This window comes from Streptomyces sp. NPDC034086 (assembly GCF_055575515.1).
In genome coordinates, this window is sequence record NZ_JBVISM010000004.1 from 402,377 (window position 1) to 443,028 (window position 40,652).

The 40,652-nt window shown below is 73.5% G+C and carries 30 protein-coding genes, 1 tRNA gene, 1 rRNA gene and 1 pseudogene; 12 read left to right on the forward strand and 21 right to left on the reverse strand.

Features of this window, described 5'->3' with window-relative positions:
• Window positions 1-210 precede the first annotated feature (210 nt).
• The 4 genes from ACZ514_RS14490 (at window position 211) to ACZ514_RS14505 (ending at window position 2,915) form a co-directional block, all read left to right on the forward strand.
• Window positions 211-1,782, forward strand: a complete 1,572-nt coding sequence (locus ACZ514_RS14490; RefSeq protein ID WP_468170656.1) for an FAD-dependent monooxygenase — start codon at window positions 211-213, stop codon at window positions 1,780-1,782.
• 33 nt (window positions 1,783-1,815) lie between these two features.
• Complete coding sequence (locus ACZ514_RS14495; RefSeq protein WP_311318651.1) at window positions 1,816-1,902, forward strand: putative leader peptide; 87 nt, start codon at window positions 1,816-1,818, stop codon at window positions 1,900-1,902.
• 78 nt (window positions 1,903-1,980) lie between these two features.
• Window positions 1,981-2,514 carry a cupin domain-containing protein gene (locus ACZ514_RS14500; RefSeq protein WP_468170653.1) on the forward strand — a complete coding sequence of 178 codons (534 nt, stop codon included), beginning with the start codon at window positions 1,981-1,983 and terminating at the stop codon, window positions 2,512-2,514.
• A complete protein-coding gene (locus ACZ514_RS14505; RefSeq protein ID WP_469124830.1) occupies window positions 2,511-2,915 on the forward strand; it encodes a rhodanese-like domain-containing protein in 405 nt (134 codons plus the stop codon). The genes ACZ514_RS14500 and ACZ514_RS14505 overlap by 4 nt, the downstream gene beginning before the upstream one ends.
• Before the next feature lie 76 nt (window positions 2,916-2,991).
• Here ACZ514_RS14505 and ACZ514_RS14510 read toward each other — a convergent pair whose 3' ends face one another.
• The 5 genes and pseudogenes from ACZ514_RS14510 to ACZ514_RS14530 form a co-directional block, all read right to left on the reverse strand.
• Window positions 2,992-5,535, reverse strand: coding sequence for an FtsX-like permease family protein (locus ACZ514_RS14510; RefSeq protein ID WP_469124831.1), 2,544 nt, complete (start codon window positions 5,533-5,535; stop codon window positions 2,992-2,994).
• Window positions 5,536-5,665: 130 nt separating this feature from the next.
• Window positions 5,666-6,322, reverse strand: a pseudogene (gene recX / locus ACZ514_RS14515) (recombination regulator RecX); the annotation flags it as partial.
• Entirely contained in the window at window positions 6,244-7,350 is a 1,107-nt protein-coding gene (recA, locus tag ACZ514_RS14520; RefSeq protein WP_468170644.1) for a recombinase RecA, read from the reverse strand. The gene recA and the pseudogene recX, both read right to left, overlap by 79 nt.
• 102 nt (window positions 7,351-7,452) lie before the next feature.
• Window positions 7,453-7,788 (reverse strand): hypothetical protein, encoded by a 336-nt coding sequence (locus tag ACZ514_RS14525; protein ID WP_469124832.1) that lies wholly within the window; start codon window positions 7,786-7,788, stop codon window positions 7,453-7,455.
• A gap of 139 nt (window positions 7,789-7,927) precedes the next feature.
• A complete protein-coding gene (locus tag ACZ514_RS14530; RefSeq protein ID WP_469124833.1) occupies window positions 7,928-8,758 on the reverse strand; it encodes a S1 family peptidase in 831 nt (276 codons plus the stop codon).
• 307 nt (window positions 8,759-9,065) lie between these two features.
• Between ACZ514_RS14530 and ACZ514_RS14535 the strand changes: the two genes are divergently transcribed.
• A complete protein-coding gene (locus ACZ514_RS14535) occupies window positions 9,066-9,491 on the forward strand; it encodes a hypothetical protein (protein ID WP_469124834.1) in 426 nt (141 codons plus the stop codon).
• Between the two features lie 61 nt (window positions 9,492-9,552).
• On the opposite strand, the gene ACZ514_RS14540 is transcribed toward ACZ514_RS14535, so the two are convergent.
• Entirely contained in the window at window positions 9,553-10,125 is a 573-nt protein-coding gene (locus tag ACZ514_RS14540) for an HPP family protein (protein ID WP_469124835.1), read from the reverse strand.
• Between the two features lie 133 nt (window positions 10,126-10,258).
• On the opposite strand from ACZ514_RS14540, the gene ACZ514_RS14545 reads away from it, so the two are divergent.
• Complete coding sequence (locus ACZ514_RS14545; protein ID WP_468170629.1) at window positions 10,259-11,014, forward strand: Clp protease N-terminal domain-containing protein; 756 nt, start codon at window positions 10,259-10,261, stop codon at window positions 11,012-11,014.
• On the opposite strand, the gene ACZ514_RS14550 is transcribed toward ACZ514_RS14545, so the two are convergent.
• Together ACZ514_RS14550 and ACZ514_RS14555 are read right to left on the reverse strand one after the other, a co-directional pair.
• Window positions 10,968-12,059: an AI-2E family transporter gene (locus tag ACZ514_RS14550; RefSeq protein ID WP_468171022.1), complete on the reverse strand. Its 1,092-nt coding sequence runs from the start codon at window positions 12,057-12,059 to the stop codon at window positions 10,968-10,970. The two genes, ACZ514_RS14545 and ACZ514_RS14550, sit on opposite strands and share 47 nt — an antisense overlap.
• Before the next feature lie 345 nt (window positions 12,060-12,404).
• Complete coding sequence (locus ACZ514_RS14555) at window positions 12,405-12,599, reverse strand: DUF3046 domain-containing protein (RefSeq protein ID WP_388938171.1); 195 nt, start codon at window positions 12,597-12,599, stop codon at window positions 12,405-12,407.
• Window positions 12,600-12,680: 81 nt separating this feature from the next.
• Here ACZ514_RS14555 and ACZ514_RS14560 point away from each other — a divergent pair, with 81 nt between their 5' ends.
• Complete coding sequence (locus tag ACZ514_RS14560; RefSeq protein ID WP_469124836.1) at window positions 12,681-13,709, forward strand: hypothetical protein; 1,029 nt, start codon at window positions 12,681-12,683, stop codon at window positions 13,707-13,709.
• Here the strand turns inward: ACZ514_RS14560 and ACZ514_RS14565 are convergent.
• From ACZ514_RS14565 to ACZ514_RS14575, 3 genes are all read right to left on the reverse strand, one after another.
• A complete protein-coding gene (locus ACZ514_RS14565; protein WP_468170623.1) occupies window positions 13,678-13,986 on the reverse strand; it encodes an AzlD domain-containing protein in 309 nt (102 codons plus the stop codon). The two genes, ACZ514_RS14560 and ACZ514_RS14565, sit on opposite strands and share 32 nt — an antisense overlap.
• Window positions 13,983-14,702, reverse strand: coding sequence for an AzlC family ABC transporter permease (locus tag ACZ514_RS14570; RefSeq protein ID WP_469124853.1), 720 nt, complete (start codon window positions 14,700-14,702; stop codon window positions 13,983-13,985). The genes ACZ514_RS14565 and ACZ514_RS14570 overlap by 4 nt, the downstream gene beginning before the upstream one ends.
• Window positions 14,703-14,831: 129 nt before the next feature.
• Window positions 14,832-15,665, reverse strand: coding sequence for an AraC family transcriptional regulator (locus tag ACZ514_RS14575; RefSeq protein WP_469124837.1), 834 nt, complete (start codon window positions 15,663-15,665; stop codon window positions 14,832-14,834).
• An 80-nt stretch (window positions 15,666-15,745) separates the two neighbouring features.
• Between ACZ514_RS14575 and ACZ514_RS14580 the strand changes: the two genes are divergently transcribed.
• The 4 genes from ACZ514_RS14580 (at window position 15,746) to ACZ514_RS14595 (ending at window position 22,940) form a co-directional block, all read left to right on the forward strand.
• Window positions 15,746-20,338, forward strand: coding sequence for an ATP-dependent helicase (locus tag ACZ514_RS14580; protein WP_469124838.1), 4,593 nt, complete (start codon window positions 15,746-15,748; stop codon window positions 20,336-20,338).
• Between the two features lie 167 nt (window positions 20,339-20,505).
• Window positions 20,506-21,222 (forward strand): hypothetical protein, encoded by a 717-nt coding sequence (locus ACZ514_RS14585; RefSeq protein WP_469124839.1) that lies wholly within the window; start codon window positions 20,506-20,508, stop codon window positions 21,220-21,222.
• Window positions 21,223-21,324: 102 nt separating this feature from the next.
• Window positions 21,325-22,137, forward strand: coding sequence for a DNA-formamidopyrimidine glycosylase family protein (locus tag ACZ514_RS14590; RefSeq protein ID WP_469124840.1), 813 nt, complete (start codon window positions 21,325-21,327; stop codon window positions 22,135-22,137).
• 32 nt (window positions 22,138-22,169) lie between these two features.
• A complete protein-coding gene (locus ACZ514_RS14595; RefSeq protein WP_469124841.1) occupies window positions 22,170-22,940 on the forward strand; it encodes an SDR family NAD(P)-dependent oxidoreductase in 771 nt (256 codons plus the stop codon).
• Window positions 22,941-23,350: 410 nt separating this feature from the next.
• Here ACZ514_RS14595 and ACZ514_RS14600 read toward each other — a convergent pair whose 3' ends face one another.
• The 8 genes from ACZ514_RS14600 to ACZ514_RS14635 all read right to left on the reverse strand — a co-directional run bounded on the left by ACZ514_RS14600 (window position 23,351) and on the right by ACZ514_RS14635 (window position 37,413).
• On the reverse strand, window positions 23,351-23,731 hold the full coding sequence (locus tag ACZ514_RS14600; protein ID WP_007266936.1) for a helix-turn-helix domain-containing protein: 381 nt from the start codon (window positions 23,729-23,731) through the stop codon (window positions 23,351-23,353).
• A 109-nt stretch (window positions 23,732-23,840) separates the two neighbouring features.
• Window positions 23,841-24,341 (reverse strand): CinA family protein, encoded by a 501-nt coding sequence (locus tag ACZ514_RS14605; protein WP_468170605.1) that lies wholly within the window; start codon window positions 24,339-24,341, stop codon window positions 23,841-23,843.
• A 65-nt stretch (window positions 24,342-24,406) separates the two neighbouring features.
• Complete coding sequence (pgsA, locus tag ACZ514_RS14610; protein ID WP_468170602.1) at window positions 24,407-25,063, reverse strand: CDP-diacylglycerol--glycerol-3-phosphate 3-phosphatidyltransferase; 657 nt, start codon at window positions 25,061-25,063, stop codon at window positions 24,407-24,409.
• Window positions 25,060-26,565: a 30S ribosomal protein S12 methylthiotransferase RimO gene (gene rimO / locus ACZ514_RS14615; RefSeq protein WP_468170599.1), complete on the reverse strand. Its 1,506-nt coding sequence runs from the start codon at window positions 26,563-26,565 to the stop codon at window positions 25,060-25,062. The genes pgsA and rimO overlap by 4 nt, the downstream gene beginning before the upstream one ends.
• 124 nt (window positions 26,566-26,689) lie before the next feature.
• Window positions 26,690-27,595 carry a helix-turn-helix domain-containing protein gene (locus ACZ514_RS14620; protein ID WP_468170596.1) on the reverse strand — a complete coding sequence of 302 codons (906 nt, stop codon included), beginning with the start codon at window positions 27,593-27,595 and terminating at the stop codon, window positions 26,690-26,692.
• Window positions 27,596-28,053: 458 nt separating this feature from the next.
• Complete coding sequence (locus tag ACZ514_RS14625; RefSeq protein WP_469124842.1) at window positions 28,054-30,825, reverse strand: FtsK/SpoIIIE family DNA translocase; 2,772 nt, start codon at window positions 30,823-30,825, stop codon at window positions 28,054-28,056.
• Window positions 30,826-30,996: 171 nt separating this feature from the next.
• Entirely contained in the window at window positions 30,997-31,677 is a 681-nt protein-coding gene (locus ACZ514_RS14630; protein WP_468170590.1) for a response regulator, read from the reverse strand.
• Between the two features lie 234 nt (window positions 31,678-31,911).
• A complete protein-coding gene (locus tag ACZ514_RS14635) occupies window positions 31,912-37,413 on the reverse strand; it encodes a HAMP domain-containing protein (RefSeq protein ID WP_469124843.1) in 5,502 nt (1,833 codons plus the stop codon).
• Window positions 37,414-37,639: 226 nt separating this feature from the next.
• On the opposite strand from ACZ514_RS14635, the gene ACZ514_RS14640 reads away from it, so the two are divergent.
• On the forward strand, window positions 37,640-40,162 hold the full coding sequence (locus tag ACZ514_RS14640) for a SpoIIE family protein phosphatase (RefSeq protein ID WP_469124844.1): 2,523 nt from the start codon (window positions 37,640-37,642) through the stop codon (window positions 40,160-40,162).
• A 157-nt stretch (window positions 40,163-40,319) separates the two neighbouring features.
• Here ACZ514_RS14640 and ACZ514_RS14645 read toward each other — a convergent pair.
• Window positions 40,320-40,392, reverse strand: a tRNA-Thr gene (locus tag ACZ514_RS14645).
• A 5-nt stretch (window positions 40,393-40,397) separates the two neighbouring features.
• Window positions 40,398-40,514 (reverse strand): 5S ribosomal RNA (rrf, locus tag ACZ514_RS14650).
• Window positions 40,515-40,652: the final 138 nt, after the last annotated feature.

The window sequence follows — 40,652 nt, forward strand, 5'->3', positions numbered from 1 at the left end:
GTGTTTGGGGGTGTGTGGGGGGATGCGTCCCCCCCCCCACACCACACGCCTGTTCGGTACCGACGACCACTGGAGCCCGGCGCCTCACTCCCGCATCCCTCCGGACGACCGGGCCCCTCACCGACTCCAGCCCCGGTGTCACTTGACGCCGGAACTTCCAGTGGGTTGCATACGGTCTGTGATCACATACCGGACATCGGGAGCCGCATCATGGACCCGGTGATCGTCGTCGGCGCGGGGCCCGTCGGGCTGTCCCTGTCCCTCGCCCTCGCCGGCCACGGCGTGCCCAGCGTCCTGCTCGACGAGGGGCCCGGCAAGGAGGAGCCCCGGCCCGCCCGCAGTGTCGTCCTGCACACCGACACCGCGGCCATGGCCCACCGGCTGGGCTGTACGACCCTGCGCGACGAGGGCGCGCAGTACGCGGGCTGGCGCACCGTCAGGCGGCGTCAGGAGACCCGCCGGATCACCTTCCAGGGTCCCGGCGCCCCCCTGCACCTGCCGCAGCACGCCCTCGTGCGCGGCCTGCGCGACGCCGCCGCGGCGCACCCCCTGGTCCAGCTGGTCACCGGTGCCAAGCTGGACTCCCTCGAGCAGGACGGCCGCGGGGTCACCGCGCTCACCCGGGGCGCCGAGACCACCTGGTGGCGCGGCAGCCACCTCGTCGGCTGTGACGGGGCCCGCTCCACGGTGCGCAAGCTGCTCGGCATCCGCTTCCCGGGCCGGACCGCCGTCGAGCGGCACGCCGTGGCCGCGCTGCGTGCCGAACTGCCCTGGCCCGGTGAGGGGTTGCTGCACCGCAGCCCGCCGTCCGGGCCGGAGGAGATCACCGCCCGGCCGCTGCCCGACGGGGTGTGGCGGCTCGACTGGCTGCTGCCCGCGCGCGGGGACCTCGTCACCCCGGACGCCCTCGTCACCCTCATCCGGGACACGCTGGCCCTGTGGTGCGGCGGCACGACCCCTCCGTACGACCTGATCGACACCGGGGTGCACACGCTCCACCACCGCCTCGCCCTGCGCTGGCGCGACGGCCGGGCCTTCCTCGTCGGGGACGCCGCGCACCTGCTGGGCGCGGTCGGCACGCAGGGCGTCGAGGAGGGGCTGCGCGACGCGGAGAACCTCGCCTGGAAGCTGGCCCTGGCCTGGCACCAGGGGGCCTCCGAGGCCCTGCTCGACAGCTACGAGGGCGAACGGCGCACCGCGGTGGCCGCCCGGCTGCGCGCCGCCGACCAGGCCGTGCCCGTACTGCGCGGCGGGGGCGGGCTGCGCACCCTGCTGCCGGGGACGGGCCGGTCCGCCGAGGCCCTGCTGACCGACGGGCACCTGGGGCGGGGTCCGCTGGGCGCGCAGCCCGTGTACGCCCCGCCGGTCGCCGTACGCGAGGTCCCGACGGCGACGGAGCCGGGCGGTCCGGTGGCGAACGTGCCGGTGACCGCGCCCGACGGAGCCACCGTCCCGCTGCGCGACCTGCTGGGGCGGGGCCGGCTGCTGGTGCTGCTGGTCGCGCCGGGCACCGGGGTGTGGGACCGGCGGCACTGGCTGGGCGCCGGGGTGATGCCGCGTCTCGCGGCGGCGGTGAGCGCCCTGCCGGTCCCGGCCGACCTGCTGGTGGCCGACGGCTACCCGGGGGCTCCGGCCCATACCGTGCTGCTGGTACGGCCCGACGGGCACCTGGCGGCCACCTTCGCGGGGGTCCGGCCGGCCGAGCTGTACGAGGCGGCCGACGCCGTCCGGGCGGGCGCACCGGCCGGTGCTCCCGCCACACCCGCTCCTGTGATCGATTGACCGGTCACGGGGGCGCGTGGTTCACTCGCCGCCATGACCGGCAACGACGTACGCCTGTGGCGGAGGGTCCACATGGACCTGCTCCGCTACGCGGGCTGCGTGTGTCGCCCCTCCTGCTGATTCGCCTCCCCTCCGCGTGCCCCCGTGCCCTGCCGGCCGGCGCGCGCACCTTCGCGAACCCCAGGACGGTCACCACCCATGCCTTCGCCCTTGACCACGCACGCCCCTGCCCGCTCCGCGGCCCCGACGGCGGCGGACCTGCTCGACTTCGCCCTGCGCACCGCGGCCGACCCCGCGATCGTCGGCTCGCTCCCCCTCGACCCGGAGGGCCGGACCTGGATCCGGCTCGACGGTCCGGGCGGCAGTGAGGCCTGGCTGATCGGCTGGCCGCCGGGCACCGGCACCGGCTGGCACGACCACGCCGAGTCCCGGGGCGCGTTCGCCACCGCGCGGGGGCGGCTGACCGAGCGCTCCCTGACGGTGCGCCTGCCCTCGGAGGGCTGGCGGACCCTCGAGCTGTCCCCCGGCGTGGACCGCACCCGCAGCCTCGGCGCGGTCAGCGGGCGGGCCTTCGGCGAGCACCACGTCCACGAGGTGCTCAACGAGTCCCCCTCGGAGCACGCGGTCTCCGTCCACGCCTACTACCCGCCGCTGCCGCTGATCCGCCGGTACGGCCGCAGCGGTCCGGTGCTCCGCCTGGAGCACGTCGAGCGCCCGGCGGACTGGCAGTGAGCGCCGCCGTGCCGCCGGCCGGCGTCGACGCGCTGCTGGAGCGGGTCCGCGCGACGTACACCCGCCTCGGCCCGCGGGAGGCCCACGAGGCCTGGCGGGCCGGTGACGCCCTGCTGGTGGACATCCGCTACCAGGCGCTGCGCGAGCGGGACGGGCTCATCCCGGGCGCGGTGGTCGTGGAGCGCAACGAGCTGGAGTGGCGCCTCGACCCCCAGGGCTCCCACCGCCTGCCGCAGGCCGACTCCCACGACCTGTGGGTGGTGGTGATCTGCGACGAGGGTTACGCGTCCTCGCTGGCCGCCGCTTCCCTGCACGGGCTGGGCCTGCGCCGCGCGACGGACCTCACGGGCGGTTTCCAGGCGTGGCGCGCCGCCGGCCTGCCCACCACCGCCCCTTCCTGACGTGCCCCCGCCCCCGCCCTGCTCCGCCGGATTCCGTCCGGCGGAGCAGGGGCGGGCGGTCGCGGCCGGGCCGCGGCTACGCCTTGGAGGTGGCCACCTCCACCGGGCGGCGCCGGAGCGCTGCCCGGCCCGGGAGGGCGGTGGCGGTCAGGGCCAGCAGTGCGGCCGCGCCGACCACCACCGCGTACACCAGCGGCAGCACCGCCGGGGCCGCGGACCCCGTCATGCCCACGCTGAACGCGGTCAGTACGGCCAGGGAGATCCCCGATCCCAGCACCGCCCCGATCAGCAGGACGGCCAGGGTCTCCGTACGGAGCATCCGCAGTACCTGCCGCCGCTTCGCCCCGGCCAGGCGCAGCATCGCGAACTCCCGGAACCGCTCGGCGGTGGACATCGCCAGGGTGTTGACCACCGCGATGGCGGTGAAGGCCAGCACCAGGCCCATGGCCAGCAGGTTGATCTCGGCTCCGGCCGCCTGCCGTTCCGCCCTCGCCGCGTCGGCCTCGGCCGCGGAGAGCACCGAGACGCCCGGCGCGGCCAGTCGTTCCCGCCCCACGCCCGGCTCGGCCGCGACCAGCACGGAGGTGGCGAGGGGGTTGTCGACGTGCGCGGCCAGCAGGCCGTGGGGCAGGGTCAGGTCTCCGAAGCCCAGCCCCCGCGCGTACACGGCGGCCACCGTCAGCGTCACGGGCGTCCCGTCGCCGAGGGTCAGCTCCAGCGGGCTGCCGGGCTTCAGCCCCAGCTGGTCGGCGGCGAGTTCGCTGACGGCGACGCCGCCCGGGCCGAAGCCGTCCAGGCTGCCCCGGGTGACCCGCGGGTCCCAGGTGCGGGTGAGGCCGGCCGGGGTCACGCCCTGGGCCGCGTACTTGGTCAGGCCGACCCGTACCGAGGTGTGCACGATCTCGGTGGCCGCCGTGACGCCCGGCGTACGGCGGATCCGCTCGGCGGCGTCGGCGCTCACTCCGGGGCCCTGCGGGGTGAGGACGAACTGGGCCCGGATCCCGTCGCGGGCCTGGGCGCGGGCCGCGTCGCCGAGGGTCGGGGTGACGAAGAGGACGGTGCAGGTCATGCCGATCAGCAGGGTGAGCGGGGTGACGGCTGAGGCCATGCGGGTGGCGTTGCCGCGCAGGTTCGCGGTGGCCAGGCGGCCGCCGGGCCCGGCCAGCCGCAGCGGACCGGCGAGCAGCGCGGTCGCGAGCCGGACCAGCAGCGGCCCGAGCAGCGACACGGCGGCGGCCAGCACCACGACGGCGAGGAAGGTGACCGGGGTGGAGGCGGGCTCGGTGCGCAGCGAGCCGAGGACGACGACCAGCACCACCCCGCCGGCCAGCAGGAGCAGCCCGGCCGCGATCCGGATCCAGGCGGGGCGGCCGCGCTCGACGGCGGCTTCGGCCAGCGCCTCGGCGGGGCGGATCCGGGCGATCCGCCGTCCGGTGATCCGCGCGGCGGCCCAGGCTCCGAGCAGGCTCGCCGCGACGGCGGCGGACATCGGGAAGATCCCGGCGGTGCGTTCCAGGGTGGCGGGGACCACGCCGTTGGCGACGAAGCGGCCGTGCAGCCAGGCGGCCAGGGGCAGTCCGGCGACGGAGCCGGTGATTCCGGCGGCCAGGCCGACGAGCAGCGCTTCGCGGCCGATCATGCGGCGCAGCTGCTTGGGGGTGGCGGCGATGGCCCGCAGCAGGGCCAGTTCGCGGTAGCGCTGCTGCACGGAGAGGGCGAAGGTGCCGACGACCACGAGGATCGCGACGAGCAGCGAGGTGCCGCCCATGGCCCCGCCCATGGAGACCAGTTTGATCCGTGCTCCGGCGGCGTCGAGGAACTCGACCGGGCCGCGGTCGTCGCCGGCGGCCACCTGTGCGGTGGCGCCCTGGGGGGTGCCGGCCAGGGCCTTCGCGACGCGGCCGGCGAGTTCCGCGGCGTCCGCTCCGGGCCGGGGCAGCACGCCGACGGCGCTGACCTGTCCGGCGCGGGCGGCGAGCCGCTCGGCCTCGGCGTCGCTGAAGAACAGCGAGGTCTGCCGGCCGGGGCCGCCGTGGGCGGTCCGCGCGATGCCGCTGACGGTGTACGTCTTGGGATCGCCGGTGGCCTGTACGGTCAGCCGGGCTCCGGCGCGGAGTCCCGCGCGGGCGGCCAGTGCGCGGTCGACGACGACCTCGTCACCGCCGCGGGGGGCGTGGCCCTCGGCGAGGGTGAAGGGGGTGAGGACGGCGGAGGTCCAGGCGTGTCCGTACGAGGGCTTCGCCGTGCCGCCGGGCGCGTCGACCAGGGGGACGGCCTGGAAGGTCAGCTCGGGCACGGCGTGTGCGACGCCCGGGACGGAACGTACGGTCTCCACGGTGGAGGCCGGGAGCCAGGCCCGCTCGGCGACGGGCTTGGCCTTGTGCTTCGTCTTGGTCTTGCCCTTCTTCTCCTTGACCGTCGTCTGGTGGACGTTCTGGTCGGCGGAGACGACCACCGGGGTGCCCGCGTAGCGCTCGGGGGCGATCCGGCCGCGGAGTCCGGTCTCCAGGAGGGTGCCGCAGGCGGTGATCAGGGACGCCGCGCACAGGAGCGCGACGAAGGCCCCGAGGAAGCCGGCCTTGCGGTCCCGCAGGGTCTGAAGGGCGTAACGCAGCATCATGCGGTCAACTCTGGCCGCGCGGCGGTTTGCGGGCACTGGAGCGCCCTGGCGTCCTCGTCCGGGGGCTACCCCCACCCCCGGGCCGCTCGCCCCGGCGCCGGCCGACGGCCGGCGGCCGCTGGACCAGGGCTCAGTGCCCGGGGCACTCCGGCCCGTCGGCGTCCCCGCGCTCGGCCTCGGCCTCCAGCGCGCGCCGGACCACCCGCAGGGCCATGCCTTCCGGGTATCCCTTGCGGGCGAGCATCCCGGCGAGGCGCCGGAGCCGCTTGTCCCGCTCCAGCCCCCGGGTGCCGCGCAGCTTGCGCTCCACGAGTTCCCGGGCGGTCCGCTCCTCCTGCTCGGAGTCGAGCTGTTCCAGCGCTTCCTGGACGAGGGTGGTGTGCACGCCCTTGGTCCGCAGTTCCTGCGCGAGCGCCCGGCGGGCCAGGCCCCGGCCGCGGTGCCGGGACTCCACCCAGGCCCCGGCGAAGGCGGCGTCGTCGATCAGGCCCACCTCCTCGTACCGGGAGAGGACCTCCTGTGACACCTCCTCGGGGATGCCCCGTTTCGCCAGGGCCTCCTCGAGCTGCCGCCGGGTGCGCGGCATCCCGGTGAGCAGGCGCAGGCAGATCGCCCGCGCCTGCTCCTCGGGACTCTGGGGCGGCAGCTCCTGGCGGCCTTCACGGCCACCCCTCGCCCTGCCGCCCCTCTCCTGCTCTTCCCGCACGGTCAGCTCTTGGCCACGGCGGCCTTGGCCGCCGGCTTGGCCTTCGACGCCGGGGCGGGCACGGAGGCGTCGGCCGCCGGCGCGGCGGCGGGCTCGACGGCCTCGCTGTCCTTGCGGACGCCCACGCCGAGCTTCTCCTTGATCTTCCGCTCGATCTCGTTGGCGAGGTCGGGGTTGTCCTTGAGGAAGTTGCGGGCGTTCTCCTTGCCCTGGCCCAGCTGGTCGCCCTCGTACGTGTACCAGGCGCCGGCCTTGCGGATGAAGCCGTGCTCCACGCCCATGTCGATCAGGCCGCCCTCGCGGCTGATGCCCTGGCCGTAGAGGATGTCGAACTCGGCCTGCTTGAAGGGGGGCGCGACCTTGTTCTTGACGACCTTGCAGCGGGTGCGGTTACCGACCGCCTCCGTGCCGTCCTTCAGGGTCTCGATGCGGCGGATGTCGATGCGCACGGAGGCGTAGAACTTCAGCGCGCGGCCACCGGTCGTGGTCTCCGGCGAGCCGAACATCACGCCGATCTTCTCGCGGAGCTGGTTGATGAAGATCGCGGTGGTCTTGGACTGGTTCAGCGCACCGGTGATCTTGCGGAGCGCCTGGCTCATCAGGCGGGCCTGGAGACCCACGTGGGAGTCGCCCATCTCGCCCTCGATCTCCGCGCGCGGTACGAGCGCCGCGACGGAGTCGATGACGATCAGGTCGAGCGCGCCGGAGCGGACCAGCATGTCGACGATCTCGAGCGCCTGCTCACCGGTGTCCGGCTGGGACAGGATGAGGTTGTCGGTGTCCACGCCCAGGGCCCGGGCGTACTCGGGGTCGAGCGCGTGCTCGGCGTCCACGAAGGCCACGGTGCCGCCGGCCTTCTGCGCGTTGGCCACGGCGTGCAGGGTCAGGGTCGTCTTACCGGAGGACTCCGGGCCGTAGATCTCGACCACACGGCCGCGCGGCAGACCGCCGACGCCGAGGGCGATGTCCAGCGCGGTCGACCCGGTGGGGATGACCTCGATGGGGTCGTTCGGCTTGTCGCCGAGGCGCATGACCGCACCCTTGCCGAATTGCCGTTCAATCTGTGCGAGCGCGGCGTCGAGAGCCTTCTCGCGGTCGGTGCCTGCCATGGGTTCCACCCGGTTTGCTTGAGTCGATCGCTTCACGCCATTGACGCTAACGCCTGCCACTGACAATGCGCTCCCACGCCCGTCCTGGCTGTGGATAACCCATCAGAATGGATGTTCGATTTCCGTGTCAAGCGAGCCACGCGCCGCCCCGGGCGGCGGTGCGGCCGCCCCCGCCCACGTGTACCGCACCACGTCATACATGGTGTGGGAGGCGGGCGCCGGGTGCGGCGTGTCGTTCCAGCCGATCTCCTCGGCCCGCTCCTCGATCGCCCGGCGCGCGGCGCGAGCCGCGGCCTCGTCCTCGAAGAAGGCGATCGACAGTCCGTTGCCGGTCGCGGGGTCGACGAGGTGACAGGCCCCGTGGACACCGGGCACGGTGGCGGCGGCCTCCAGCACCCAGTCCCGGTCGTCGGTCGGCATCGGCTCCCAAACAGCCACTCTCGCTATCATCTTCGTCTCCTTCGCCCTGCCGTCGGGCTTTCAGGATGCGCACCCCCCGCCGCCACCGCTCCCCGGCACGGGCCGAGCCCCGGCGCCGTGGGGCGGCCGGGGCTCGGGGTGTGCGTGACCGGTGGGCTTACGGCTTCGGGACGGCGCAGCCGGGGCGGGTCAGGTCGATCTGGTTGCCGGGGCCGATGCAGGGGACGAGGGTGTAGGTCTGCTGGGCGTAGTTGATGCCCTGGCGGACCGTGACGTTGCCGCTCTCGTCCACCTCGCACGGGTTGTTGTCCGTGCAGCGCTGGCCGTCCTCGTTGCCCGTGTTGTTGACGGCGACGACCTTGCCGGTGGCCGTGTCGATGACCGGGGAACCCGAGGTGCCGCCGATCGTGTTGCACGACGAGGTGTAGCGGACCGAGTCCTTCCAGGTCCAGGCGCCCTCCTTGAGGCGGTACGCGAACCCGTCGACGTTGCAGCTGTAGGTGCGCTTCCAGTAGCCGGAGACGACCTTGATGGACGAACCCTGCACCGGGTGGGCGTCGTTGAGGGTGAGGGCGCCGATCCCGTACTGGCTCTGGATCTGCTCGTACGTCTTGGTCAGCTGGTAGAGCGAGACGTCCGTGTCCGTCATCGTCCCGTACGCGATCTTGCTGGCGCGCAGCGTCGCGACCCTCGAGCCGGCGGCGTTGAGCAGGGAGAACGTACGGCTGGACGCCCGGTTCACGAGGACCTCGCCGGGCGCCGGGAACCCGGTTTCCAGGCAGTGGCCGTTGGACAGGACGAGCGCGGGGTCGCCGGGCTGGGAGCCGGGGGCGCGGACGACGGAGCCGGAGCAGTTGCTGAGCGCGACCGTGCCCGCGTAGGTGACCGCGACGGCGGGCGCGGTGTCGGTGGCCGAGGCCATGGCCGGGGCCGCTGCCACTCCGGTCAGGAGTAAGGAGAGCGCGACGGCGGCGAGAGGCTTGTTCATGTGGGGGGTCCCCTCTGGTGACGGATGCGACCGAAGATCCTTCGGTTGTCATGCGCATTCTCAAACCAGAGGACCACAACTCACAAGAGGGCCTCCCCCGTTGGGGACCGGATCACCGCGACGGCCCGAAGCCCGTCCGGGAGCCCATCCGGAAGCAATCATTCCAACACCCCACGAGGCGGGCGGGAATGTCGATACCGGGGCGCATGGGCCACTCCCCCGGGGCGGGACGGGAGGGTTCCGGAACGGCCGGTACTCTGCGGTGCCCCCGACCACGGGGGCCCCGAAATTCCGCTCAGGAGGACCCATGGCCATCAAGAAGGCCACGATCCAGCAGCAGGTGGCAGACGCCCTCGCCCAGGCCAACCCCGCCGACCGGCCCATCGTCACGATCCAGGCCGTCGCCGGCCCCAGCGTGTGGCTGATGAGCATGCTCGGCCTCATCGGCCAGGCGTTCCTCTCGTACTACTTCGTCACCGTGACCGAGCAGGCCGTGGTGCTCCACAAGGCGAGCCGCATGAGCAACCGCCCGCAGGAGATCGTCTTCGCCATATCGCCCGCCGAGGCCGCCGGCAGCGTCACCGAGATCAAGCGCAACGCCGTCTGGAGCTCGTTCCGCATGCAGCTGCCCGGACAGGCCGCACCGACCCGGATGAACGTGCACCGCATCTGGCGTGACGAGATGGACCGGCTGCTCGGCCTGCTCACGGGTCAGGGCCAGCCCGCCGCCTGACGCCTGACGGTCCGGCACGGCGGAGGGGACCCGTCCCCAGCCCCCTCCGCCCCCGCCCCGCTCACCACCAGTACACGGGGTACCGCACCGCCCCCCGCCGCGCGCGCGAGGCCGCCGTCCCGGCCAGCACCAGCAGCAGCGCCGCCCCCGCGAGCAGCGGTACGAACACCACCGGATCCGGCGCCTGGAGCACCACCACCACGGTGGTCGCCGCCGCCGGCGAATGCGGGGTCCGGGCCAGGGTCATGACCCCCACCGCCAGCCCCGCAGCCAGCGCCGCCACCCACGGCGCGTCCCCCAGCAGGGCCAGGCCCAGGTAGCCCACCGCCGCGCACAGCAGGTGCCCGGCGACGACGCTGCGCGGTTGCGCCAGCGGCAGCGCGGGCACGCCGTAGACGATCGCCGCGCTCGCCGCGATCGGCGGGATCAGCACCGGCTCGCGCAGGACCGCGCCGATGCCGACGAGTGCCAGCAGCGCGGCCGCCGCCACCCCGCCGCTGTGCAGGGCCGTGACCCGGGCGGGCGACGCGGGCGCGGGGGCCCGGCCCGCCAGCACGTCCGGAAGGACCGGGCGGGCGCGACCGGGCGCCTTCGCGGCCCGGCGCGTACGGGTGTCACTCGTGTCCACACTCATGGGCGCCAGGTCTACGCACCCCTCACATCCCCGCCCTATACGACGGCCCCCCGCGCCCGGCGCAGGCCGCACGCGCGGCTCGAGTGACAACCAGTGGTTGACACCTCCCCACTGTCAACCTAGGGTTGCACCCATGACGAACCCTTCGGTGGAACCCGTTCGCATGACCAACCCGGTACGCCTCGACGACCTGATCGAGGCCATCAAGAAGGTCCACTCCGACACCCTCGACCAGCTCAGCGACGCCGTCGTCGCCGCCGAACACCTCGGCGACGTGGCCGACCACCTTATCGGCCACTTCGTCGACCAGGCCCGCCGCTCCGGCGCCTCCTGGACCGACATCGGCCGCAGCATGGGCGTCACCCGCCAGGCCGCGCAGAAGCGCTTCGTCCCCAAGGCCGACAAGGACGGCGACCCGGGCCTCGACCCGAACGCCGGCTTCGGCCGCTTCACCCCCCGCGCCCGCAACGTCGTCATGGCCGCACAGAACGAGGCCCGCGCCGCCGGCAACACCGAGATCCGCACCGAGCACCTGCTGCTCGGCCTGCTCGCCGAACCCGAGGGACTGGCCGGCCACGTGCTGACCTCCCGCGGCGTCACCCCGGAAGCGCTGCGCGCCGCGGCGACCGCCTCACTGCCCCCGGCGGAGCAGGACGTCCCCGAACTCGTCCCCTTCGACGCGCACGCCAAGAAGGCCCTCGAGCTCACCTTCCGCGAGGCCCTGCGCCTGGGCCACGGCTACGTCGGCACCGAGCACATCCTGCTCGCCCTCCTGGAGCTGGAGAACGGCGAAGGCCCGCTCAGCGGCGCCGGTCTGGACAAGGCGGCCGCCGAGGCGACCGTCACCGAAGTCCTCGCAGCCGTACTCGGCGGCGACGGAGAGAAGTAGCCCCGCCGGACGCCGCGCCCGTCAGCTCGTACCGCTTCACGTACGCGCCGAGGAAGGCCTGCAGGGTGGCGACGGCCGGGATCGCGATGAGCGCTCCGACCGCGCCCAGCAGGGCGGTGCCCGCGATGACCGACCCGAAGGCCACGGCGGGGTGGATGTCCACCGTCTTCGACGTCAGCTTCGGCTGGAGCACGTAGTTCTCGAACTGCTGGTAGACCACCACGAAGCCGAGGACGTACAGGGCGAACCAGGGATTGACGGCGAAGGCGATCAGGATCGGCAGCGCGCCCGCCAGGTAGGTGCCGATGGTGGGGATGAACTGGGAGACCAGCCCCACCCACACGGCGAGCGCGGGCGCGTACGGCACGTCGAGCACCACGAAGAGGACGTAGTGCGCGATGCCGGAGACCAGCGCCATCAGTCCGCGCGAGTACAGGTAGCCGCCCGTCTTCGCCACGGCGATCTCCCAGGCGCGCAGCACCTCGCGCTGCTTGGCGGGCGGCAGTACGGAGCACAGCGCGCGCCGCAGCCTGGGCCCGTCGGCGGCGAAGTAGAAGGAGAACAGGAAGACCGTCAGCAGCCTGAAGAGCCCGCCCAGCACGGTGGCGGACACGTCGAGCACGCCGCTGGCGCTGTTCTGCACGTACTTCTGGAGCCATTCGGAATGCAGCAGGCTGTCCTGGATGTCCAGCCGGGACAGTTCGGTGTGGAAGGTCCGGTTGATCGAGTCGATCACCGAGTCGAGGTAGCGGGGGAACCCCTCGACCATCTCGATGATCTGCCCGGCGAGCATGGAGCCGAGCAGCGCGAGGAAGCCGGCGCCGAAGACGAAGACGGCCAGGAAGACCAGGAAGGTGGCGAGCCCGCGGCGCATGCCGCGGGCCGCCATCCTGGCCACGGCCGGTTCGATCGCGAGCGCGAGGAAGAACGCGATCAGGATGTTGACGAGCAGCCCGGTCAGCTGGTGGAAGGCCCAGCTGCCGAGCTGGAAGCACGCGACGAGGGCGAGGACGAGGACCACCGCGCGCGGCAGCCAGCGCGGCATCCGCGCGTCCGCGTCGGCACCCTCCCCGGCGGCGCCGGGCGGGCCCTCGGCCCCGCCGTCCGCGCCCGGCGCCGGGGCGGTACCGGGCGAAGGGGTCCCGGGCCCGCCGTCCGCGTCGCCCCGCCCGGGGGAGGGCGGCCCCGCCGGGGCCGCGGGACCGGCCGGAAGCCCGGGGTCCTGAGGGGCTTCGGGCCGGCCGGTCGTCTCGTCTTTCGCTGCCACGCGTCCAGTCTGTCCCACCGCCCGCCCTGACCACGAAGCCGTGCGCGCCCGCCGCGCGCGCCGGCCGGTCCCGCGCGGCCCCGGCGCCCCGCTCCGGGGCGGTCCGGGCGGCGCGTCAGCGCGTCAGCGCAGCGAGGCCGGCACGTCCATCGCGGAGCACACCGCGCGCCACACGTCCTTGGCCTCCCAGCCGGCGTCCAGCGCCTGGTGGACGGTGCGTCCGCCGAGTTCGGCCATCACGTGGTCCCGGGCGAAGGAGTCCGCGTACGCCGCGCCGAAGTGCTCAGCCATCCGCTCCCAGAAAATCGTCAACCGCATGCCTCCAGTATCCCGCCCCGGAGAGTGCACCGGCCCCGTTGCCCCCCTGTGCGCCGGTGCGCGCGCCCTACGGTGTCACGCATGCCTGGAGACGAAGCTTCCGCGCCGGCCCCACCGGGCCCGGCCGCCCCCGCGGCCCCCTCCGCCCTTCCCGCCGCGTCCACCCCGCTGGCCCGCGCCGAGCGGTTCGTCTGGCTGACGGCCCGGGTGCTGGAGCAGCGGCGGTTCGCGTTCCACTTCCTCGGCGGGGATCCCGACGCGGTGGACACCGCACTCGGCTCCTACCTCGGCGAGGACGGGGGCTACGGGCACGCGCTCGACCCCGACCTGCGCGGCCCGCTGAGCCAGCCCCTGCACACCGCGTACGCCCTGCGGATCCTCGACGCCCTCGGCCGGTGCGCCGGGCAGCGCGTCGAGCGGCTCTGCCGCCACCTGACCCGGGTCTCGACCCCCGAGGGCGCGCTCCCCCTGGTCGTCCCGGGCCCGCGCGGCCATCTGGCCGCCCCGTACCTCCCGGTGTGCGACGACCCGCCGGGGTCGCTGCTGACCACGGGCCCCGTCGTCGGGGTGCTGCACCGCAACCGGATCTGGCACGCCTGGCTCTTCCGCGCCACGGACTTCTGCTGGGAGCGGGTCGAGACGCTGCGCCACCCTCACCCGTACGAGGTCCGCAGCGCCGTGGCCTTCCTCGACGGCGCCCCGGACCGGGCCCGCGCCGCGGCGGCCGCCGACCGGCTGGGCCGGCTGGTGCGCGAGCGGCGGCTGGCGGTGCTCGAACCGGACCGGCGCGCGGAGTACCCGGCCGTGCCCGGCGGCGCACCGGGCGAGCAGCTGTTCCCGTACGACTACGCGCGCCGGCCGGAATCGCTGGCCCGGGGCTGGTTCACCGACGAGGAGATGCGGCGCTCGCTGGACTTCCTCGCGGCGGAGCAGCGCCCCGACGGCGGCTGGCCGGTGCGCCGCCGCGCCTGGGCGCCGGGCAGCTCGCTGGAGCGGCGGCCGATCGCCACGCTCGAGGCCCTGCTGACGCTGCGGGCGTACGGGCGGCCGCCGGGGGCGCCCGCCGAGGGCGGCGGGGTCAGCCTCCCAGGGCCCGGACGCCCGCGGTGACCACCACCGCCGCGCCGACGACCACCAGGAACGGGGCCCGCAGCAGCAGCGCGGCCCCGGCGGCGGCGAGCCCGGCGGCCCGGGCGTCGAGGACCAGCGCGTGCCCGGTGCTGAAGGTCTGCTGGGCGGTGAGCGCGGCGAGCAGCGCGACGGGCAGCAGGGCGGCGAGCCTCCGTACGGCGGGCCGCTCCAGGGCCCCCGCGGGCACGAGCAGTCCGGCGAGCTTGACGGCGTAGCATCCGGCGACGGTGAGCCCGATGGCGATCCAGACGTTCACGAGCGCGCTCCCTTCAGCGGTCGGCGGCCCTTCAGCCACAGCACCGCGGGCGCGGCCAGCGCGGCGATCAGTACGGGCACCCCGGCGGGCAGCACCGGCAGGAAGCCCAGCCCCAGCACCAGGGCGAGGGCGGCGACGGCCCGCTCGGTGGCGCTCTTGAGCATCGGCGCGAGCAGGGCGAGGAACACGGCGGGCCCGGCGGCGTCCAGCCCCCACGCGGCGGTGTCCCCGATGGCCTCGGCGCCCAGCGCGCCCAGCAGGGTGGTGAGGTTCCACAGCACGTACAGGGCGAGCCCGGTCACGGTGAAGCCGAGCCGGGCCGACCGGCGGTCGGGCTGGGCCAGCGCCACGGCGGTGGTCTCGTCGATCACCCAGTGCGCGGCGAGGGGCCGCACGGCCCTCGGCAGGGCGAGCAGCTGGGACAGCCGCAGCCCGTAGAAGGCGTTGCGGGTGCCGAGGAAGAAGGCCCCGGCGGCGGCGGTGAACGGGTTCCCGCCCGCCGCGAGGGCTCCGACCAGCGCGAACTGCGAGGCGCCGGTGAAGACCAGCAGGCTCAGCGCACAGGCCTGGAGCACGCTGGTCCCGGCTCCGGCCGCCGTCACCCCGAACGCGAACCCCGACAGGCCGACGGCCACGCCGACCCCGAGCGCATCCCGCACGACGGCGGCGCCCGGCCTGCCGTCGACGGCCCCCGGAGGGGTCTCCCGCATCACCATTCGTCGTTCTCCCACGCCGCGAACGTACGCGGGGCGGTGCGGGAGGGTCTTGTACGTTCTTGCGCGCGCCGCCCCGCCCGGGCCGGGCGGCGCCCGTGGTGCCCGTCGCCGTGCGGGTGGGGCGGGAGCCTATCGGGCCCGTTCCCGCCGGTAGGCGCCCGGCGGGACGCCGACGATCCGGGTGAAGTGCCGGTTCAGGTGCGGCTGGTCGGTGAAGCCGACGGTGACGGCCGCCTCGGCGGGCGGGATCCCCGCGTCGAGCAGCCGGCGCGCCCTGCGGACCCGCGCGTCGGTCAGCCAGGTGTGCGGGGGCATCCCGTACCGCTCGCGGAAGGCGCGCAGCAGGGCGAAGGGACTGGTCCCGAGCCCGGCCGCGAGCTGCTCCAGCGAGGGCGGCTCCGCCATCCGCTGCTCCAGCACGGCCCGGGCCCTCTCGGCGTCGGCGGCGCCCGCGCCGCGGACCGTACGGGCGGGCAGCGGGCCGGCGTACCGGCTGAGCATCCGGGCCACCACGCCCCGCAGCAGGGTGTCGGCGGCGAGCGCGTTCCCGGCCTCGGCGGCCCGGTGCACCTCGCTGACGGCCCGTGCGCCCTGCGCGTCGGCGACCGTGTCGGCGGTGAAGCCGGGGGTGCCGCGCGGGGTGGCGATCTCGGCGGCGACCTCGGCGATCAGGTCGCGGGGGGCGTAGAGGGTGGCGTACGCCCAGCCCACGGGGACCCCGGCGCGGGCGGTGTGCGCGACCTCCGGGTTGATCAGCACCACGCTGCCCGGCCCGGCCCGTACGGTGCCGCCGGGCAGGCCGATCTCCTCGACGCCGCCGGTGACGGCGGCGATGACGTAGCCCTCGTGGGCGTGGCGCGGGAAGGTGTGGCGCACGTAGTGGGCGCGCAGCAGGTCCAGCCCGGGCAGTTCCTCGTACCGCCAGTGCCGTGCCCATTCGCCGCGCCCGCCGTCCGTCCCCATGTCCTCATTCTGCGCGCCGCCCCGGCGGCGTGTTCGCCCAGGTCGGCGGCCCTGTCAGTGGCGGGGTGCACGATGGGGGCATGGCAGGCGCTGCGCTCGACTCGTTCTCCCCCGCCACCCGCTCGTGGTTCACGGGGGCCTTCCGTACGCCCACGGCCGCCCAGGAGGGTGCCTGGCGGGCCATCGGGGAGGGTTCCGACGTCCTGGTCGTCGCGCCGACCGGATCCGGCAAGACCCTGGCCGCCTTCCTCGCCGCCCTGGACCGGCTCGCCTCGCAGCCGCCGCCCGCCGAGGCGCGCAAGCGCTGCCGGGTGCTGTACGTCTCTCCGCTGAAGGCCCTGGCGGTCGACGTGGAGCGCAACCTGCGCAGCCCGCTGACGGGGATCCGGCAGGAGTCGGCCCGCCTCGGCCTGCCGGAGCCGGACATCCGGGTGGGGATCCGCTCGGGGGACACCCCGGCCGCCGAGCGCCGGGCGATGGCGACGCGGCCGCCGGACATCCTGATCACCACTCCGGAGTCGCTGTTCCTGATGCTGACCTCGGCGGCGCGGGAGGCGCTGGCGGGGGTGGAGACGGTGATCCTGGACGAGGTGCACGCGGTCGCGGGGACCAAGCGCGGCGCCCACCTGGCGCTGTCCCTGGAGCGGCTGGACGAGCTGCTGCCCCGCCCGGCCCGCCGGATCGGGCTGTCGGCGACGGTCCGGCCGGTGGAGGAGGTGGCCCGCTACCTCGCGCCGCGCGGCAGGGTGGAGATCGTGCAGCCGCCGTCGGCGAAGGAGTTCGACCTGTCGGTGGTCGTCCCGGTCGAGGACATGGGCGAGCTGGGGGGCTCCCCGGCGACCGAGGGCCGGGAGGGCGGGGACCGGCCGTCGATCTGGCCCCATGTGGAGGAGCGGATCGCGGACCTGGTGCAGGCCCACCGCTCGACGATCGTGTTCGCCAACTCGCGCCGTCTCGCGGAGCGCCTGTGCAACCGGCTCAACGAGATCGCCCACGAGCGGGCGACGGGCACGCCGCTCGCCGAGGGCGCGCCGCCCCCGGCCGAGGTGATGGCCCAGTCGGGTGCGGCCCTGGGCGCCCCGCCGCTGCTGGCGCGCGCCCACCACGGTTCGGTGTCGAAGGAGCAGCGGGCGCTGGTCGAGGAGGACCTGAAGGCAGGCCGGCTGCCCGCCGTGGTGGCCACCTCCAGCCTGGAGCTGGGCATCGACATGGGCGCCGTGGACCTGGTGGTGCAGGTGGAGTCACCGCCGTCGGTGGCGTCGGGGCTCCAGCGCGTGGGCCGCGCCGGGCACCAGGTGGGCGCGGTCTCCACCGGGGTGGTCTTCCCGAAGTACCGGGGCGACCTGGTCCAGGCCGCCGTGGTCACCGAGCGGATGCGGACCGGGGCGATCGAGTCGCTGCGGATCCCCTCCAATCCGCTGGACGTACTCGCCCAGCAGCTCGTGGCGATGACCGCGATGGACACCTGGCAGCTGGACGAGCTGCTCGCGCTGGTGCGCCGGGCGGCGCCCTTCGCGGCGCTGCCCGAATCGGCGTTCACCTCGGTGCTGGACATGCTGGCGGGCCGTTACCCCTCGGACGCGTTCGCGGAGCTGAGGCCGCGGGTGGTGTGGGACCGGGTGGCGGGGACGATCACCGGCCGGCCCGGCGCGCAGCGCCTCGCGGTGACCTCCGGCGGCACCATCCCCGACCGGGGCCTGTTCGGGGTGTTCCTGGCGGGTGCCGACCCGAAGAGGGGCGGGGGCCGGGTCGGCGAGCTGGACGAGGAGATGGTCTACGAGTCGCGCGTGGGTGACGTGTTCACCCTGGGCACCACGTCCTGGCGGATCGAGGACATCACGCGCGACCGGGTCCTGGTCACTCCCGCCCCCGGGGTGCCGGGCCGGCTGCCGTTCTGGAAGGGCGACCAGCTGGGCCGGCCCCTCGAACTGGGGCGCGCAGTCGGCGCGTTCCTGCGGGAGCTCGGCGCGCTCTCCGAGGAGGACGCCCGGCTGCGGCTGCTGGCGGCCGGCCTGGACGGCTGGGCCGCGGGCAACGTACTGGCGTACCTGGCGGAGCAGCGGGAGGCCTGCGGGCACGTGCCGGACGACCGGACCATCCTGGTCGAGCGGTTCCGGGACGAGCTCGGTGACTGGCGGGTCGTCGTCCACTCCCCCTTCGGCGCGCAGGTGCACGCCCCGTGGGCGCTGGCGCTGGGTGCCCGCCTCGCGGAGAAGTACGGCATGGACGCCCAGGTGATGCACGCCGACGACGGGATCGTGCTGCGGCTGCCCGATGCCGACCTGCTCTCCATGGACCTGCTGGACCACGACCCGGCCCGGCCGGCGCCCTTCGAGTTCGATGACGAGCAGGCCCCGCTGGGCGCGGCCGACGTCACCTTCGACCGGGGCGAGGTCTCGGGGATCGTCACCGAACAGGTGGGCGGATCGGCCCTGTTCGCCTCCCGGTTCCGGGAGTGCGCGGCGCGCGCCCTGCTGCTGCCGCGCCGCAGTCCCGGCAAGCGCACCCCGCTGTGGCAGCAGCGTCAGCGCGCCTCGCAACTGCTCCAGGTGGCGTCGGAGTTCGGGTCCTTCCCGATCGTGCTGGAAGCCGTACGCGAATGCCTCCAGGACGTGTTCGACGTACCGGGTCTGGCGGAGCTGATGGGGGACATCGAGGCGCGCCGGGTCCGGCTGGTCGAGGTCACCACTCCCGAGCCCTCGCCGTTCGCCCGCTCCCTCCTGTTCGGTTACGTCGCCCAGTTCCTGTACGAGGGCGACTCGCCGCTGGCCGAGCGGCGGGCGGCGGCGCTCTCGCTGGACTCGCGGCTGCTGGCGGAGCTGCTGGGCCAGGCGGAGCTGCGGGAGCTGCTCGACGCGGAGGTGCTGGAGGAGCTGGAGCGGGAGCTCCAGTGGCTGACGGAGGACCGGCGCGCCAAGGACGCCGAGTCGGTGGCGGACCTGCTGCGGCTGCTGGGCCCGCTGACGGACGCCGAGCTGGCCGCGCGCGGGGCGGAGCCCGCCTGGCCGCGGGCGCTGGAGGCGGCCCGGCGGGCCATCCGGGTGCGGATCGGCGGCGCGGAACACTGGGCGGCGATCGAGGACGCGGGCCGGCTGCGGGACGCGCTGGGCACGGCCCTGCCGGTCGGGGTGCCGGAGGCCTTCACCGAGCCCGTCAAGGATCCGCTGGGCGATCTCCTGGCCCGGTACGCGCGCACCCACGGCCCCTTCACCACGGCCGCGGTGGCCGCCCGGCTGGGCCTGGGCGCGGCGGTGACGGAGGGGGCGCTGCACCGGCTCGCCGCGGGGGGGCGGGTGGTCCAGGGCGAGTTCCATCCGGCGGGCATCGGCCAGGAGTGGTGCGACGCGACGGTGCTGCGCAGGCTGCGGCGGCGTTCGCTGGCCGCGCTGCGCCAGGAGCTGGAGCCGGTCCCGCCGGCCTCCCTGGCCACGTTCCTGCCCCAGTGGCAGCACCTGGGCGGGGCTCTGCGCGGGCTCGACGGCCTGGCCCGGGCCGTGGAGCAGCTGCAGGGGGCACCGGTGCCGGCCTCGGCGCTGGAGCGGCTGGTCCTGCCCTCCCGGGTGGCGGGCTACGCGCCGACGCTGCTGGACGAGCTGACCACCACCGGGGAAGTGCTGTGGGCGGGCGCGGGAGCCCTGCCGGGCAAGGACGGCTGGGTCTCGCTGTACCTGGCGGAGTCCGCTCCGCTGCTGCTCCCGGAGCCGCATCCGCTCGAGCTGGGGCCGCTGCACCAGGCGGTGCTGGAGAGCCTCTCGGGCGGGTACGGCCTCTTCTTCCGGCAGATCACCCAGTCCGTCCGCGCCCGCCATCCGGAGGCCTCCGACCTGGAGCTGTCCGAGGTGCTCTGGGACCTGGCCTGGTCGGGCCGGCTGACGAACGACACCCTGGCCCCCCTGCGCTCCCTGCTGGGCTCGGGCCGCACGGCGGGGGCGACCGCGCACCGGGCCCGGCGTACGGTGCCGCGCGGCCGGTACGGGGGCCCGGGCGCCGCGGTGTCCCGTACCGGCCCGCCCACGGTGTCGGGCCGCTGGTCCCTGCTGCCCGCGCCTGCCCCGGACCCGACCCAGCGTGCCCACGCCCTGGCGCGCACGCTGCTGGACCGGCACGGGGTGGTCACCCGGGGGGCCGTGGCGGCGGAGGGCGTCGAGGGCGGCTTCAGCGCGGTCTACCGGGTGCTGTCGGCGTTCGAGGACAGCGGCCGGGCCCGCCGGGGGTACGTGGTGGAGGGGCTGGGCGCGGCCCAGTTCGCGATGGACGGCGCGGTGGACCGGCTCCGCGCGGCCGAGAAGAACCCTCCCCCGCTGGCGGCGGTGGTCCTGGCCGCCGCCGATCCGGCGAACGCGTACGGGGCGGCCCTGCCGTGGCCCGAGCCCCCGGCGGGCGCCACGCACAAGCCGGGCCGCAAGGCGGGGTCGCTGGTGGTCCTGGTCGACGGCGAGCTGACCCTGTACCTGGAGCGCGGCGGCAAGACCCTGCTGGCCTGGCCGGATCCGGGGGATCCGCGGCTGACGGCGGCCACGGAGGCCCTGGCCGCCGGCTCGCGCGCGGGGTCCCTGCCGGCGCTGACGGTGGAGCGGATCAACGCGGCGGCGGCGCTGACGTCCCCGCTGGGCCCGGTCCTGGAGGCGGCCGGTTTCCACGCGACGCCGAGGGGGCTGCGGCTGCGCAGCTGAGGCGGCGGTCCGGTCTCGGCCCGGACACGTATGTCTTGGGCATGTCACGAAACGGCTGCCAGCCGCTCCGCAAGGGCCTCCGAGCTGGCCCAGCCGCTTATCCGTGGCTTATCAAGGGTGCTCACAGGCACCGCGCCCGGCGGTGCCCATCCATGGGGGACACGACAGTGAGCACCAACACCATGCGCAGAAGCACCCTCGCCGCGGCCGGCCTCGCCGTGGCCGGAGCCCTCGTCCTGACCGGTTGCAAGGACGGCAACGAGGAGATCCCGGCGGCTCCGGCCGCACCGTCCGCCCCCGCGTCCGCCGGCTCGCCGGCCCAGCCGAGCGCCCCGGCGGCGCCCAGCTCCCCGGGGGCCGGTTACGACGGCTCGGCGAGCGCCTCACCGGCCCCGGGCGGTTCCGGCGGCGGCGCCGTGGCCAAGTCGGGCCAGGCCTTCAAGATCGGCGAGACGGCCACCGTGCCGTTCAGCTACGGCAGCAACAAGGGCGGCCAGCTCGCCCTCACCGTCGCCTCGATCGAGAAGGGCGACCCGGCCGACCTGGAGCCGCTCAAGCTCGGCGACAGGGCCAAGGGCCTGGTGCCCTACTACATCCGCTACACGGTCAAGAACACCGGCACGACCGACCTCTCGTACTCCTCGGTCGGGCACATCAAGGGCCTGCTCGGCGACGGCAGCGAGGCACAGGGCGTCTCGATCATCGGCAAGTTCGACAAGTGCAAGGACAACTCGCTGCCGAAGGGCTTCACCAACGGCCAGTCGCAGACCAACTGCGTGATCGCCCTGGCGCCGGCCGCGGCCAAGGTCTCCGGCGCCGAGTACTGGGGCGACCCGTACAACAACCTGAGCAGCCCTCCCCAGAAGAGCCTCACCTGGAAGTGACCGGCGGCCCGCCCCGGCCTCCCGCCTCCTGATGCCCGGAACCCCCCGCGCGGCGACGCCGCCCGGGGGGTTCCGGGCGTTCCCAGGCCCGACAATGGCCCCATGCCCGAAGGAGACAGCGTCCACCGCGCGGCGGCCCGTCTGCACGCCGCCCTCGCGGGCAAGCCCCTCACCCACACCGACCTGCGGGTGCCCCGCTTCGCCACCGCCGACCTCACCGGGCGCACCACCCTCGGCGTCACCCCGCGGGGCAAGCACCTCCTCGCCCGCCTCGAAGGCGGCCTCACCCTCCACAGCCACCTCGGGATGGACGGCACCTGGAACCTCTTCGGCCCCGGCGAGAAGTGGCGGGGCGGACCGGCCTTCGAGATCCGGGCCGTGCTGGCCACCGCCGACGCCACCGCGGTCGGCTACCGGCTGCCCGTACTGGAACTGCTGCGGACCGCCGACGAGGCCCGGGCCGTGGGCCACCTGGGGCCCGACCTGCTCGGCCCCGACTGGGACCAGGCCCGGGCCGCCGCCAACCTGCTCGCCGACCCCGGCCGCCCCCTCGGCGAGGCCCTGCTCGACCAGCGCAACCTGGCGGGCATCGGCAACATCTACAAGTGCGAGCTCTGCTTCCTGGCCGGGGTCACGCCCTGGACCCCCGTCGGCGCGCTCCCCGACCCCCCGACCACCCTCCCCCGCGTCGCGGCCGCCGCCCGGCGCCTCCTGGCGGCCAACGCCGGCCACGGCGGCGCCCGCAACACCACCGGGATCCGCCGCCGCGGCCGGGAGCTCTTCGTGTACGGGCGCGCCCGCCGGCCCTGCCTGCGCTGCGGCACCCCCGTGTGCGAGGCCCCGCAGGACGGCCGGCCCACGTACTGGTGCCCGCGCTGCCAGTCCGGACCGGTTCCGGAGCACCCCGGCCGTTGACGGCCCGTCAGATGCGCTCGTACCGTCCTGGCATGCCCACACCGACCGCCCCGTACGACCTCACCGGCCGCTCCGCGTTCGTCACCGGAGCCGCCAGCGGCATAGGCCGTGCCACCGCCCTCCTCCTCGCCCGGGCCGGAGCCGCCGTCCACTGCGCCGACCGCGACGAACGGGGCCTCGCCGGGACCGCCTCCCTGATCTCCGAGGACGGCGGCTCCGCCACCGTCCACCCCCTCGACGTGACCGACCGGGCCGCCCTGCGCACCGCCGTCGCGGCCGCCGGGCCGCTCGACGTCGTCGCCGCCATCGCCGGGGTCATGCACACCAGCAGTGTCCTGGAGACCACGGACGAGGACCTCGACCGGATCCTGGACGTCAACTTCAAGGGAGTGCTGCGCACCTGCCAGGAGGCCGTCCGCGCCATGGTCGCCGCCGGCCGTCCCGGGTCGGTCGTCACCATGGCCTCCGGCGCCGTGGACGCCGCGCAGCCGGGACTGCTCTGCTACAGCGCCGCCAAGGCCGCGGTGGTGCAGCTGACCCGGACCCTGGCCACCGAGTGCGGCCCGCACGGAATCCGCGTCAACGCCGTCGCGCCGGGGTGGATCCGCACCCCCATGACCGGCCGCCACGGCCCCGAGGAGCAGCGCCGGACCGAGGCCGCCATGGTCCGCATGGCGCCGCTGCGCCGCGTCGGGGAACCCGAGGACATCGCCCAGGCCGTGCTCTACCTGGCCTGCGACGCCTCGTCCTTCATGACGGGCCAGATTCTGCGCCCGAACGGCGGGGTGTCGATGCCCTGGTAGCGCCCGCCCCGGACCGCGCCCGGCCGTCCCGGCGCACGGGTCCGGGCACGCAGTGCACCGGCAGCAGCCCCAGGCCCCAGCCGCCGACCGCCACCGCGCCCTCCACGGGGCCCGCCTCGGCCGGCGCCAGCGCGAGCCTCAGTACGGCCCACCACCACGGCACCGCCACCACCAGGGCGAGGAGCACCGGGACAGGTATGCGCAGCAACCGCCGCACGGCCACCTCCCAGGGGGCAGGTTCCCCGACGGGCCCATCCTCCCGCACCCTCCCCGCGCCCGCACCCAGAACGCCCGCCACCAGCCCCACGGGGGACCGGGCCTTCCGGACGCCCCCGGAACGGCAAGGAGCCCCGGCCGGTGCTCGACGCACCTTCCGGGGCTCCCGCCACGCTCACATACCGACGGCACGCTCAAGCGGCTACGACGTTCACCGCTTCCACGGGTGCCTTGATGGTCACCCGCTCCGGTCCGCCCGTGACCGAGGCCACGGAGACCGAATTGAGCATCGGGCGCACCGGTGCCGGCACCGGTTCGCTTGCGGCGGCCGACTGCGCGAGCTCCGCCAGCGACAGCTCGTCACTGACTTCGCGCATCAGCTCGGACATCCGTACGTCCAGCGCGTCGCAGATCGCGGAGAGCAGCTCGGAGGATGCCTCCTTCTGCCCCCGCTCCACCTCGGAGAGATAGCCGAGCGAAACTCGGGCGGACGAGGAGACTTCGCGCAGAGTACGGCCCTGGCGCTGGCGCTGCCGACGCAGCACGTCACCCAGCAGGCGACGGAGCAGAATCATCGGTGGCTCCCTCCTCTGACCGTGTAGCCGTAACCTTCACGCCCCACCGTACCGCCTCGCGCCGCGGCCGTGCGGGGAGCGATGTCGTGTTCACTCAGGGCTGCAAACATCAAATCCCCCCGTCCTGTTCCGTATCCTGCCCCCGCAGATTCTCGCGGAGTTCGCTCGAGAGGAGTTCGAGCACTGTCCGTGCGCTTTCCCTACGGATTTCCGCACGGGAGCCGTTCAACCGCAGCCGGGCCGTTTTCCTGCCCGCCGGGCCCGCCACGGCGATGAAAACGGTGCCCACCGGCTGGCCGTCCTGGGGGTCGGGTCCGGCCACGCCGGTCGTCGCGATCCCCCACGAGGCACCCATCACCCGCCGCACCCCGGCGGCCATCTCCTCCGCGACCTGCGCGTTCACCGCGCCTTCGGCCGCGAGCAGTTCCGCGTCCACCCCGAGGACGCGGTGCTTGAGCTCCGTGGCGTACGCCGTCACCGAACCGCGGAAGGCGCGCGAGGCCCCCGGCACCGCCGTCAGCTCCGACGCCACCATTCCGCCGGTCAGCGACTCCGCCACCGCCAGGGTCTGGTCACTCTCCGCGAGCAACCGCAGCACGTCTTCGGCCACCGCCGCCGCGCCCGCGCCGCCTTCCGGCGGTTCCGCGGCCCCCGGCGCCTCCCCCGCCCCGTGTGTCACTTCGCGGTCCGCTCCGCGGCCAGACCGGCCCGGCGCAGCACCACGGCCTGCCGGATGTAATCCAAACCGGTGACGACGGTCAGCACCACGGCGACGGCCATCACCCAGAACCGCAGGGTCGCCAGCGGTCCGGTCAGCGCGAGGACGTACATGCCCACCGCCGTTCCCTGGGCCAGGGTCTTCAGCTTGCCGCCCCGGCTCGCCGGGATCACCCCGTACCGGATCACCCAGAACCGCATCAGCGTGATCCCGAGCTCGCGCCCGAGGATCACCCCGGTCACCCACCAGGGCAGGTCACCCAGCCAGGACAGACACACGAGCGCCGACCCCATGATCGCCTTGTCGGCGATGGGGTCGGCGATCTTCCCGAAGTCCGTGACCAGGTCGTACGTCCTCGCCAGGTGTCCGTCGAAGATGTCCGTGATCATGGCGACGGCGAAGGCCGCCCAGGCCAGCGCCCGCCAGACGGGGTCGTAGCCCCCGTCGGCGAGCAGCAGCAGGACGAATCCCGGCACGAGGACGAGCCGGATCATCGTCAGGATGTTGGCGATGTTCCACAGGCTGGCCTGGTTGACGGCCGCAGTCCCGAGCTTCGTGCCGGGCGCGGGCCGGCGGCCGGTCCCGCCCGCCGCCGATGCCGGGACTCCGGTCATCCGGCCGCCTCCTCGAGTTCCACGCCCAGGGGCTCGGCGACGAGGTCGACGCCCAGGGTCCCGACCACCTTGGCGGTGACGATGCGCCCGGGGACCAGGCCGGCGCCGTCGGTGAAGACGACCTGCCCGTCGGTCTCGGGGGCCTGGTGCGCGGCACGCCCGTAGGCGCCCTCGCCGTCCTCCGCCTCGTCGAGCGGGACGACCGTCTCCACGAGCACCTCGAGGGTCTCGCCGATCCGCTCCTCCGCGCGCTGCGAGGTCAGCTCCTCGGCGAGCCGCTGCATGTGCGCGAGCCGCTCGGCGATGGTGTCCTCGTCCAGCTTGCCGTCGTAGCCGGCGGCCTCGGTGCCGTCCTCGTCGGAGTAGCCGAAGACGCCGATGGCGTCGAGCCGCGCGTGGGTGAGGAAACGCTCCAGCTCGGCGAAGTCCGACTCCTTCTCACCGGGGAAGCCGACGATGAAGTTGGACCGGACGCCGGCCTGCGGGGCCTTGGAGCGGATGGTGTCCAGCAGCTCCAGGAAGCGGTCGGTGTCGCCGAAGCGGCGCATGGCGCGCAGCACGTCGGGGGCCGAGTGCTGGAAGGACAGGTCGAAGTAGGGCACGACCTTGGGGGTGGAGGTGAGCACGTCGATCAGCCCGGGCCGCATTTCGGCGGGCTGGAGGTAGCTGACGCGGACGCGCTCGATGCCGTCGACGGCGGCCAGCTCGGGCAGCAGGGTCTCCAGCAGGCGGATGTCGCCCAGGTCCTTGCCGTACGAGGTGTTGTTCTCGGAGACCAGCATGATCTCCTTGACGCCCTGCTCCGCGAGCCAGCGCGTCTCGCCCAGCACGTCGCTGGGGCGGCGCGAGATGAAGGAGCCGCGGAAGGACGGGATGGCGCAGAAGGAGCAGCGGCGGTCACAGCCGGAGGCGAGCTTCACGGAGGCGACCGGGCTCTTGTCCAGGCGGCGGCGCAGCGGCGCGCGCGGCCCGGAGGCGGGCGCGAGCCCGTCCGGCAGGTCGGCGGGGGCCGGCGCGGGCTCCTCGGGGGCCGCCTGCGCGTGGCCGGGCAGCGCCACGGCGGCGCTCTGGCGCTCGGCCGGGCTGATCGGCAGCAGCTGGCGCCGGTCGCGGGGGGTGTGCGCCTCGACGCTGCCACCGCTGAGGATGGTCTGGAGGCGGTTGGAGATGTCGGCGTAGTCGTCGAAGCCGAGGACCCCGTCGGCCTCGGGGAGCGCCTCGGCGAGTTCCTTGCCGTAGCGCTCGGCCATGCAGCCGACGGCGACGACGGCCTGGGTCTTGCCGTGATCCTTGAGATCGTTGGCTTCCAGCAGGGCGTCTACGGAGTCCTTCTTGGCGGCTTCGACGAAGCCGCAGGTGTTGACGACGGCTACGTCCGCGTCGGCGGCGTCCTCGACGAGCTCCCAGCCATCCGCCGCCAAGCGGCCTGCGAGCTCCTCCGAGTCCACCTCGTTACGGGCGCAGCCAAGAGTGACAAGGGCGACGGTACGGCGTTCGGGCATGGACTCAAGACTACTTCGTCCCGGCGCCGGCCCCCGCCCACGTCCCCCCACGACAAGATCCCCGGGGCCGGCGGCGGCCGCCGCGCGGGATCCCGGGGATCTGGAATTTTCTATTCCGTGCTGGTCAGCCCGCCTGGGCCTGCCCCTGGCGCGGGTCGTCCTTGGTGTAGGTGAGACGTTCGACCTGTCCCGACTCGAACCTCTCCTTGATCTCCTTGCCGTTCACGAACAGCTTGACGGCTCCGGCGTCACCGAGGACGAGGTCCACGGACTCCTTGTCCGTGAAGGTCTTCGACTCGCCCTGCGCGAGGGTGCCGTCGAAGAGGAGCCGGCCGGTGCTGTCCTTCGCGGAGATCCAGCTCTCGCCGACGTCGGCCGTCAGGACGACGGTGACGACGCCCTTCGGAGCGACGGCGATGGCGCTGTCCTCGGGCTTGGGCTTGGTGGCCTGGGGGCTCGGGGCGGCCGGCTGCTTGCCCGCGGACTGCTTGGGCGCGGGCTTCGGGGAGGCGGAACCTTCCGCCACCGGCCGTTTGGCCGACTCGTCATCACCGCCGCCGAAGGCGGTGAAGCCCACGAAGCCGATGACCGCGACGATGGCGGCGACCATGGCGGCGGTCCAGTTGGGCCGCTGCCGCTCGGGGCGGATCCGCTCGGCTTCGAACAGGGGCGCGGCCGGAGTGGGTGCCGGCCGGCCGCCGTGGGCCGCGTCGTACCTGTCGACCAGGGGGACCGGATCGAGGTGGACGGCACGGGCGAGCGTACGGATGTGACCGCGGGCGTACACGTCGCCGCCGCACCGCGTGAAGTCGTCCTCCTCGATCGCGTGCACGATCGGGATGCGCACGCGGGTGGTGGAACTGACCTCGTCGACGGTGAGCCCGGCGGCGATCCGGGCCTTCTTCAGGGCCGTCCCGATGGACGGCTCTTCGACGGAGCGCTCGACGATGCGGTCCTCGGACCGGTCCTCGGACCGGACGTCGGCCGAAGTCCGCTCTTCTTCGGGGGAGTTGGATTTGCCGATGGACACAAGGGCGCCTTTCGAGCGTGTAGCCACCTGCTGGATGTCCAGTCTAGGGGGGTGACGAAAGGGTGGGGCAACCGGAGGGCCAGCTTCCTACGCCATCCGAATGGCGACGGGAACCGGCCGCCGGTGCCACCCTCAACTTGACGCACGCCCAGGGGAAACGGTTGCCGGCGGATCCGGTGACGATACGGCCACGATCCCATTCGGTCGGGTGAGACGGCCGGACCCCCGTTCTAGCGGGCCGCCCGGGGGTCCCGGACCGCGGGGTCCCCGGAGGCCCGGACGGCCCCCGGTGCCCTGGGCCGTCTCTTTCGGATCTTGCCGGTCAAGCCCGCGTCGTCCGGTGCCGTGCATCGCAAGGCGGAGAGGCTCCCGATCACTGGACGTCCTCGGGTGCCTCGACAACGCGGCGAGGTGCGGTGCCGGGCGACGCGGGTCAGGCAAGATCCGGAAGAGACGGCCTACGGGGCCTCCTCGCCGCGGATGACGGCGAGCACCCCGTCGAGCTCGTCGGGCTTGACCAGCACGTCGCGCGCCTTGGAGCCCTCGCTCGGCCCGACGACCCCCCGGGACTCCATCAGGTCCATGAGCCGCCCCGCCTTGGCGAAGCCCACCCGCAGCTTGCGCTGGAGCATCGAGGTGGAGCCGAACTGGGTGGAGACCACCAGCTCCGCCGCCTGGCACAGCAGGTCCAGGTCGTCGCCGATCTCCTCGTCGATCTCCTTCTTCTGCTTCTGCCCCACCGTGACGTCGTCCCGGAAGACCGGCGCCATCTGGTCCTTGCAGTGCTGGACGATCCCGGCGATCTCGTCCTCGGTCACGAAGGCGCCCTGGAGGCGGACCGGCTTGTTCGCGCCCATCGGCAGGAACAGTCCGTCACCCTTGCCGATCAGCTTCTCGGCGCCGGGCTGGTCCAGGATGACCCGGCTGTCCGCGAGGGAGGAGGTCGCGAAGGCCAGCCGCGAGGGCACGTTCGCCTTGATCAGACCGGTCACCACGTCCACCGAGGGCCGCTGGGTGGCGAGCACCAGGTGGATGCCGGCCGCGCGGGCCAGCTGGGTGATGCGGACGATCGAGTCCTCGACGTCGCGCGGGGCCACCATCATCAGGTCCGCGAGCTCGTCGACGATCACCAGCAGGTACGGGTAGGGGCTGAGCTCCCGTTCGCTGCCCGGCGGCAGCTTGATCTTGCCGTCCCGGATGGCCTGGTTGAAGTCGTCGATGTGCCGGTAGCCGAAGGCGGCCAGGTCGTCGTAGCGCAGGTCCATCTCGCGCACGACCCACTGGAGGGCCTCGGCGGCCCGCTTGGGATTGGTGATGATCGGCGTGATCAGGTGCGGGATGCCCTCGTACGCTGTCAGCTCCACCCGCTTGGGGTCCACCAGGACCATCCGGACGTCCTCCGGGGTGGCCCGCACCATGATCGAGGTGATCAGGCAGTTGATGCAGGAGGACTTGCCGGAGCCGGTCGCGCCCGCGACCAGGACGTGCGGCATCTTGGCGAGGTTGGCCATCACGTAGCCGCCCTCGACGTCCTTGCCGAGCGCGACCAGCATGGGGTGGTCGTCCTCGGCGGCGTCCGCGAGCCGCAGGACGTCCCCCAGGTTGACCATCTCGCGGTCGGTGTTCGGGATCTCGATGCCCACGGCCGACTTGCCCGGGATCGGGCTGATGATCCGTACGTCCGGGGAGGCCACGGCGTAGGCGATGTTCTTCGCCAGCGCCGTGATGCGCTCGACCTTCACCGCCGCGCCGAGCGTCACCTCGTAGCGCGTGACCGTCGGGCCCCGGGTGAAGCCGGTGACCTGCGCGTCCACCTTGAACTCGGTGAACACGTTCGTCAGCGCGGCCACCACCGCGTCGTTGGCGGCGCTGCGGGTCTTGCCCGGGCCGCCCTTCTCCAGCAGGTCCAGCGAGGGCAGTGCGTACGTGATGTCCCCGCGCAGCTGCAGCTGTTCGGCGCGCGGCGGCAGCGGCTCGGCCCGCGGCGGCGCCTTCGTCAGGTCCGGCACCGACAGCGTCCCGGACGCCGCGGCGGTGCGCTCCTGCGGCAGGCCGGAATCGTCCGCCGCAGCCGCGGCCGGCGCGGGAGCGGGGACGGGCCGCCCCTCCCGGGCGGGCGGCACCGGAGCGGTGACCTCCGCCCCCTCCTCCCGGGCGGCGATGCCCTGGGTGAGGTCGGCGACCAGCGGGTTCGGCGGCAGCCCTCCGTAGACCACCCCGTCGAGCGCGGCCGCGGCCGCCGCGGCCACGTCGACGGCGTCCGGTTCCCGCTCACCCGGCCGCGCGGTGCTCCGCCGGGGCCGGCGCCGCCGGGCCAGGGCCGCTTCCTCGGCCCCGTCCACCGCGCCGCCGGTGCCGCCGGCGCGGGCCTGCCACTGCTCCGCGTCATGGCGGCCGGGCCGACCGGCGCCCTCGTGCTCCCCGTACCCCTCGTCGTACGCGTTGGGCTGGACGATCCCCAGCCGGATCCCCAGGCTGCGCAGCCGCTGCGGGATCGCGGCGACGGGGGTGGCGGTGACCACCAGCAGCCCGAAGACCGTCAGCAGCACCAGCATGGGCACGGCCAGCGGCGCCCCCATGGTGAAGATCAGCGGCTTGGAGGCGCCCCAGCCGATCAGCCCGCCCGCGTTCTGCATGGCGGTGGTGCCCTCGTCCCGGCCGGGCGCCCCGCAGGCGATGTGCACCAGCCCGAGGACGCCGATGGCGAGGGCGGACAGGCCGATCCCGATGCGCCCGTTGGCGTCGGTCTGCTCGGGATGGCGGATGAGGCGTACCGCCATGACCCCGAGCAGGACCGGCACCAGCAGGTCCAGCCGCCCGAAGGCCCCGGTGACCAGCATCGTGACCAGATCGCCGACGGGCCCGCTCAGGTTCGACCAGGTTCCGGCGGCGACGATCAGCGCGAGGGCGAGCAGCAGCAGCGCCACCCCGTCCTTGCGGTGGGCCGGATCCAGGTTCCTGGCCCCCTGGCCGAGCCCGCGGAAGAGCCCGCCGACCGCGTGCGCGACCGCGAGCCAGCACCAGCGGACCAGCCGCACCACTCCCCCGGTCGGCGACGGCGCCGGCTTGGCGGCGGCCTTCTTCGCCGGGGCACGCCTGGCCGCGGCGGCCTTCTTCGCGGGGGGCTTACGCGGGGCCGCCTTCTTGGCCGGCTCCGTCGTACGGCCGGTGCGGCCCTTCGCGGTGCCCGCCGTGCTCTGGGAACCCTTGCCGGACGTACGTGAGGCCATGGGCCCGAGGTTACCCGGGCGCACGCCGGTGGACACGCGTGCCCACCCCTTCACCCGTTCGTGTCGCCCCGGCGGACGGCACTCTGACTGGGCGACAGCTGACGGACACGCAGCGGCCCTTCTCGGCGGGCCGTTTCCCACCGTACGGCGGGGCGGCCGGCGGCCCGCGCCTCAGCTCTGCGCGGGCAGGACCGGCGCTCCGCCGCTGGCTCCGGGCTCCAGCGCGTCCAGGGCCCGCCGCAGCCCGGTCAGCTTCCGCTCCAGGTGGGCGGCCGTCGCCACCACCCCGGCGTCCGCCGCGTCCTCGCCGAGCTGCTTGGTCAGCGCCTCGGCCTGTTCCTCGACCGCCGCCAGCCGCGCGGAGAGCTCGGCCAGCAGTCCGGCGGTCTCCGTGCCGCCGTCGCCGTTCGTACCGCCGCCCTCCAGCTGGAGACGCAGCAGGGCCGCCTGCTCCCGCAGCTGGCAGTTCTTGGTGTAGAGCTCGACGAACACGGAGACCTTGGCGCGCAGGACCCACGGATCGAACGGCTTGGAGATGTAGTCCACCGCCCCCGCCGCGTAACCGCGGAAGGTGTGGTGCGGACCGTGGTTGATCGCGGTGAGGAAGATGATCGGGATGTCCCGGGTCCGTTCGCGCCGCTTGATGTGCGCGGCCGTTTCGAATCCGTCCATGCCCGGCATCTGGACATCCAGCAGGATGACCGCGAAATCGTCCGTCAGCAGCGCCTTGAGCGCTTCCTCCCCCGACGACGCCCGGACCAGTGTCTGATCGAGCGCGGAGAGGATGGCCTCCAGCGCCAGCAGATTCTCCGGCCGGTCGTCGACCAGGAGGATCTTGGCCTTCTGCACCATGCCCTGTCCTCCTCGCCCCGGCATGGGGCCTCCCCGGCTCCTGGCACCGGCGTGCGCGCCGGGCCCCGCCCCAGAGGACGGCATCCTTGCGCCGTCCGTCCTTGTGCCGGTCATCGTAGCCCCAGTCCCGAGATCGCCACACCCTGTCACCAAGATGTCACTGTGCACGTAGCGGAAACGTGAGGAGAGGCCCAAAGGTTCCCCTCCCGGCCTCCCCCGCGTCCCGCACTCCGATCAGTTTCCGCGCATGTGCTGTTCCATGACCGTCAGCAGGTAGTCGGGCTCGACCGGCTTCGTGACGTAGTCGGAAGCACCGGAGTCGATGGCCTTCTCCCGGTCCCCCTTCATCGCCTTGGCCGTCAGCGCGATGATCGGCAGCCCCGCGAACTGCGGCATCCGCCGGATCGCCGCGGTCGTCGCGTACCCGTCCATCTCCGGCATCATGATGTCCATCAGCACCACCGCCACGTCGTCGTGCTGCTCCAGGACCTCGATGCCCTCCCGGCCGTTCTCCGCGTACAGCACCGCCAGCCCGTGCTGCTCGAGCACGCTCGTCAGCGCGAAGACGTTCCGCACGTCGTCGTCCACGATCAGCACCCGCTCGCCGTGGAAGTCGTACGTGCGGGGCGCCACCGGCAGCGGCTCCTCCACGTCCCACGCCTCGCCCTCGGACTGCCCCGGCACCTCGGTGCGCGGCCCCGGCCCCGTCAGCGGCTTGCGCCGCCGCCGGAACAGCGCCGACGAGCTGGGAGCGGCCGCCTCCGCCACCGGCGGCGCCTGCTGGGACTCGAGTGCCCCCAGCGGCGCCGGCAGCGCCGCGGGCAGCGGCTGCACGGCGAACGGCTCCTCCTCCGCCGCCCTGCGGTACTCCCCGCGCGCCCCGCCGGGCGTCGGCGCGGCGTACCCCTGCGGCGGCAGCTCGCTCGGGTGCAGCGGCAGGTACAGCGTGAAGGTCGACCCGCGGCCGGGCTCGCTGGCCGCGTGGATCTCCCCGCCCAGCAGCCGGGCGATCTCCCGGCTGATGGACAGGCCCAGGCCCGTACCGCCGTACTTGCGGCTGGTGGTGCCGTCGGCCTGCTTGAACGCCTCGAAGATCACCAGCATCTTGCTCGCCGCGATCCCGATCCCCGTGTCCGTCACGGAGAAGGCGATCAGGTCGGCGTCCGCGTCGCGCAGCGATCCCGCCTCCAGCAGCTGCTCCCGGATGGCCGTCGGCACGTCCGCCCCGGCCGGCCGGATCACCAGCTCCACCGCCCCGTTGTCGGTGAACTTCACCGCGTTCGACAGCAGGTTGCGCAGCACCTGGAGCAGCCGCTGCTCGTCGGTGTGCAGCGTCGCGGGCAGCTCCGGGGAGACCCGTACCGAGAAGTCCAGCCCCTTCTCCGCGGTCAGCGGCCGGAAGGTGGCCTCCACGTAGTCCACGAGCTGGACCAGCGCGATCCGCGTCGGCGAGACGTCCATCTTCCCCGCCTCGACCTTCGACAGGTCGAGGATGTCGTTGATCAGCTGGAGCAGGTCCGAGCCCGCGCCGTGGATGGTCTCCGCGAACTCCACCTGCTTCGGCGAGAGGTTCTCGTCCGCGTTGTCGGCGAGCAGCTTCGCCAGGATCAGCAGCGAGTTCAGCGGGGTGCGCAGCTCGTGCGACATGTTCGCGAGGAACTCGCTCTTGTACCGCATCGAGACGGCGAGCTGCTCGGCCCGCTCCTCCAGGACCTGCCGGGCCTCCTCGATCTCGGTGTTCTTCACCTCGATGTCCCGGTTCTGCTGGGCCAGCAGCTCGGCCTTCTCCTCCAGTTCGGCGTTGGCGGCCTGGAGGGCCTTCTGCCGGTTCTCCAGTTCGTCGGAACGCTCGCGCAGCTGCTCGGTCATCTCCTGCGACTGCTTGAGCAGCATCTCCGTCTTGGAGTTCACGGAGATGGTGTTGACGCTCGTACCGATCATCTCGGCGATCTGGCTCAGGAAGTCCTTCTGGATCTGCGTGAACCCCGTGAACGACGCCAGCTCGATGACGCCGAGCACCTTCCCCTCGAACAGCACCGGCAGCACGATCACGTGCGCCGGCGGCGCCTCGCCCAGCCCCGAGGAGATCTTCAGGTATCCGGGCGGGGTGTTCTCGACGAGGATCGTCCGCTTCTCCTCGGCGACCGTGCCGATCAGCCCCTCGCCCGGCCGGAAGGAAAGGGGCATCTGGGCACCCGCGTACGCGTAACTCCCGCGCATCCGCAGCTCGTACGCGCCCTCCGCGCCGCCGTCCGTCCCGATCTCGCTGGTCCCGCCCGCCGGGACGGCGAGGAAGAACGCCCCGTGCTGCGCGGAGACCACCGGCGTCAGCTCGCTCATGATCAGCGAGGCCACGTCGTCCAGGTCCCGGCGGCCCTGCATCAGGGCCGAGATCCGTGCGAGGTTGCCCTTGAGCCAGTCCTGCTCCTTGTTGGCCAGGGTGGTGTCGCGGAGGTTCACGATCATCGTGTTGATGTTGTCCTGGAGCACCTGGATCTCGCCCGCCGCGTCCACGTCGACCTTCAGGCTCAGGTCGCCGCGGGTGACCGCGGTGGCCACGGCCGCGATCGCGCGCACCTGCCGGGTGAGGTTGCCGGCCATCTCGTTCACGGACTCGGTGAGGTCCCGCCAGGTGCCGTCGACGTCGCGCACCCGCGCCTGGCCGCCGAGGATGCCCTCGGTACCCACCTCGCGCGCCACCCGCGTCACCTGGTCGGCGAAGGAGGACAGCTGGTCGACCATCGTGTTGATGGTCGTCTTCAGCTCCAGGATCTCCCCCCGCGCGTCGATGTCGATCTTCTTGGTCATGTCGCCCTTGGCGATGGCGGTCGTGACCATGGCGATCTGCCGCACCTGCCCGGTGAGGTTGGACGCCATGAAGTTCACCGAGTCGGTGAGGTCCTTCCACGTCCCGGAGACCCCGGGGACGTGCGCCTGGCCGCCCAGGCGCCCCTCCGTGCCCACCTCGCGGGCCACCCGCGTGACCTCGTCCGCGAACGAGGACAGGGTCTTCACCATCGTGTTGACGGTGTCCGCGAGCTGCGCGACCTCGCCGCGCGCCTCGACGGTGACCTTCTTCGTCAGATCGCCGTTGGCGACGGCCGCCGACACCTGCGCGATCCCGCGCACCTGCGCCGTCAGGTTCCCGGCCATGGTGTTGACGTTGTCGCTGAGGTCCTTCCAGATGCCGGTGACCCCGCGCACCCGTGCCTGGCCGCCGAGGATGCCCTCGGTGCCCACCTCGCGCGCCACCCGCGTCACCTGCTCCGCGAACGACGACAGCTGGTCCACCATCGTGTTGACCGTGGTGACCAGCTCCAGGATCTCGCCCTTGGCGTCGACCGTGATCTTCTTGGAGAGGTCGCCCATGGCGACGGCGGTGGTCACCTCGGCGATGTTGCGCACCTGCGAGGTCAGGTTGTTCGCCATGAAGTTGACGGACTGGGTGAGGTCCTTCCAGGTGCCCGAGACGCCCTTGACCTCGGCCTGACCGCCCAGGATGCCCTCGGTGCCCACCTCGCGGGCCACCCGCGTGACCTGCTCGGCGAAGTTCGACAGCTGGTCGACCATCGTGTTCAGGGTGTTCTTCAGCTCCAGGATCTCGCCCCGGGCGTCCACGTCGATCTTCTGCGACAGGTCGCCGCGCGCCACCGCCGTCGCGACCTGCGCGATGTTGCGGACCTGCGAGGTCAGGTTCCCGGCCATGCCGTTGACGGAGTCCGTCAGGTCCCGCCACACCCCGGCCACGCCGGGCACCTGCGCCTGGCCGCCCAGGCGGCCCTCCGTACCCACGTCCCGGGCCACCCGGGTCACCTGCTCCGCGAAGGCGGAGAGCTGGTCGACCATCGTGTTGATGGTGTTCTTCAGCTCCAGGATCTCGCCCCGGGCGTCCACGTCGATCTTCTGCGACAGGTCGCCGCGCGCCACCGCCGTCGTCACCTGGGCGATCTGGCGCACCTGCGAGGTCAGGTTCCCGGCCATGAAGTTGACGGAGTCGGTGAGCTCCTTCCAGGTGCCGGAGACCCCCTCGACCCGGGCCTGGCCGCCGAGCCTGCCCTCCGTGCCCACGTCCCGCGCCATCCGCGTGACCTGGTCGGCGAAGGAGGACAGCTGGTCCACCATCGTGTTCACGGTGTTCTTCAGCTGGAGCATCTCGCCGGAGACGTCCACCGTGACCTTCTGGGACAGGTCGCCGTTGGCGACCGCCGTGGTCACCTGCGCGATGTTGCGCACCTGCCCGGTGAGGTTGCGGAAGGCGGTGTTCACCGAGTCGGTGAGGTCCTTCCAGGTGCCGGCCGCCCCCGGCACCTGCGCCTGCCCGCCCAGCTCGCCCTCGACGCCGACCTCACGGGCCACGCGCGTCACTTCGGCACCGAACGACTGGAGCTGGTCGACCATCGTGTTGACGGTGTTCTTCAGCTCCAGCATCTCGCCGGCCACATCGACCGTGACCTTCTGCGACAGGTCGCCGTTGGCCACGGCGGTCGTCACCTGCGCGATGTCACGCACCTGCGTGGTGAGGTTGCGGAAGACCGTGTTCACCGAGTCGGTGAGGTCCTTCCAGGTACCGGCCGCCCCCGGCACCTGCGCCTGCCCGCCGAGGAGGCCCTTCGCACCGACCTCGCTGGCCACGCGCGTGACCTCGTCCGCGAAGGTCCTCAGGGTCTCCGTCATCTGGTTGATCGTTTCGGCCAGCTGCGCGACCTCGCCGCGCGCGCTGACCCGCACCTTCTGCGACAGGTCGCCGTTCGCGACGGCCGTCGTCACCTGCGCGATCCCCCGCACCTGCGCCGTCAGGTTCCCCGCCATCGTGTTGACGGAGTCGGTCAGGTCCTTCCACACGCCCGCGACCCCGGGCACCTTCGCCTGGCCGCCCAGCTCGCCCTCCGTGCCCACCTCCCGGGCGACCCGCGTCACCTCGGAGGAGAACGAGGACAGCTGGTCCACCATGGTGTTCACGGTGTTCTTCAGCTGGAGCATCTCGCCGGCCACGTGCACCGTGACCTTGCGCGACAGGTCGCCCTTCGCGACCGCCGTCGTCACGAGCGCGATGTCACGCACCTGCGCGGTGAGCCGGTACGCCATCGTGTTGACGGAGTCGGTCAGGTCCTTCCACGAACCCGACATCCCCCGCACCTGGGCCTGACCGCCCAGCTTGCCCTCGGTACCGACCTCCAGCGCCACCCGCGTCACCTCGTCGGTGAACGCCGACAGCTGGTCGACCAGGTTGTTGACCGTACGCCCGACCTTCAGGAACTCCCCGCGCAGCGGATGCCCCGCCCCGTCCGACGTCTGCGTCCGCAGGTCCATCCGCTGGTCGAGATCGCCCTCGGCCACCGCCGACAGCACGCGGCCCACTTCGGACACCGGCCGGGCCAGATCGTCCACCAGCTGGTTCGACGCGTCGATCGCGGCCGCCCAGGAGCCCTCGCAGGCCCCCGTCTCCAGCCGCTCGCTCAGCTTGCCCTCGCGGCCCACCGTACGCCGGACCCGGGACAGTTCCCCGGTCAAGTGCAGATTGCGGTCGGCGACCTCGTTGTAGACGGCGGCGATCTCCGCCATCACGCCCTCGCCGGACACCGTCAGCCGCTTGCGGAAGTTGCCGTCCCGCATCGACACCAGGGCCGTGAGCAGGCGGTTCAGAGCGGCGGTATCGACTTCCGTCGTCCCGTTCCGCCGGGACCGCCCCCCCTTGGGGCGCGTTCCCGTACGCCGCACCGCTGCGCCAGACTCCACCGTGTCCCTCCCGAAAGGGTCGACCGCTGTTCCACCGGACGCCGACCGTCCAAGAGCCGGCTCTCCAAGCCTGCCCAGTGTTTCACCCTGGCCGAACCCGGCGATAACACTTCGGCACCATCGCACACCCGCCGCACCCTCAGGGTGGAATCCCGTACGACGGCTCCTGGCGACCGCGAAGGTAAGTAACCTGGCATCCGATGTCCAACCGCGTCGAAGGAGACTTGTGATCACGGCACGGGCGGCTGCCACTTTCGACCCTCAAGGGCGGTCGGTCGCCGCCGCCCGCGCGTTCGTGCGCGACACCCTGCAGGGCTGGGGCTTCGCGGACATCGTCGACGACGCGGTGGTGCTGACCAGCGAGCTCGTGACCAACGCCGTGGTGCACGCCGGAACCAGGGCCGAGGTCCTGTGCCTGCGCGCCGAGGGCGGCGTACGCGTCGAGGTCGGCGACCGCTACCCCGAGCGCGAGCTGCCGCTGCGGCACCCCGACGAGCGCCCGTACGCCGACCCCGACCGCGAGAACGGCCGCGGGCTGATGCTCTGCGCCGCCCTCGCCACCCGCTGGGGCGTCGAGTACACCGCCACCCACAAACACGTGTGGTTCCGCCTCGACCTCCCGGACCGGCCGGTCGGTACCCGCTCCGCGGGCCCCGTCGTACCGGACCAGTTCCTCCCGCTGACCGACAGCCGGGTCCGCGTCGCCGTGCTCCAGGTCGACGCCGCCGACGCCATCTCCGCCTGGAACGAGGACGCCGAGCACGTCTTCGGCTACCCCGCCGAGAAGGTCCTCGGCCGCCCCCTCGCCGAGATCGCCGCCTGGCCCCAGACCCCCGGCACCGGCACAGGCGTCGCCGAGGCCCTGCGCCTGTCCCGCTGGGAGGGCAGCTACGGCATCCGGGGCGCCGACGGCCGCGTCATCCCCGTCTACGCCTCCCACCTGCGGGTCCGCGACGCCCACGGCGAACCCTCCATCGTCTGCCTCCTCGTGCACGACGACGAGCGCGCCCTGCTCCAGACCCCCGTACGCGTCCCTTCCTCCGACGGCCAGCACGGCGACCCCCGTCCCGTCGACCCCTTCGAGGTCTTCATCGGCTCCCCGCCCCCCGACGACCTGGAGGGACTGCTCCAGCGCACCGTCGAACGGGCCCGTGACATGCTCGACGCCGACGCCGCCTTCCTGCTGCTGGCCACGGACGACGAGACCGAGCTCGAGGTGCGCGCCACCACCGGCCTGCCCTCCACCCGCCAGCGCTTCGCCCGCGTCCCCGTCGAGGCCGGCACCAGCCGCTACGGCTCCGCCCGCCTGCCCGCCGTGCACGACGACCTCGCCGTCGTACCCGGAGCCGTACCGCTCCTGGAGTCCACCGGCATGCGCTCCGTCGTCACCGTCCCCCTCAAGGTCGAGGGCCGTCTCACCGGTTCCCTCGGCGTCGCCGCGGAGGGCCCCGGCCGGTACACCAACGAGGAGGCCCTGCGCCTCCAGTTCGCCGCCGACCGCATCGCCCTCGCCGTCGAGTCCGCCCGCCTCGGCGAGCTGGAACGGCTGCGCCGCGGCTCGCTCTCCTTCCTCGTCGAGGCCTCCGACCTGCTCGCCGGCACCCTCGACCGGGACCAGACCCTGGCCCTCATGGCCCAGATGACCGTCCCGACGCTCGCCACCTGGTGCGCCGTCTACACCATCGCCGATCCGACCTCGGACCCGTACCTCGCCTACGTCCTGCACGAGGACGAGGAACGCATCGACGGCCTCAAGGCCCTCCTCTCCCGCGTCAGTCCGCCCGAGCCGGTCCGTGAGGCCGGTGCCCGCCCCTGGCCGGCGGCGACCGCCGCCGTCGGCGGGGAGACCGTCGTCCTGCCGCTCCTCGCCCGCAACCGGGTGATCGGCATGCTGACCCTCGGCAAGCCCACCGGGGAGCACTTCCGCCAGGAGATCCTCGAACTGGCCGACGACCTCTCCCGCAGGGCCGCCCTCGCCCTCGACAACGCCCGCCTCTACTCGGAGCGCACCGCCATCAGCCGCTCCCTCCAGCGCAGCCTCCTGCCGCCCGGCTCCCCCGCCATCCCCGGCATGGAGGTCGAGGTGATCTACCGCGCCGCCGGCGAGGGCAACGAGGTGGGCGGCGACTTCTACGACGTCTTCCCGATCCGCGACGGCGCGTACGGCTTCGCCATCGGAGACGTCTGCGGTACGGGCCCCGAGGCGGCGGCCGTCACCGGCCTCGCCCGCCACGCCCTGCGCCTCCTGGCCCGTGAGGGTCTCGGCGGCCCCGCGGTGCTGGAGCGGCTCAACGCGGCCATCCTCGACGAGGGCGCCCGCAGCCGCTTCCTCACCCTCCTCTACGGGGAACTGCACCCCCAGCCCGACGGCGGCGCCCTGATGAAGGTCGTCTGCGCGGGCCACCCGCTGCCGCTGCGCCTGCGCCCGGACGGCGAGGTCACCGCGGCGGCGGAACCGCAGCCGCTGCTGGGCGTGATCGACGACCTCGACCTCTACGAGCAGACCCTCACCCTCGAACCGGGTGACGTCCTGCTCTGCGTCACGGACGGCGTCACCGAACGCCGTGAGGGCACCCGGATGCTCGGCGACGACGGCCTCGCCGAGGTCCTCACCACCTGCACCGGTCTCACGGCGGGCGCCGTCGCCTCCCGCGTCCTGCGCGCGGTCGAGCGCTTCGCCGCCGAACCGGCCTCGGACGACATGGCCATCCTGGCCTTCCGCGTCCCCCAGCAGCGCGAGGGTGTCTGAGCGCCGTACGGTCGCTCCCCACGCACCGGCGCCGGCGCCCGGACGCCGCGTCGTCCAGCATGCCCGCTCGCCCTGGGCCCCGGGCTGTCGGGCCACAGGCGGGACGGGAACGCAAAAAGGCCCCCGCCAAGAGGCGGGGGCCTTTTCGTGATGTCAGAGCCCTTTAACGGAATCGAACCGTTGACCTTCTCCTTACCATGGAGACGCTCTACCGACTGAGCTAAAAGGGCGGGTTGTTCGGCGGCGTCCTACTCTCCCACAGGGTCCCCCCTGCAGTACCATCGGCGCTGAAAGGCTTAGCTTCCGGGTTCGGAATGTAACCGGGCGTTTCCCTAACGCTATGACCACCGAAACACTATGAAGTTGGAACTCAAGCCGGCAAGGCGAGTTCGTTACTTCAGAACTAACACAGTGGACGCGAGCAACTGAGGACAAGCCCTCGGCCTATTAGTACCAGTCAGCTCCACCCGTTACCGGGCTTCCACATCTG

Bases quoted from the DNA above. Each gene is read 5' to 3' on its own strand.
- ACZ514_RS14490 (WP_468170656.1), top strand. From the start codon at position 211: ATGGACCCGGTGATCGTCGTCGGCGCGGGGCCCGTCGGGCTGTCCCTG.
- ACZ514_RS14575 (WP_469124837.1), bottom strand. From the start codon at position 15,665: ATGGGGACGGACGGCGGGCGCGGCGAATGGGCACGGCACTGGCGGTAC.
- ACZ514_RS14600 (WP_007266936.1), bottom strand. From the start codon at position 23,731: ATGATTCTGCTCCGTCGCCTGCTGGGTGACGTGCTGCGTCGGCAGCGC.
- ACZ514_RS14595 (WP_469124841.1), top strand. From the start codon at position 22,170: ATGCCCACACCGACCGCCCCGTACGACCTCACCGGCCGCTCCGCGTTC.
- ACZ514_RS14535 (WP_469124834.1), top strand. From the start codon at position 9,066: ATGGCCATCAAGAAGGCCACGATCCAGCAGCAGGTGGCAGACGCCCTC.
- ACZ514_RS14630 (WP_468170590.1), bottom strand. From the start codon at position 31,677: ATGGTGCAGAAGGCCAAGATCCTCCTGGTCGACGACCGGCCGGAGAAT.
- ACZ514_RS14540 (WP_469124835.1), bottom strand. From the start codon at position 10,125: ATGAGTGTGGACACGAGTGACACCCGTACGCGCCGGGCCGCGAAGGCG.
- recA (WP_468170644.1), bottom strand. From the start codon at position 7,350: ATGGCAGGCACCGACCGCGAGAAGGCTCTCGACGCCGCGCTCGCACAG.
- ACZ514_RS14570 (WP_469124853.1), bottom strand. From the start codon at position 14,702: ATGGTGATGCGGGAGACCCCTCCGGGGGCCGTCGACGGCAGGCCGGGC.
- ACZ514_RS14560 (WP_469124836.1), top strand. From the start codon at position 12,681: ATGCCTGGAGACGAAGCTTCCGCGCCGGCCCCACCGGGCCCGGCCGCC.
- ACZ514_RS14555 (WP_388938171.1), bottom strand. From the start codon at position 12,599: ATGCGGTTGACGATTTTCTGGGAGCGGATGGCTGAGCACTTCGGCGCG.
- ACZ514_RS14500 (WP_468170653.1), top strand. From the start codon at position 1,981: ATGCCTTCGCCCTTGACCACGCACGCCCCTGCCCGCTCCGCGGCCCCG.
- ACZ514_RS14590 (WP_469124840.1), top strand. From the start codon at position 21,325: ATGCCCGAAGGAGACAGCGTCCACCGCGCGGCGGCCCGTCTGCACGCC.
- ACZ514_RS14625 (WP_469124842.1), bottom strand. From the start codon at position 30,825: ATGGCCTCACGTACGTCCGGCAAGGGTTCCCAGAGCACGGCGGGCACC.
- ACZ514_RS14530 (WP_469124833.1), bottom strand. From the start codon at position 8,758: ATGAACAAGCCTCTCGCCGCCGTCGCGCTCTCCTTACTCCTGACCGGA.
- ACZ514_RS14545 (WP_468170629.1), top strand. From the start codon at position 10,259: ATGACGAACCCTTCGGTGGAACCCGTTCGCATGACCAACCCGGTACGC.
- rimO (WP_468170599.1), bottom strand. From the start codon at position 26,565: ATGCCCGAACGCCGTACCGTCGCCCTTGTCACTCTTGGCTGCGCCCGT.
- ACZ514_RS14550 (WP_468171022.1), bottom strand. From the start codon at position 12,059: ATGCCGCGCTGGCTGCCGCGCGCGGTGGTCCTCGTCCTCGCCCTCGTC.
- pgsA (WP_468170602.1), bottom strand. From the start codon at position 25,063: ATGACCGGAGTCCCGGCATCGGCGGCGGGCGGGACCGGCCGCCGGCCC.
- ACZ514_RS14495 (WP_311318651.1), top strand. From the start codon at position 1,816: ATGACCGGCAACGACGTACGCCTGTGGCGGAGGGTCCACATGGACCTG.
- ACZ514_RS14580 (WP_469124838.1), top strand. From the start codon at position 15,746: ATGGCAGGCGCTGCGCTCGACTCGTTCTCCCCCGCCACCCGCTCGTGG.
- ACZ514_RS14510 (WP_469124831.1), bottom strand. From the start codon at position 5,535: ATGATGCTGCGTTACGCCCTTCAGACCCTGCGGGACCGCAAGGCCGGC.